Source organism: Halobacillus aidingensis, from assembly GCF_900104185.1.
Taxonomy (GTDB): Bacteria; Bacillota; Bacilli; order Bacillales; family Halobacillaceae; genus Halobacillus; species Halobacillus aidingensis.
Genome location: NZ_FNIZ01000001.1, coordinates 302,387 through 360,057, shown reverse-complemented (window position 1 = coordinate 360,057; position 57,671 = coordinate 302,387). Strand labels below are relative to the sequence as shown.

At 44.0% G+C, this 57,671-nt stretch carries 56 protein-coding genes, 2 tRNA genes, 1 riboswitch and 1 other annotated feature (2 of these 60 running past the window's edge); of the genes, 22 read left to right on the top strand and 36 right to left on the bottom strand.

Going from position 1 to position 57,671, the window contains the following annotated elements:
* On the top strand, positions 1-975 hold the 3' portion of the coding sequence (locus tag BLS23_RS01665; protein ID WP_089650770.1) for a glycoside hydrolase family 18 protein. The gene continues 312 nt to the left of window position 1, outside the view; the window shows 975 of its 1,287 coding nt (coding positions 313-1,287); the start codon falls outside the window, past its left edge; its stop codon occupies positions 973-975.
* A 72-nt stretch (positions 976-1,047) separates the two neighbouring features.
* On the opposite strand, the gene BLS23_RS01660 is transcribed toward BLS23_RS01665, so the two are convergent.
* The 5 genes from BLS23_RS01660 to acsA form a co-directional block, all read right to left on the bottom strand.
* The gene (locus BLS23_RS01660) at positions 1,048-1,815 is read right to left on the bottom strand and encodes a DUF3891 family protein (RefSeq protein WP_089650769.1); all 768 of its coding nucleotides are present in this window, start codon (positions 1,813-1,815) and stop codon (positions 1,048-1,050) included.
* Positions 1,816-2,297: 482 nt separating this feature from the next.
* On the bottom strand, positions 2,298-2,810 hold the full coding sequence (locus BLS23_RS01655) for a type 1 glutamine amidotransferase domain-containing protein (protein ID WP_089650799.1): 513 nt from the start codon (positions 2,808-2,810) through the stop codon (positions 2,298-2,300).
* A 94-nt stretch (positions 2,811-2,904) separates the two neighbouring features.
* Complete coding sequence (locus BLS23_RS01650) at positions 2,905-4,224, bottom strand: lysine N(6)-hydroxylase/L-ornithine N(5)-oxygenase family protein (protein WP_089650768.1); 1,320 nt, start codon at positions 4,222-4,224, stop codon at positions 2,905-2,907.
* A gap of 30 nt (positions 4,225-4,254) precedes the next feature.
* Positions 4,255-5,562, bottom strand: a complete 1,308-nt coding sequence (locus BLS23_RS01645; protein ID WP_089650767.1) for a purine/pyrimidine permease — start codon at positions 5,560-5,562, stop codon at positions 4,255-4,257.
* 159 nt (positions 5,563-5,721) lie between these two features.
* Positions 5,722-7,431 (bottom strand): acetate--CoA ligase, encoded by a 1,710-nt coding sequence (gene acsA / locus BLS23_RS01640; protein ID WP_089650766.1) that lies wholly within the window; start codon positions 7,429-7,431, stop codon positions 5,722-5,724.
* 245 nt (positions 7,432-7,676) lie between these two features.
* A riboswitch (PreQ1 riboswitch) is annotated at positions 7,677-7,723 on the top strand.
* 76 nt (positions 7,724-7,799) lie between these two features.
* Between acsA and queF the strand changes: the two genes are divergently transcribed.
* Entirely contained in the window at positions 7,800-8,294 is a 495-nt protein-coding gene (gene queF, locus BLS23_RS01635; RefSeq protein WP_089650765.1) for a preQ(1) synthase, read from the top strand.
* Between the two features lie 38 nt (positions 8,295-8,332).
* Here the strand turns inward: queF and aldA are convergent, their stop codons facing one another.
* From aldA to BLS23_RS01610, 4 genes are all read right to left on the bottom strand, one after another.
* On the bottom strand, positions 8,333-9,784 hold the full coding sequence (aldA, locus tag BLS23_RS01630) for an aldehyde dehydrogenase (protein WP_089650764.1): 1,452 nt from the start codon (positions 9,782-9,784) through the stop codon (positions 8,333-8,335).
* A 654-nt stretch (positions 9,785-10,438) separates the two neighbouring features.
* The gene (locus tag BLS23_RS01620) at positions 10,439-10,690 is read right to left on the bottom strand and encodes a hypothetical protein (protein WP_089650762.1); all 252 of its coding nucleotides are present in this window, start codon (positions 10,688-10,690) and stop codon (positions 10,439-10,441) included.
* A gap of 108 nt (positions 10,691-10,798) precedes the next feature.
* Positions 10,799-10,909 carry a YjcZ family sporulation protein gene (locus BLS23_RS01615; protein ID WP_089650761.1) on the bottom strand — a complete coding sequence of 37 codons (111 nt, stop codon included), beginning with the start codon at positions 10,907-10,909 and terminating at the stop codon, positions 10,799-10,801.
* Positions 10,910-11,013: 104 nt separating this feature from the next.
* Positions 11,014-11,670 (bottom strand): M50 family metallopeptidase, encoded by a 657-nt coding sequence (locus BLS23_RS01610; protein WP_089650760.1) that lies wholly within the window; start codon positions 11,668-11,670, stop codon positions 11,014-11,016.
* A gap of 95 nt (positions 11,671-11,765) precedes the next feature.
* Here BLS23_RS01610 and modA point away from each other — a divergent pair, with 95 nt between their 5' ends.
* Positions 11,766-12,551, top strand: a complete 786-nt coding sequence (gene modA / locus BLS23_RS01605; protein ID WP_089650759.1) for a molybdate ABC transporter substrate-binding protein — start codon at positions 11,766-11,768, stop codon at positions 12,549-12,551.
* A complete protein-coding gene (gene modB, locus BLS23_RS01600) occupies positions 12,548-13,222 on the top strand; it encodes a molybdate ABC transporter permease subunit (RefSeq protein ID WP_089650758.1) in 675 nt (224 codons plus the stop codon). The genes modA and modB overlap by 4 nt, the downstream gene beginning before the upstream one ends.
* 32 nt (positions 13,223-13,254) lie before the next feature.
* Here modB and BLS23_RS01595 read toward each other — a convergent pair.
* Positions 13,255-13,327: transfer RNA gene (locus BLS23_RS01595), tRNA-Arg, on the bottom strand.
* A gap of 196 nt (positions 13,328-13,523) precedes the next feature.
* On the opposite strand from BLS23_RS01595, the gene BLS23_RS01590 reads away from it, so the two are divergent.
* Complete coding sequence (locus tag BLS23_RS01590; protein ID WP_089650757.1) at positions 13,524-14,165, top strand: deoxynucleoside kinase; 642 nt, start codon at positions 13,524-13,526, stop codon at positions 14,163-14,165.
* Positions 14,162-14,845: a deoxynucleoside kinase gene (locus tag BLS23_RS01585; protein ID WP_089650756.1), complete on the top strand. Its 684-nt coding sequence runs from the start codon at positions 14,162-14,164 to the stop codon at positions 14,843-14,845. The genes BLS23_RS01590 and BLS23_RS01585 overlap by 4 nt, the downstream gene beginning before the upstream one ends.
* A gap of 26 nt (positions 14,846-14,871) precedes the next feature.
* Here the strand turns inward: BLS23_RS01585 and BLS23_RS01580 are convergent, their stop codons facing one another.
* Both BLS23_RS01580 and BLS23_RS01575 read right to left on the bottom strand, forming a co-directional pair.
* The gene (locus BLS23_RS01580; protein WP_089650755.1) at positions 14,872-15,336 is read right to left on the bottom strand and encodes an NUDIX hydrolase; all 465 of its coding nucleotides are present in this window, start codon (positions 15,334-15,336) and stop codon (positions 14,872-14,874) included.
* Between the two features lie 76 nt (positions 15,337-15,412).
* Positions 15,413-16,621: an MFS transporter gene (locus tag BLS23_RS01575; protein ID WP_089650754.1), complete on the bottom strand. Its 1,209-nt coding sequence runs from the start codon at positions 16,619-16,621 to the stop codon at positions 15,413-15,415.
* Between the two features lie 277 nt (positions 16,622-16,898).
* Between BLS23_RS01575 and BLS23_RS01570 the strand changes: the two genes are divergently transcribed.
* Positions 16,899-17,243 carry a winged helix-turn-helix transcriptional regulator gene (locus BLS23_RS01570; protein WP_089650753.1) on the top strand — a complete coding sequence of 115 codons (345 nt, stop codon included), beginning with the start codon at positions 16,899-16,901 and terminating at the stop codon, positions 17,241-17,243.
* A 162-nt stretch (positions 17,244-17,405) separates the two neighbouring features.
* Here the strand turns inward: BLS23_RS01570 and BLS23_RS01565 are convergent.
* From BLS23_RS01565 to guaB, 6 genes are all read right to left on the bottom strand, one after another.
* Positions 17,406-17,498, bottom strand: a tRNA-Ser gene (locus BLS23_RS01565).
* A 244-nt stretch (positions 17,499-17,742) separates the two neighbouring features.
* Positions 17,743-19,017 carry a serine--tRNA ligase gene (gene serS, locus BLS23_RS01560; RefSeq protein WP_089650752.1) on the bottom strand — a complete coding sequence of 425 codons (1,275 nt, stop codon included), beginning with the start codon at positions 19,015-19,017 and terminating at the stop codon, positions 17,743-17,745.
* A 67-nt stretch (positions 19,018-19,084) separates the two neighbouring features.
* Positions 19,085-19,306, bottom strand: a binding site (T-box leader).
* Positions 19,307-19,343: 37 nt separating this feature from the next.
* Positions 19,344-19,934 carry a pyridoxal 5'-phosphate synthase glutaminase subunit PdxT gene (gene pdxT / locus BLS23_RS01555; protein ID WP_089650751.1) on the bottom strand — a complete coding sequence of 197 codons (591 nt, stop codon included), beginning with the start codon at positions 19,932-19,934 and terminating at the stop codon, positions 19,344-19,346.
* Positions 19,935-19,951: 17 nt separating this feature from the next.
* Positions 19,952-20,836, bottom strand: coding sequence for a pyridoxal 5'-phosphate synthase lyase subunit PdxS (pdxS, locus tag BLS23_RS01550; RefSeq protein WP_089650750.1), 885 nt, complete (start codon positions 20,834-20,836; stop codon positions 19,952-19,954).
* A 119-nt stretch (positions 20,837-20,955) separates the two neighbouring features.
* Positions 20,956-22,287 (bottom strand): serine hydrolase, encoded by a 1,332-nt coding sequence (locus BLS23_RS01545; protein WP_374189702.1) that lies wholly within the window; start codon positions 22,285-22,287, stop codon positions 20,956-20,958.
* A 104-nt stretch (positions 22,288-22,391) separates the two neighbouring features.
* Positions 22,392-23,861 (bottom strand): IMP dehydrogenase, encoded by a 1,470-nt coding sequence (gene guaB / locus BLS23_RS01540; RefSeq protein WP_089650749.1) that lies wholly within the window; start codon positions 23,859-23,861, stop codon positions 22,392-22,394.
* Positions 23,862-24,034: 173 nt separating this feature from the next.
* Between guaB and BLS23_RS01535 the strand changes: the two genes are divergently transcribed.
* Positions 24,035-24,751 (top strand): YaaC family protein, encoded by a 717-nt coding sequence (locus tag BLS23_RS01535; protein ID WP_089650748.1) that lies wholly within the window; start codon positions 24,035-24,037, stop codon positions 24,749-24,751.
* Between the two features lie 17 nt (positions 24,752-24,768).
* On the opposite strand, the gene BLS23_RS01530 is transcribed toward BLS23_RS01535, so the two are convergent.
* From BLS23_RS01530 to dnaA, 8 genes are all read right to left on the bottom strand, one after another.
* Positions 24,769-25,863: an HD-GYP domain-containing protein gene (locus BLS23_RS01530; RefSeq protein WP_089650747.1), complete on the bottom strand. Its 1,095-nt coding sequence runs from the start codon at positions 25,861-25,863 to the stop codon at positions 24,769-24,771.
* A gap of 210 nt (positions 25,864-26,073) precedes the next feature.
* Positions 26,074-28,629 carry a DNA gyrase subunit A gene (gene gyrA, locus BLS23_RS01525; RefSeq protein WP_089650746.1) on the bottom strand — a complete coding sequence of 852 codons (2,556 nt, stop codon included), beginning with the start codon at positions 28,627-28,629 and terminating at the stop codon, positions 26,074-26,076.
* A gap of 79 nt (positions 28,630-28,708) precedes the next feature.
* Complete coding sequence (gyrB, locus tag BLS23_RS01520) at positions 28,709-30,631, bottom strand: DNA topoisomerase (ATP-hydrolyzing) subunit B (protein WP_089650745.1); 1,923 nt, start codon at positions 30,629-30,631, stop codon at positions 28,709-28,711.
* Positions 30,632-30,696: 65 nt separating this feature from the next.
* Complete coding sequence (remB, locus tag BLS23_RS01515; RefSeq protein ID WP_089650744.1) at positions 30,697-30,981, bottom strand: extracellular matrix regulator RemB; 285 nt, start codon at positions 30,979-30,981, stop codon at positions 30,697-30,699.
* 9 nt (positions 30,982-30,990) lie between these two features.
* Positions 30,991-32,109, bottom strand: a complete 1,119-nt coding sequence (recF, locus tag BLS23_RS01510) for a DNA replication/repair protein RecF (RefSeq protein WP_089650743.1) — start codon at positions 32,107-32,109, stop codon at positions 30,991-30,993.
* Between the two features lie 15 nt (positions 32,110-32,124).
* Positions 32,125-32,346, bottom strand: a complete 222-nt coding sequence (gene yaaA, locus BLS23_RS01505) for a S4 domain-containing protein YaaA (protein ID WP_089650742.1) — start codon at positions 32,344-32,346, stop codon at positions 32,125-32,127.
* Between the two features lie 352 nt (positions 32,347-32,698).
* A complete protein-coding gene (gene dnaN, locus BLS23_RS01500) occupies positions 32,699-33,838 on the bottom strand; it encodes a DNA polymerase III subunit beta (protein WP_089650741.1) in 1,140 nt (379 codons plus the stop codon).
* 174 nt (positions 33,839-34,012) lie between these two features.
* Positions 34,013-35,368 (bottom strand): chromosomal replication initiator protein DnaA, encoded by a 1,356-nt coding sequence (gene dnaA / locus BLS23_RS01495; RefSeq protein ID WP_089650740.1) that lies wholly within the window; start codon positions 35,366-35,368, stop codon positions 34,013-34,015.
* Positions 35,369-36,040: 672 nt separating this feature from the next.
* Between dnaA and rpmH the strand changes: the two genes are divergently transcribed.
* From rpmH to BLS23_RS01450, 9 genes are all read left to right on the top strand, one after another.
* Positions 36,041-36,178, top strand: coding sequence for a 50S ribosomal protein L34 (gene rpmH, locus BLS23_RS01490; RefSeq protein ID WP_089650739.1), 138 nt, complete (start codon positions 36,041-36,043; stop codon positions 36,176-36,178).
* A gap of 265 nt (positions 36,179-36,443) precedes the next feature.
* Positions 36,444-36,797, top strand: coding sequence for a ribonuclease P protein component (rnpA, locus tag BLS23_RS01485; protein ID WP_089650738.1), 354 nt, complete (start codon positions 36,444-36,446; stop codon positions 36,795-36,797).
* 111 nt (positions 36,798-36,908) lie between these two features.
* The gene (spoIIIJ, locus tag BLS23_RS01480; protein ID WP_089650737.1) at positions 36,909-37,667 is read left to right on the top strand and encodes a YidC family membrane integrase SpoIIIJ; all 759 of its coding nucleotides are present in this window, start codon (positions 36,909-36,911) and stop codon (positions 37,665-37,667) included.
* Positions 37,667-38,281 (top strand): RNA-binding cell elongation regulator Jag/EloR, encoded by a 615-nt coding sequence (gene jag / locus BLS23_RS01475; RefSeq protein WP_089650736.1) that lies wholly within the window; start codon positions 37,667-37,669, stop codon positions 38,279-38,281. Before spoIIIJ ends, jag begins: the two co-directional genes overlap by 1 nt.
* Positions 38,282-38,999: 718 nt before the next feature.
* Positions 39,000-40,376, top strand: a complete 1,377-nt coding sequence (mnmE, locus tag BLS23_RS01470) for a tRNA uridine-5-carboxymethylaminomethyl(34) synthesis GTPase MnmE (RefSeq protein ID WP_089650735.1) — start codon at positions 39,000-39,002, stop codon at positions 40,374-40,376.
* Positions 40,377-40,427: 51 nt separating this feature from the next.
* The gene (gene mnmG, locus BLS23_RS01465; protein ID WP_089650734.1) at positions 40,428-42,317 is read left to right on the top strand and encodes a tRNA uridine-5-carboxymethylaminomethyl(34) synthesis enzyme MnmG; all 1,890 of its coding nucleotides are present in this window, start codon (positions 40,428-40,430) and stop codon (positions 42,315-42,317) included.
* 17 nt (positions 42,318-42,334) lie between these two features.
* On the top strand, positions 42,335-43,051 hold the full coding sequence (gene rsmG / locus BLS23_RS01460) for a 16S rRNA (guanine(527)-N(7))-methyltransferase RsmG (protein WP_089650733.1): 717 nt from the start codon (positions 42,335-42,337) through the stop codon (positions 43,049-43,051).
* A 167-nt stretch (positions 43,052-43,218) separates the two neighbouring features.
* Positions 43,219-43,710, top strand: a complete 492-nt coding sequence (locus tag BLS23_RS01455; RefSeq protein WP_089650732.1) for a metallophosphoesterase family protein — start codon at positions 43,219-43,221, stop codon at positions 43,708-43,710.
* A gap of 114 nt (positions 43,711-43,824) precedes the next feature.
* Positions 43,825-44,586, top strand: a complete 762-nt coding sequence (locus BLS23_RS01450) for a glucose 1-dehydrogenase (RefSeq protein ID WP_089650731.1) — start codon at positions 43,825-43,827, stop codon at positions 44,584-44,586.
* Between the two features lie 16 nt (positions 44,587-44,602).
* Here BLS23_RS01450 and nei read toward each other — a convergent pair whose 3' ends face one another.
* From nei to BLS23_RS01425, 5 genes are all read right to left on the bottom strand, one after another.
* Entirely contained in the window at positions 44,603-45,436 is an 834-nt protein-coding gene (gene nei / locus BLS23_RS01445) for an endonuclease VIII (RefSeq protein WP_089650730.1), read from the bottom strand.
* An 18-nt stretch (positions 45,437-45,454) separates the two neighbouring features.
* Positions 45,455-46,324 carry an SDR family oxidoreductase gene (locus BLS23_RS01440; RefSeq protein ID WP_089650729.1) on the bottom strand — a complete coding sequence of 290 codons (870 nt, stop codon included), beginning with the start codon at positions 46,322-46,324 and terminating at the stop codon, positions 45,455-45,457.
* Between the two features lie 94 nt (positions 46,325-46,418).
* A complete protein-coding gene (locus BLS23_RS01435; RefSeq protein ID WP_089650728.1) occupies positions 46,419-46,886 on the bottom strand; it encodes a hypothetical protein in 468 nt (155 codons plus the stop codon).
* Positions 46,887-46,909: 23 nt separating this feature from the next.
* On the bottom strand, positions 46,910-47,896 hold the full coding sequence (locus BLS23_RS01430) for a DUF3231 family protein (protein WP_089650727.1): 987 nt from the start codon (positions 47,894-47,896) through the stop codon (positions 46,910-46,912).
* Positions 47,868-48,098 carry a hypothetical protein gene (locus tag BLS23_RS01425; RefSeq protein ID WP_089650726.1) on the bottom strand — a complete coding sequence of 77 codons (231 nt, stop codon included), beginning with the start codon at positions 48,096-48,098 and terminating at the stop codon, positions 47,868-47,870. The genes BLS23_RS01430 and BLS23_RS01425 overlap by 29 nt, the downstream gene beginning before the upstream one ends.
* A 105-nt stretch (positions 48,099-48,203) precedes the next feature.
* On the opposite strand from BLS23_RS01425, the gene BLS23_RS01420 reads away from it, so the two are divergent.
* From BLS23_RS01420 to BLS23_RS01410, 3 genes are read left to right on the top strand one after another with little or no spacing between them, the layout of a single operon-like run.
* Positions 48,204-49,715, top strand: coding sequence for a spore germination protein (locus BLS23_RS01420; RefSeq protein WP_089650725.1), 1,512 nt, complete (start codon positions 48,204-48,206; stop codon positions 49,713-49,715).
* Positions 49,708-50,817, top strand: a complete 1,110-nt coding sequence (locus BLS23_RS01415) for a GerAB/ArcD/ProY family transporter (protein ID WP_089650724.1) — start codon at positions 49,708-49,710, stop codon at positions 50,815-50,817. Before BLS23_RS01420 ends, BLS23_RS01415 begins: the two co-directional genes overlap by 8 nt.
* Positions 50,814-51,896 (top strand): Ger(x)C family spore germination protein, encoded by a 1,083-nt coding sequence (locus tag BLS23_RS01410; RefSeq protein ID WP_089650723.1) that lies wholly within the window; start codon positions 50,814-50,816, stop codon positions 51,894-51,896. The genes BLS23_RS01415 and BLS23_RS01410 overlap by 4 nt, the downstream gene beginning before the upstream one ends.
* A 122-nt stretch (positions 51,897-52,018) precedes the next feature.
* On the opposite strand, the gene BLS23_RS01405 is transcribed toward BLS23_RS01410, so the two are convergent.
* From BLS23_RS01405 to BLS23_RS01390, 4 genes are all read right to left on the bottom strand, one after another.
* Complete coding sequence (locus BLS23_RS01405) at positions 52,019-52,522, bottom strand: hypothetical protein (protein ID WP_244157021.1); 504 nt, start codon at positions 52,520-52,522, stop codon at positions 52,019-52,021.
* Entirely contained in the window at positions 52,519-52,992 is a 474-nt protein-coding gene (locus BLS23_RS01400) for a hypothetical protein (protein WP_089650722.1), read from the bottom strand. Before BLS23_RS01400 ends, BLS23_RS01405 begins: the two co-directional genes overlap by 4 nt.
* Positions 52,993-53,178: 186 nt before the next feature.
* A complete protein-coding gene (gene splB / locus BLS23_RS01395) occupies positions 53,179-54,207 on the bottom strand; it encodes a spore photoproduct lyase (RefSeq protein WP_089650721.1) in 1,029 nt (342 codons plus the stop codon).
* Positions 54,201-54,461, bottom strand: a complete 261-nt coding sequence (locus tag BLS23_RS01390) for a transcriptional regulator SplA domain-containing protein (RefSeq protein ID WP_089650720.1) — start codon at positions 54,459-54,461, stop codon at positions 54,201-54,203. Before BLS23_RS01390 ends, splB begins: the two co-directional genes overlap by 7 nt.
* 168 nt (positions 54,462-54,629) lie before the next feature.
* Between BLS23_RS01390 and BLS23_RS01385 the strand changes: the two genes are divergently transcribed.
* Positions 54,630-55,154 carry a GNAT family N-acetyltransferase gene (locus BLS23_RS01385; RefSeq protein WP_089650719.1) on the top strand — a complete coding sequence of 175 codons (525 nt, stop codon included), beginning with the start codon at positions 54,630-54,632 and terminating at the stop codon, positions 55,152-55,154.
* 58 nt (positions 55,155-55,212) lie between these two features.
* Here the strand turns inward: BLS23_RS01385 and BLS23_RS01380 are convergent, their stop codons facing one another.
* Positions 55,213-56,397 carry an MFS transporter gene (locus BLS23_RS01380; protein WP_089650718.1) on the bottom strand — a complete coding sequence of 395 codons (1,185 nt, stop codon included), beginning with the start codon at positions 56,395-56,397 and terminating at the stop codon, positions 55,213-55,215.
* Positions 56,398-57,426: 1,029 nt separating this feature from the next.
* Between BLS23_RS01380 and noc the strand changes: the two genes are divergently transcribed.
* A protein-coding gene (noc, locus tag BLS23_RS01375; protein ID WP_089650717.1) for a nucleoid occlusion protein crosses the window boundary here: on the top strand, positions 57,427-57,671 show its 5' portion. It continues 622 nt past the right edge of the window; only the first 245 of its 867 coding nucleotides appear in the window; its start codon is at positions 57,427-57,429; its stop codon lies beyond the right edge, outside the window.

The following is a 57,671-nucleotide window of genomic DNA, read 5'->3' as shown; positions in this document are numbered from 1 at the left end:
GCCAATGCTTATATAGAGCCCTATGGTGGGGAAGTCTCCGACACGCTTCGTGCTTCTGCTGAAAACAGGGCGGGGTCACTGACCTACCTGGCTCCGTTCAGTTATGAAATTCAGGAAGACGCTTCGTTAAAAGCACCGCCGCTTGATAATTTCAAAGAGATTGCTCAACAAAACGATACGGCTCTTATGATGGTCGTCACAAACCTGGCGGAAGATGGATTCAATGCTGAATTAGGCAGGAAAATTCTTTCCGATGAAGCCCTGCAGGATAAACTGCTCGACAACATCATTCAAACCACCAAGCAAGTAGGTTTTAAGGACGTCCACTTTGATATGGAGTTTCTCCCTCCTGAAATGAAAGAGAACTATAACCAGTTTCTGAGAAAAGCAAAGCAGCGATTATCGGCTGAAGGCTTACTCATTTCCACCGCCCTTGCTCCTAAAACGAGTGCCGATCAAAAAGGAGCTTGGTACGAAGCCCATGACTACAAAGCGCACGGAGAAATTGTAGACTTCGTCGTTTTAATGACGTATGAATGGGGATACAGCGGCGGCCCTCCACGTGCCGTATCTCCTATTGGTCCGGTTACAGAAGTAGTCGATTATGCGTTGTCAGAAATGCCGGCAGAAAAAATTCTACTCGGTCAAAATTTATATGGATATGACTGGACCCTTCCTTACGAGCCAGGTGGAGAGTTTGCAAAGGCGATCAGTCCACAGCAGGCCATTCAAATTGCGAGAGAGAACAATGTGCCGATTTCCTATGATCAAGAAGAGCAGGCCCCTTACTTCACTTATACAGATAACGCCGGAAAAAAACACGAAGTATGGTTTGAAGATGCACGCTCGATTCAAAAGAAATTTGACTTAATCAAAAATCACGGCCTTCTCGGAATCAGCTATTGGAAACTGGGACTTTCCTTTCCCCAAAACTGGGTGTTGCTCGATGGACAATTCAGTATTGATAAGAAATAAAGAGATACTTTTGCCGGAGAAATATCAGGCAGAACATAAAACAGTCGCTTACACCATTGGAAATGTAAGTGACTATTCTTTTTTCACAAAAGTAATGACGTGCTTTTGAACCTCTGTATCGTGAAACGCTTGAGACAGGCCTTTTTCATCAATCTCCTTTTTTGAAACAGGACGGTAAGGAACCTCTATGCTGAATGGCTTTTCAAATGGAAAAGGGTAAACGGAAACTTTCTTTTTATCTTCCCAATGGGCGATCATGCCAGCCGGGGCGAAATCAAAGGACTGTCTGAAGCCGTTTTTGAACCATGGAACTTCTTTTTCCTTCGGTATTCCAGGCTCCTGCATACATACATAAAGGGAGAGATCATCACAAAATTGCAACCGACGAAAATGAAGGTCATAGATATCATAGGGAATGTCCATTTCCATCGATTCGAACAGATCCTGCTGCCGTGTTTTTTCTTCGGCTAAAAACGTCTGTACAACCGGATCCTTGTCATCCTTAGAAAAGAATGACGCATAGTGCATACTGCAGAGCATACCGGCATACAAGGAGCGGTCAGCTACCTCTTTAATCCCGCGTTGATAGGCCTGCAATTTTTTCTCTAAAGGATAATCAACGAACGTATAAGGGCGCTGCTTTTCTTCATTCCATTCAGGATAATCATCCAGTGGGATCCAGGCTCTGTCGTGCTGCTGAATCGCCCAATCCGCTTCTTCTCTCAATTTTGAGCGCAATAAAAAATTGTTCTTCCAATGGGCGACGATTTGTGCTGATATTTTGGCGTGCTCATGCTGAGGAATCATGTGAAAATGGTGTTCTTTTTCAATGACAATCATCGTTTGGTCCTCCTTCTATACGTATGCATGTATGTAATATAGAACGATCTATGGTCTTCCTTTCATTATATAGGAAGTTTCTTCTCCTCTCTACAATAGCAGGTTACAAAATTGGTACTGTTATGGTAATCTTTCTTCAACAATATGGCAGGATTGTGTAAGACTAGATTTCGAGACTTTTGTGAGAGTTTAGGGGCTCCGGGAAAAGGTTCGCTTTCCGTGGGCGAGTGATGAGCCTCCTCGAGCTAACGCTCTGCGGGGTCTCATCTACCACGCACTTCCCACAGGAGGCTCTCCGTCATCCCCGCAGGAAAGCGAACTGCTTCCCAACCACCCCTGACTCTCAATATGGCAAACGAACCCCGGGGTTACCTCAAAACCGAGTCTTCCACAATCGGGAGCTTATGTGACACAAGGCAGTTGATTTATTGAGACGATGAAAAAGGCCATGAGGGAGAATTCCCTCATGGCCTTTCTGTTTATTATTTCAAGAGTTTTAGAGCCTCACGGTTGAAGGCTGGAATATCATCGGGCTGGCGGCTTGTGACCAGCTGGTCCTGACAAACGACAACTTCTTTATCCTGATAGTTGACGCCTGCATATTCCATATCGACGGAAATGGATTTGAACCCGGTTGCTGTGCGGCCTTCGAGAGTTTTAGCCGTGATCAAAAGCTGGGGACCATGGCAAATCGCGAAGACTGGTTTCTTTTCATCCATAAAATGTTTCGCGAAGGAAACGAATTTGTCATCTCCGCGCAGAATATCAGGTGAAAAACCACCAGGGATGAACAACGCATCAAAGTCTTCAGGTTTCACATCATCGATGGATGTATCAATTTTAACGGAAGCTTCTCCCTGTTTTCCTTCCACTTCTTTGCCAGCTTCCCATTCAATGGTCGTTACTTCATGACCTTCGTTTGAGAACGCTTCTGCCGGTTGTGTATATTCTACATCTTCAAACATGGACGTCATGACACAAGCAATCTTACTCATATCTAAATCATCTCCTTGAATGTATGGGTTGTATTTGAACACATAGCATATTTTCCCCTATGAAATGATTTTAAACCTATTTTCCACTTAATGGTTATTGGAACTCTTTCATGGAAAACTGCTGGAAGGTTGTATCCGATTGGTTCCGATATACTTCTCTTCCTGCAATCGTATTGATGATATGCACATTCCGGTGTACGGATAATCCTAAATTCGTAGCTCCTGCTCCGTGTGAGTGGACGAGGTTAGTCAACGTAAAGAAGTGATGGTCACGATCATCGTTGAAGAGAAGCTGATAATCGCGCGATACTTTATACATCCCTTCCTCTTCCCATTCGATTTTTTCTCTGAAACGGTTCATGAACCAGCCAGGAAAATGAGGTTTATATCCTGTGGCCAGCACAACTTTTTCCGTAGGATACGTGTACTCGACTTCTTCCTGCCACTGTTTACATTGAAGGTGATACCCGTCTTCGTTCGCTTCAATCCCTGTAATTTCAGTCATCGGTTGAATAAGAACACGACTATCCTTCATGCCGGCTGTTCGATGATATAGCTTCGTGTACAGTCGTGTGAGTGTATCAGGATCGATCCCTTTCCGAAGCGGGCCGAGAGTATCCAGTGCATCTTTCCGTTGATGGAGACTCAAGGCATGAAAGTAATCGACGAATTCCGGTGTAAACATTTCTTGAGCAAACTTAGCCGTATCCAATTGAAAAAGCCCTCCGGATCTCGTAAAGAGGCTCAATTTCATATCCGACTGTCTGTCTTGCTCTTCTAGTAAATCAAGGAAAACCTCTAAAGCACTCTGACCCGATCCGACGATAGTCACATGTTTTGCTTTCAGTAAATGATCTTTTTCAAAAAGGTAGCGACTCGTATGCATCACGTCTTCGTTAGGTAACCGATCCATACCGTCCAAAATCAACGGTTCGCTGCCAGTCCCCATGACAATGTGCTTGGCTTGGTAATATTTTTCTTCACCCGTCGCTGTTTCTTTGACCACCACTTCATAATGGGGGACATCGGCGTCTTTATGGTCCATCACGTCAACGACAGTATGGCCGAAAAACAGACCACCCAGCTGCTTGGCCACCCACTGCATGTAATGATTGTATTCCTGACGCGGTATTTCAAAATGACGATGGAAGAAGAAAGGGAACATCCGGTCATGCTCGTGCAAATAATTCATAAAGGTATAAGGGCTTTTCGGGTCCGCGAACGAGACCAGGTCCGCCAAAAAAGGGACCTGTAGATCCATCTTTTCAATAAGCATGCCTGGATGCCAGACAAACTCAGGGCTCTTGTCAAAAAAGACAGCATCCAAATCTTCGGTCTGATCAAGTAATGTGGCCATTCCTAAATTATAAGGACCGATTCCGATCCCGATGACATCATATATTTTATTTTCCATTCCATCACTTCCTTGTACCATCAATTTTCCCTATGATGACGTGTTTGATTCTTTCCAAAGACGGTCCAGAACAATGACGAGTACTGTTCCGACCAGCAATCCATTACTCAGTAAGTTTTGTAAAATCGCCGGAACACCACTGAAAGCTTCTGGCGGGAGGAACATGAGTCCAATTCCCAGTAAGAAAGACAGTCCTAAAATGGTGAGTCTCCGTTCATCCAGGGTTTCACTCGTCATGTTAGATAATCCAAGCCCCATTAATTGGACAAAAGTTGCGAGCAAAGCTGCGTTAGCTACCGGTGCGGGAATGCCAGAAATAAACGCCACCACCGGGGGGAAGAACGAAAACAACACCAATAATAAAGAAGCATATAAAAAAGGACGTTTCTTTTTTTGCCCAGTCAATTGCATGAAACCCGAAGATGATGCAAGCGAAACGTTAGCCACTGCAGAAAAAATGGCTGTAATTCCATGGTTAATCCCTAGAAAACTGCTTCCTTTGTTGACCTGATCATATGTATACTGTGGTTTTCCATAGACGGTATGGCTGACCGCAATAATGGATGCCACAAGATTCGACAATAAGATCACAGCGGTAATAAATCCTAAAGGGAGCGTTCCCCACGTCAGTTGGGGTGGGCCCCATGCAAAGATATCGGGTAAGGAAAAAGGTGAGGTCCCCCCTGTATCATTGGCATTTCCATTGAAAGTTATGGCATACAATACCCATCCCACGCCAATTCCAATCAGAACAGCAAAACTTTTCAACCAGCCTTTTCCCATTACTGATAAACCAATGACAAGCGCAAGCGTCACAAAAGCGACAAGCGCCTGTTTTCCATCCACCGCTTCTGTCGACTGCTGGATGCCTAACATTCCTTGAAGAAATGTCCCGCTCAATTGAACGGTCAGTAAAAATAAAAAAGCACCCGTAACGAGTGGCGTGAACACAAAAAGCACCCGGTGCGACAAGCGGAATACGCCAAACAAGAACAGAAAAATTCCAGTCCATATCATCGTCCCCTGGAGAACTTGTAATGTTTCCATATAGCTGTCGCCGGACTGCGCCCCACTATAGGCCATGACAGCAAAAATACTGATCCAGAGGCCGGCGGGTCCTTCCATAATCGGAAGGCGGTGTCCGAAAATCCCTTGTAGGAAGGAAGCGATGCCGACGACAAAGAATGTCCGTTGCATCAAGCCTGCCACTTCATTGAAATTCAATTCAAAAATAGAACCGATAACAATGGGCAGGGCAACTGCACTCGCCAACAGAAATACGAACCATTGAATGGTCTCTAATGAGCCATCCAAAAACCGTGTAGATTCTTCTTTCATCATTGTGCCACCTGCAATCTATGTAATATCTCTCCATATCTTACCATAGGATACATGAAAATTATGTCCCCACGCTTGGTCGTTTCACGTGAAACAAACTCCCAAACGAGAACCAAAAAAAGAAAAGCACAACCCTAAAGCGGGCTGTGCTTTCGTCTATTACTCTTCGAGAGTAGAAGTATCGCCAGTCGGTAATCCAAGCTCCCAGGACTTCAGGAGACGTCTCATAATTTTACCACTACGTGTTTTAGGAATCGTGTCCTTAATTTCGATTTCCCTTGGAGCTGCGTGAGCGCTCAACCCTTTTTTAACGAACTGACGGATGTCCTCGAGCAGTTCATCGGATTGTTCATGTCCTTCTCTGAGGGTGATGAACGCTTTAATGATTTCCCCACGTTCAGGGTCCGGTTTACCGATGACTCCCGCTTCCGCTACCGCTTCGTGTTCGATCAGCTTACTCTCCACTTCAAATGGTCCCACACGTTCACCGGAAGTGTTGATGACATCATCAAGACGGCCCTGGAACCAGAAATAACCATCTTCGTCTTGGTAAGCACTATCGCCGGAAACGTACCAGCCATTCAAGAAATAGCTCTCATATTTCCCTGGGTTCTTCCATACCGCACGCATCATGGACGGCCATCCCTGTTTGATCGCAAGGTTCCCCATTTGATTGGCAGGGAGTTCATTCCCTTCATTATCGACAATGGCCGCTTCGATGCCAGGGAACGGTTTACCCATGGAGCCAGGACGCATATCCATCGCTGGGTAGTTACAAATCAACATACCCCCTGTTTCCGTCATCCACCATGTATCGTGGATACGTAAGTCAAAGGCTGAAAGCCCCCATGTTACAACTTCAGGGTTCAATGGCTCTCCTACACTCAACACGTGGCGAAGGGAAGATAGGTCATGCTTTTTCGCCACTTCCTCCCCAGCGCTCAACAGTTTACGGAAAGCAGTCGGAGCGGAATACCAGACGGAAACATTTTTCTCGGCAATCGTTCCATACCAATCATCAGGACTGAATCGTCCACCTCGAATGACGTTTGTCACCCCGTTTAACCATGGAGCAAAGATACCGTAACTTGTGCCTGTTACCCAACCTGGGTCTGCTGTACACCAGTACACATCATCCTCTTTAAGGTCCAAAACCCATTTACCTGTCTGGTAATGTTGAAGCATAGCATTATGGACGTGATAAACTCCTTTCGGCTTGCCTGTTGAACCAGACGTATAGTGAAGGAGCATGCCGTCTTCAAGATCCACCCACTCGATTTCAAATTCATGCGAAGCTTTCTCCATTTCTTCTTCATAAGAAATGTAGTTACCCGGTGCATCACCGCCTACAAGCACGACTTGCTTCAAGTTCGGAAGCTCATCTGCAGGTACACGCTCAAGCAATTCAGGCGTCGTAATGAGCATCGTCGCTTCACTGTCCTCCAAGCGATCTCGTACGGCTTGTTCCATGAATGCCTCAAAAAGAGGACCAGCAATCGCTCCTACCTTAAGAATACCAAGGAAGGTTGCATAAAACTCAGGACTTCTCGGCATGAAAAGAAAGACACGATCGCCCTTTTCTATATTGTGTTTTTTAAGTACATTCGCGAATTGATTACTTTTCAGCTTCAAATCTTCAAAAGTAAGGGTCTCTTCTCTATCCGGTGCAGAGTAGATCAGAGCTGCCTGATCTTTCTTATCAGGATTTTCTGCATGGCGGTCGACAGCTTCATATGCAATGTTTACTTTGCCTGTCTCGTTCCATGAGAACTGTTTCTTCACTTCTTCCCACTGGAAACTCTCATACGCTTCTTTGTAGTTTTCCATGTTGTGATTGCCTGATCGAGCTGGAATTGGTTTCATGTCCATATTCATCATCACCTCATAAGAATGTTTTGTAAACGTTTTCCCTTTGTGGCTGAAGAAAGCTCTGATCCTTTCAGAGCCACGAACTGCATACTTTTCTGAAAATTTTATGAATTACTTCTATTGTAGGGGATTTCTATTCATATTTAAAGTGTTATCTCCAAAGATTTACAGAATTAGGACAAGGGAACGAGGTAAATTGACAGCATTCTCCTCTGTTTATATAATGAAACAAGCATGAAAGCTTCATAGAAGAGGTTTCTTAGCCCACCCCTCTATAAAAAACTAAGGACCACGTCTTATGATAAGCCGCAGCCCTTAGCCGCTGCGGCTTTTTTTATTGAAAATACATTCAAAAAGGAGCATGACCCATGCCAGGACGCAACGATCAAGACCTTGATTTATCTCTCCTTGGTAACCAAGGAAATTCCTATTCTTTCGAGTATGACCCGGATGTCCTCGAAACGTTTGATAACCAACACCCGAACCGTGACTATTTCGTAAAGTTCAATTGTCCGGAATTCACAACCCTTTGCCCAAAGACACGCCAACCTGATTTTGCAACGATCTACATCAGCTACATTCCGGACGTTAAGATGGTGGAAAGTAAATCACTTAAACTCTATCTATTCAGCTTCCGGAACCACGGCGATTTTCATGAAGACAGTGTGAATACGATTATGAACGATTTGATCGACTTGATGGATCCCCGTTACATCGAAGTTTGGGGCAAGTTCACCCCTCGTGGGGGGATTTCTATTGATCCTTACTGCAATTACGGGAAACCTGGCACAAAGTTTGAACAAATGGCGGACCATCGCTTGATGAATCACGACCTTTACCCCGAAAAAATCGATAACCGATAAAAAAAGAGCTGCGACAAGTATCGCAGCTCTTTTGCTTCTTATTTTTTATCATCTTTATATTGCATATAAACAACTTGTGTGACAAGGAAATCTTCCATTCCGTGTTTTCCGTCCGCTCCACCAAGTCCTGACTTTCTCATTCCTGCATGATAGCCCTGAACAGCTTCGAAGTTCTCACGATTAACGAATGTTTCACCGAACTTCAGTTCATTCACGACACGCATCGCTTCATTCATGTCATCGGTATAAACAGAAGAGGATAATCCATAATCTGTATCATTACCTTTTTCAATCGCCTCATCCAATGTTTTGAATGTCGTCACAGGAATCACAGGACCGAAAATCTCTTCCTGCATAATCTGCATATCATGGTCTACATTTGTGAGAATCGTCGGCTTATAAAAATACCCTTTGTCTAAGTCGCCTCGTTCTCCACCAATTTCAACCTTCGCCCCTGAATCAATCGCTTCTTTTACCATGCTCTCCACTTCTTCAAGACGATCTTTACTTACGAGAGGACCGACATCGGCTTCCTTATTTTCACGGGGGTCTCCCATAGTCAGTGATTCAAATTTATGGCGTAATTTAGCTAGAAGCTCATCCGCCACACTTTCATGAACATAGACACGCTCAGCGTTCGTACAGGCTTGTCCGTTGTTAGCGAGACGGGAAGTCGTAATGCTTTCAGCTGCAACATCAAGGTCAGCATTAGCGGTGACAATGGCAGGCGCTTTACCTCCAAGCTCTAAGTTCACTTTCGTAATATTTTGCGCCGCCGCTTCCATCACTTTTGTACCTGCTGGCACACTTCCTGTCATGGTTACCATGTGTACGTTCGGGTGAGAGGCAAGCCTGTTTCCTATTTCTGAACCTGTACCAGTTACCACGTTATACACACCTTTTGGAATTTCGTCCATCGAATCAATGATTTTTGTAAATTCCATCGCTGTATTCGGTGTTTGCTGACTTGGTTTCAATACTAATGTATTACCTGTCACAAGTGCTGTGGCTACTTTGCGGGCTAAAATGAACACAGGGAAGTTCCAAGGAACGATACCAGCGACTACCCCGATTGGCTTTTTATAAATGAAGATGTTCTCATTCTTACGATCACTTGGTACAATTTCTCCTTCAATTCTACGTGCCCACTCGGACATATAACGGAAGTAATCGATCGCAAGGTCCACTTCTCCACTGGCAAGCTCATAATCTTTCCCTTGCTCTTCTTGTAATAGATCAATAAAAGTGGCTCGGTTTTCTTCTATTCGGTCACCAAGCTTCCTTACAATTTTTCCGCGTTCAATATTGGGTGTAAGCTCCCAGCCTTTTTGAGCTTCAAATGCTGCTTTCACCGCTCGATTCACATCGTCTTCGGTGCCTTTAGGTATTTGAGAAACGACCTCCTCGGTCGCCGGGTTGAGGATATCAATCCATTCTGATCCGTTTGACTCTGTATATTCTCCGTTAATGTAAAGTTTATGTTGTTGCATGCAAAATGACCTCCTGTTGGGATTTACCATTTTCATTCCCCTTGTGATTCAAAATAAACAAACCAGTATTCAACAATATGGCAGGATTGTGGAAGACTCAGTTTCGAGATAACAGGGATTCGTTTGCCGTATTCAGAGTCAGGGGGGGCTGGGAAGCTACTCGCTTTCCTGTGGGGGAGCGCCGAGCTTCCTCGGACTGCGTCCTGCGGGATCTCGCCTATCTCCTTCTCCCACGGGAGTCTCGCAGCTTCCCAACCACCCCATTCCATGAAGATGAGAAACGAACCCCTTTACTATGGGAAGGTGCCTTCCATTATTCTGGTGTTATAAGCATAAAGCGCACTATATCAAGCTTTTCGCATGTAATTACCATATGCATAAAAGCAGCTTATTCCGGATATGGTTTCGAGATACTTATATGGCAAAGGGGCGGAGGGGAATGGTGAGACTCCTGCGGGACAAAAGTGCATGGTGAGACCCCACAGGACGCAGTCCGAGGAGGCTCACCGCACTCCCGCGGAAAGCGAGCCATTCCCCGCAGCCCCTATCCACACAACAAACATCTCGAAACCGAGTCTTCCACAATCGGGAGCTTATCTGTAATTGGTATATTTTAATTTGGGCATTAAAAAAAGCCCTGTGAGTACAGGACTTTTACCATTCGAGGATGAAACCTTTGATTTTCTTGCCCTCTCCGGACTCTGATTGCTGCTCTGCTTCGAAATAAGGATCCTCTTCCTTAAAGTGATAAGAAATACTTTCAGGCTTGAGATAAAGCTTGTACTCTAAATCCGTTACCTTTGGCAGGGAAATGTCGGCAACTGTTGATTGGTCGCCCTCTTCATCAATAAGAAGAATATCAATGTGGTCATACCCATGTGCAATTAAGTGTTCTTTTAAATCCATAAACGACTCCTCCGTCCAATTATTCTAGTTTCATGATACCCTTTTCCAAACTTCGAGAAACGTTTGATTTTATGTATCAGCGGGAAAAGATTCCCGCCTTCTTATTTATTAGTATCCATAACCGTATCCACGGCCACCCATATAAGATGCACCGATGATGATCAAAAGGATGAACAAAACAACCAATAGCGCGAAACCGCCACCGTATCCTCCGCTCATTCCATTCCCCCCTCTCTTACTTACTTTACTACCTTATTCAGGAGGACTTAAGAAGGCAGGGCATGAGCGGATTTTATTCTTTTTTCTTCTTTTTATTCACACCGTCAGAAAGGAAAGACACGCTTAATGGAAAGGAGAGCAAAGTATAAGGCCTGAACGAAAAAGGCCAATCCCCATAAAGGGGCGGGGATGAATGCCGTCGCTTTTGCCAAGTTTGCTGCGTCACCGGCTTGTCCTGGAGATACAAAGCTGATCCACATCACCTCAAACGCACTGGTCACAGACTCAACAAGTACGAGTGAAGCTAGAAACAATAAGACATATTGGACGACCTGTTCATGACCTGTTCTCAAAAGCCATAGAAACCCTGCTCCAAAGGTGAGGATCCAGAATAGTCCATACACATTCCTCACCCAGAATAGGAGATTGATCGCAAGGAACGCCATTAAAATATAAATCATCCATTTATATTGACCACGACTGATTAGGAAAAAGAAGACGAAGGCGAAAAAAGAAGCAAATACATAGCCGGCCATGCTTGTTAATACTTGCCCGATCCAAGATGTATGTCCGGTCAAAGCAAAACCGGATGTGTTGGGAAGCAGGGAGATTCTCCTTACTTCTCCCCCTGTAATCAGCGCCATCAGGGAATGACCACTCTCATGGATCATTGTGTTCAGGATAGCGAAGTATTTCCCTACGACAGGGAGTTGTGTGAGCAGTAAAGCAAGGATAAGAGCTGAAAAAACCTGTAATTTCATAGAGAGCACTCCTTTCTTCGTGACCTTTTAATCGCTTTCGACTTACATATGACGTATCTTTAGAATAGAATCAATGGGAACAAAGGAGAATCGACATGCGAAAGTTGATATGGATATGGAGTTCGATGATCTTACTATTTTTATGCAGTTGTGCTTCTCCATCGGATTCAAGTGAAATGAGTATAAGAATTGCGGCTGCTGCAAGTTTGAAAGATGTGATGGAAGAGCTAACCCCTCTTTTTGAGGAACAATACAATATAGAAATAGAAACCATATACGGAGGCTCAGGTAAATTGGCAAGACAGATCGAACAAGGAGCTCCTGTAGATGTATTCTTGTCTGCGGATCTTCGTTGGATCGAACTTCTCAAGGAGCAGAACCTTGTCGAAGAGGATACGTACATAGAATATGCCACCAACCGGATTGTCCTTATTGGTGATGATTCCACGAGTCGCTTGGATACCATCCAGGAACTGAATCTTAAGGAAAACGAACAGCTTGCTGTTGGCAATCCAGAGAGCGTGCCTGCTGGTACTTATACGAAACAAGCATTGGAAAGGATTCAACTTTGGAGCAGGTTAGAAGATCAGATGGTATTCGGAAGCGATGTTAGACAAGTCCTTGCATATGTTGAATCTGGTCAGGTGGACTATGGCTTTGTCTATGCCAGTGATGCCATGATTTCAGACAGGGTAATCACTCTTACAAAAGTTGACCATAACCTCCATGATTCGATTGTCTATCCAGGAATCGTTATTTCAAAAAGCCGGGCTAAGGAACAAGGACAGAAATTTCTCACCTTTTTAACCAGTGATCGAGCGACAGAAATTTACAATGCTTATGGATTCAATCCTTTGAGAGGTGGAAAGATAGAACAATGAACATCGAACCTCTTCTTTTGTCTGTGAAAGTAGCAGGGATCGCTACTTTCATCGTATTTATAATCGGAATCATCAGTGCGCGAATCATTTCCAGAAAATTATTTCCCGGGAAAAGTATCTTAGAATCGATTCTTTTACTCCCTCTCGTCCTTCCTCCGACAGTAATCGGATTTGGCCTGCTTTATTTATTTGGCAAAAACGGCTGGATCGGACAATGGCTCATGGACTGGTTTGGTTTTCAAGTGGTTTTTTCCTGGACTGGGGCAGTCATTGCGTCTGCCGTCGTCTCATTTCCTCTTATGTATCAGAGTGCATCGGCAGCTTTTCAAAATTATGATCAAAACCTGGAGAATGCAGCTTTGACGATGGGGGCTTCGAAAATAAAGGTATTCTTCACCATATCACTTCCGTTAGCTTGGCCCGGATTGCTGGCGGGGCTAGTCATGACTTTCGCTCGTTCTCTTGGCGAGTTCGGGGCTACATTAATGATTGCAGGCTATATCCCTGGTGAAACAGACACCATTCCTCTAGCCATCTACTTTGCTGTCGAATCAGGTCGAATGGAAGAAGCACTCATGTGGGTGATTGTCATTCTCTGCCTCGGATTCAGTGCGGTATTATGGCTCAACACGTGGAGCCGAAGGAAAATCATTTTTGTAAGAAAAGCATAAAAAAAGCTGAAGCTCCAATCAGCTTCAGCCAGCGCCCCCGGCAGGATTCGAACCTGCGGCACACGGTTTAGGAAACCGATGCTCTATCCCCTGAGCTACGGGGGCGTATAAACGTACGAGTAATATTATACAAAATAAACCAAAGATTGAAAAGCAAATGCACCTTAAAAATATCGCTCGGATGTTACTTCCAACGTATGTATGTGATAAAATATTATTTGTCTGTCTAAAAGTATCGTATTTTTTAAGTGAGTGATGAACACTCACGTTTTTTTTAATTGAGTTTGAAGGAGGAAAAGAGATGGGAGATTTACCTTTCATATCCGTTGAAGGGCCCATTGGGGTTGGGAAAACGTCTCTGTCTAAAAAGCTCGCCTCCCAGTTTGATTTTCATTTGCTGAAGGAAATCGTTGAGGAGAACCCATTTTTAGGCAAGTTTTACGACAATATTGAAGAATGGAGCTTCCAAACGGAGATGTTCTTCTTGTGCAATCGTTTCAAGCAGCTCGAAGACATCGACCGCAAATATTTGCAATCGGGGAAGCCGGTGGTCGCCGATTACCATATATCGAAGAATATGATTTTCGCACGACGTACGTTAAGAGAAGATCAATTTGACAAGTATGCGCAGATTTTTGATATATTGACACACGATATGCCTAAACCGAATATGGTCGTCTATTTACATGCGAGTTTAGATACACTGCTCGAACGCATCCGCATGCGTAATCGTGATGTAGAGGCAAATATTCAACCCTCTTATCTTGAACAACTCTCTCAAGACTACGAAGACTTCATGAGACATTTTGAAGCCACTCATCCAGAGATTCCTGTGATCCGTTTGAACGGGGATCATATAGACTTCGTAAAACATCAAGACGATTTAAATTATATTGTTGATCAAGTAGAGCAGCATTTAAATAAAGGAGAAGTTATCAAATGAATGCACGTGAACGCTATGGAATTCCACATGACAGCGTCATAACGATTGCAGGTACGGTCGGTGTCGGCAAGTCAACGATGACCAATGCTCTCGCTGATGCCCTCAACTTTCGTACCTCTTTTGAAAAAGTCGACACAAATCCTTATCTCGACAAATTCTATCAGGATTTTGAACGTTGGAGCTTCCATTTACAGATTTACTTCTTGGCGGAACGCTTCAAGGAACAAAAGAAGATTTTTGAATATGGCGGTGGTTTCATCCAGGACCGCTCCATTTATGAAGATACCGGCATTTTTGCACGGATGCACTACGAAAAAGGGACGATGTCCGCAACCGATTATGAAACGTACCGGAACCTGTTTGATGCGATGGTGATGACACCATACTTCCCTCATCCTGATCTTTTAATTTATTTAGAAGGTTCGTTTGATGACATCCTTTCCCGCATCAAAGAACGTGGACGTCCGATGGAACAAGAAACACCAATTGAATATTGGGAAGAGATGTTTACGCGTTATGACAATTGGATTGATAATTTCAATTCGTGCCCTGTCCTGCGCCTCAATATTGCCGACTACGACGTATTGAATGACAAAACAAGCATCGAACCCGTTCTTGAAAAAATCGGTCACTTCATCCAACAATCACGTAAATGGCGCTCCAGTCATTTATTAACGTAATAACAAGCGAAAAAACTCCTGAACGCTTAGCTGGCGTCAGGAGTTTTTTGTATATAATCCTCTATCATCATCCGGTGACTGCCAATCATTTTCTCAGGTAAATCATGAAACTCGAAAAACTTCACCTGCACAGTTTCTTCGGGATCAAAAACATAGTCCCCACTAAAATGACTGGTGAAATAAGCCGTTGTCACCACGTAAAACTCATCTCCATTCGGAGCTCGACTGAACTGATCCTCTCCAGAGTAAACATTCAATAATTGTAAGTCCTCGATTTCTAATCCAGTCTCTTCGAAAGCTTCACGCTTCGCGACTTGTTCGGTGCTTTCTCCAAGCTCCATCAAACCCCCCGGCAATCCCCATACACCTTCAGGAGATGTTCGTTCCTGCAGCAATATACGTCCCTCTTCATCAAGGATCATCACAACAGATCCAACTAATATAATGGGCCGATGACCGATGATTGCACGTAAGTCCTCGACATAACCCATGCCATCCCTCCTTTCTCTCCCATACTATTATAACAAGAGAAAAGGACCCCTTTGAAAAAGGAGTCCTTCTCGGAGATTATCTTTCCATCGTATTCAGCAGCTTTGTTAAGATAACAGCGCCACCCACCATCACTGCACCGATCCATGGTGTGTGAACAAGACCAATCGTATCAACGATCACACCACCAACAGTAGATCCAATAGCGATTCCCACATTGAATGCGGCGATATTCAAAGCGGAAGCTACATTGACCGCAGATGGAACATATTTCTCAGCTAATTGAACGACCAAAATCTGCAAAGCAGGTACGTTCATGAAAGCAAATAATCCCATAAAAAACAATACAACCAAACTCAACACTTTAAATGGAATAACGAAGGCCAAAAGGAGCAATACGATTGCCTGCAACACAAACATCCAAAACAGCGCTTTGATCGGCCTTTTATTGGAAACTTTCCCGCCAATCGTATTTCCGATCGCCACCGCAACTCCATAAATGAGCAGGATGACACTGACATATTTCGGATTGAAACCTGTCACTTCTTCTAGTAAAGGAGCAAGATACGTGAATGCCACAAACGTCCCGCCATATCCTAGTCCTGTAATGGCGAAGGATAGCAGAATTCTTCTTTCTGTTAAAATTTTTAATTGATCACGAAAACTTGCCGGTGGTGCTTCTTCCAGGTTTTTCGGGACAAGCAAAGCACTTGCGATGATGCCGATCACGCCGAGCAGGGCTACACCTGCAAATGTCGCCCTCCAACCAAAGGTTTGTCCAATGAAAGTTCCTAGAGGCACACCGGTCACTGTTGCAACCGTCAATCCCGTAAACATAAAGGCAATGGCACTTGCCCGTTTATGTTCAGGGACTAAACTTGCAGCAATGGTCGAACCGATCGAAAAGAAAATTCCGTGAGAAAAAGCGGTGATGATCCTCGCTATTAACAGCAGCGTAAAACTTGTCGAAACGGAAGCCACCAAATTACCAAGAATGAAAACAACCATTAGAGCCAACAATAAACTTTTCCGACTCATCTTATTTGTGAGAGCCGTCAAAACAGGTGCTCCCACAGCAACACCGACCGCATAACCGGATATTAATAGACCCGCAAGCGTAATGGATATTGAAAGGTCATCAGCCATCGTTGATAACAAACCTACGGGTACGAATTCTGTCGTTCCTATTCCGAACGCACTAATGGCAAGAGCTAATAAAGCAAACGGAAAACTTTTTGATTTATGGTCAAGAGATATTTCCTGGGTATTTTCTACGTGTGAACTCATCATTTTCCTCCTAACAAAAATAGATAAGAATGAATACTGAAATCTATATCTCCAGGGCGCCTCTGGATGACAAATCTTATTATGAGGGCGAATCGAATACTTGAGAAGTACGCACTTCTATGTGCTATAGGCACCTGGGAGTAACTATTGTATAAAATAGGCATTGAGGAAAGCTGTTCGTGCGAAATCTTTTTAACTTAACTATCTTTCGTGTATAGTGAATCAACGGATATACATGCTAAAAAGAAACTTAGAGGATCCAGAGGAGGTAAATCTCATGCCCAAATATAATATTCCGGTTGAAGCCGCACTTGAAGTGATCGGGGGCAAGTGGAAGGTCGTCATCCTTTGTCATTTGATCGAAAATAAACGACGGACAAGTGAACTGAAACGGTTAATGCCAGGAATTACACAGAAAATGTTGACCCAGCAGCTGAGAGAATTGGAAAGGGATGGAGTCATTAAGCGAATCGTCTATAACCAAGTACCACCTAAAGTGGAGTATGAATTGACGGAATACGGATGGACATTAAAAGGGGCATTAGACATGCTGTGTGCCTGGGGGGAGCAGCATATTGAAAAGACCTATCCCAATAAAGGAGAGGTACTATTGGATTCCTAAAAAAAGTATAAAAAATAGCCCTCACCGATCCTGTCGCGTGAGGGCTTTTCTTTGTTTTCATTCTACGAAAGTAAAGAAAACAAAATAAAAAATCGTTACACGAAGTAACGATTTCTGTTCTATAAAATCTCCAATATTTATGCGCTATTGTTGATAATAATATGGCGGAGGAGGAGGGATTCGAACCCCCGCGGGGCGTAAACCCCCTGGCGGTTTTCAAGACCGCTCCCTTCAGCCGGACTTGGGTACTCCTCCGTGTGACCGACAATGAATATAATATCATGGTTGTCCGAATCCGTCAACAAAATCCTTTAATTTTTTTAAAAAGAAGTTGTTGTCGAACAATCACGAAAAAATGTCACCTCGTAATTATACAAATTCCCTTCAACAGAGTCAAGAGCGACCCTAAAGCTTTGTCTCCAAAAAACGAAATCAAAAAAAACGTCTGGAATCATCAATAGGATCCAGACGTTTTTCCTTTTTTCTCTATTTGTTTTAGTTACTTGATGACTTCTTTTCCGCCCATGTATGGACGAAGAACTTCTGGTACGATGACCGTCCCGTCTTCCTGCTGGTAATTTTCAAGAATGGCTGCAACGGTACGACCGATGGCCAGGCCAGAACCATTCAACGTGTGTACAAATTCAGGCTTTCCTTTTTCTTCTCTACGGAAGCGGATGCCTGCACGGCGCGCCTGGAAATCTTCAAAATTAGAGCAAGAGCTGATTTCACGGTAGGTCTCCTGGCTCGGGATCCACACTTCAATGTCGTATTTCTTCGCTGCTGTAAATCCTAGATCTCCAGTGCACATGCTCATCACACGATAAGGAAGTTTCAACAGCTGAAGGACTTTTTCTGCATGTCCGGTCAGTTCTTCCAGAACATCATAAGACTCTTCCGGCTTTGCCAGCTGGACAAGCTCGACTTTATTGAATTGGTGCTGACGGATCAATCCTCTTGTATCACGACCGGCAGACCCTGCTTCAGAACGGAAATTCGTGCTGAAGGCTACGAACTTTTGTGGAAGGTCTTCAACAGATAGAATTTCTTCTCTGTGGAAGTTCGTTACAGGTACCTCAGCTGTTGGTACAAGGAAATAATCCCAGTCTTCAATTTTAAAAGCGTCTTCTTCGAATTTCGGTAATTGACCTGTTCCTGTCATCGCTGTGCGGTTAACCATTTGTGGTGGCAGCATTTCCTGATAGCCGTGTTCATCTGCATGCAGGTCCATCATGAAATTAAGTAACGCACGCTCTAAACGAGCACCTAGTCCTTTGTAGAAAACGAAGCGGCTTCCAGTAACCTTGGACGCTCTTTCGAAATCAAGGATGCCTAAATCTGTCGCTACATCCCAGTGAGGTTTAGCTTCGAAACCAAATGTCGGAATCTCTCCGTCTTTTCGTGCTTCGATATTGTCTTCTTCATCCCCACCGACAGGTACACTTTCGTGAGGGATGTTCGGGATAGATAATAGAAGTGTTTCGAGTTTCTCTTCTACTTCTTTCAGCTCTGTATCAAGCGTTTTTATGCGATCGCCGACTTCACGCATTTCTTTAATTTTATCATCCGCGTCTTCCTTCGCTTTTTTCAGCTGGGAGATTTCCTTGGAAACTTCATTACGCTTTGCTTTCAATTCTTCCGTTTCCTGAATCAGCTCACGGCGCTTGCTATCCAAATCGCCGAAGGCATCCAAGTCAGAAAGGTCTTCTCCCCGGTTTTGCAGTTTTCCTTTTACTTCATCAAAGTTCTGGCGTAAGTATTTCATGTCCAACATGTTTACTTCCTCCTTTATATACTCATTTCAATTGATTTGAAGCTAAACAAAAAGCTCCCGTCCCTAAATAAGGGACGAGAGCTTTGGTTTATGCTTCCCGCGATACCACCCAAGTTGAAGGTACATATGACCTTCCGGCTTCACTCATAACGGTGAGTACCGGTCTGACCTACTTCATTCAGTCAGACACTCGAGGATGGATTCACATGGCTTCTCCGTCAGTTCACACCAGCCACTGACTCTCTTTGAGAAGAAGGGACATGTTACTATTTCCTGTCATCGCGTTCAATTATGGTTTGTGTTACATAAGATTAGCGGATTCAGAATTATAATGCAAGTGTTTTTTTAGCTTCTTCTACCATTTTCACAAAATGGTCCGTTAAACGATGGTCGTCTGTCAATTCCGGATGGAAGGAACAGGCTAAATAGTGACCTTCTTGAGCGGCTACGATATGACCGTCGTAGCGTGCCAACACTTTCGTATTTTCTCCTACCCCTTCAATGTAAGGAGCACGGATGAATACGGCATTGAATCCTTCTGCCACACCTTCGATATCCAGATCGGCTTCAAAACTTTCTCGCTGACGCCCGAAAGCATTACGACGGACTTTGATATCCATGACCCCTAGATGGACGTCATAAGAACCATCGATTTCTGAAGCGAGTAAGATGAGCCCCGCACACGTACCGAAAATCGGGTTGCCGCTTTTTCCGAATTGTCGGATTGGCTCTAGAAACTCGTACTTATCGATCAGTCTGCGGATGGTCGTACTTTCTCCACCAGGGATAATCAAGCCATCGATCTCTTTCAGCTGTTCTGTTCTTTTGACGACGACGGCTTTGGCACCTGTCGCTTCGACAGAACGCACATGCTCACGGAAAGCGCCTTGAAGGCCTAATACACCGATTGTAGTCATGCTGCATTCTCCTTTATTTACTGGCTGCGATCCTGCATACGCTGTTCAGGAGTAAGGGTGGACATTTCCATCCCTTTCATGGCTGTTCCAAGACCTTTGGACAATTCACCAATCAACTTGTAATCGTCATAGTGAGTCGTTGCTTCAACAATTGCACGTGCAAACTTTTCAGGATTGTTGGATTTGAAAATACCAGATCCAACGAATACTCCGTCTGCTCCAAGCTGCATCATCAAGGATGCATCAGCAGGAGTTGCAATACCACCGGCAGCAAAGTTGACGACAGGCAGACGTCCTTCTTCACGGATCTCCATCAATAGATCGAATGGAGCGCCATTATCTTTTGCATAGACCATCACTTCATCTTCGGAAAGTCCGCGCAAATGACGGATTTGAGACTGAACCTGACGCATATGGCTGACAGCCTCTACAATGTTTCCTGTTCCTGGTTCGCCCTTCGTACGAAGCATGGATGCACCTTCACGGATGCGGCGTGTCGCTTCACCAAGGTTACGGCAGCCACATACGAATGGAACTGTGTACTCATCTTTTTTGATGTGATAGATTTCATCAGCTGGAGTAAGAACTTCACTCTCATCGATATAGTCAACGCCCATCGCTTCAAGGACGCGTGCTTCTGTAATATGCCCGATACGAGCTTTTGCCATAACTGGAATAGAAACGGCATTCATCACTTCTTCAACGATCGTAGGATCAGCCATACGAGCGACCCCGCCTGCTGCGCGGATGTCTGCTGGAACTCGTTCAAGAGCCATTACGGCTACTGCTCCTGCTTCTTCAGCGATTTTTGCTTGTTCTGCGTTTACGACGTCCATGATGACGCCACCTTTTTGCATTTCTGCCATGCCGCGTTTTACGCGATCCGTACCTGTTTGTGCCATGTTGATTCCTCCCTAACAGCTCTATAGTTTAAGCATTTTATTTCGAATCATAGATTCTTATCCTCTATTGTAACGCATTACTATATTAAATCCCACTGGTTATATAGGGATTTTTTCACCTAAAACCAGCCTTTAACCATATCGACCGCGCCTGTGAAGATATCACTGAAAAATTCACCGATGGCACCGAGGGTAAGCATGAACCAGTTTGCTTTTTCCACGCTGGAAGAAGTGACGATCTCGACGGTTTGTCCACCTTCAGAAAGGATATTTCCATAGTCTTCTTCCCCGTTGTATACAAGTTTCGCTGTCCCGACTTTCTGGCCTTTTTCTACAGGCGCGACAAGGTTACCTTCGTCATCCAACTGATCCTCAGAAATGTTGAACTGAATCTCATATTGATCTTCTTCTCCGCTTTTCAACAGTGTGCTTAAGGCTGCACTCGTTTCAATCGCTACTTCCTCTTCTTTTCCTTTTGCGACAGGAAGCGTCGACTTTTCTTCAGGAGTGGCTCCTGCTGCGAAAAGTTCCTGTCGTGAGAATTGATTGAAACCGTAGTCCAGCAGCTTCTCTGTTTGGTCGAAACGGGAGGCCCTGGATTCGGATTTCATGACGACTGAAATGAAGCGTTGTCCGTCTCGTTCTGCCGTCCCTGTAAATGTGTTTTGAGCAAGTTCTGTGTATCCTGTTTTCAATCCGTCCATACCTTCGTACTCGAACTGCTTCAAGTTCTGACCCGGCATGCCTGGAAGCATCCAGTTCCAGTTCGTCACGGTTTCTCCAGCAAATTCAAGTGTCGGTTTGCTTGAGATTTCAAGCGCTTCCGGATAGTCGTTCGTCAAATGGTAAGCGAGAAGCGCTGCAGATTTTGCAGAAAGCATGTTTGTTGCATCCGGATCTGTTCCTTCAGGATAGTTGTCTCCTAAATGAGAGTTATTCAATCCAGTAGAGTTTACGAAATCGTAATCAGGAAGACCCATTTCCGCTCCCTTTTCGTTCATCATTTGAACAAATTCAGCTTCACTGCCAGCAATCAATTCCGTAAGCGCAATAGTTGTTGCATTATCTGAATTAATTGCCATTGCTTCATAAAGTTCACGTACCGTATATTCTTCATCCAATCTCAGGCCAACTCCTGAAAATTCAGGATTCGCCGATATATCAAAAGCGTATTGACTAATTTGTGTTGTCGTATCCCAGCTGATTTGACCTTCCTCAATCGCTTCCATGACAAGATATTCAGTCATCATCTTCGTCATACTGGCAGGAGGTAATGTCAAATCTGCCTCTTTTTCAAATAAAATCTTCCCTGTTTCCGCGTCCACGAGTATTGCCGATTCTGCGCCAACATCTACGCTTGCGTATGTATGTCCAGGATTCATGGACACAGCAAAGAACCCCATAAGCAATGCCACCATCAAGGCCATAGATGTTTTTATTCTTTGTGTCACTTTCTCAACCTCCACCCTTAAAATATGCATCTTTGTTATTTTATCACATGCGTATATAAAAGAATAGACAGGGAAAAGTCCCTGTCTATCACTTTTTATACGGGTCAAACGGAGTAGTTTGGCGCTTCTTTTGTAATTTGAACATCATGTGGATGGCTCTCTCTTAAACCAGCCCCTGTAATTCTTGTGAATTGTGCGTCTGTACGTAAAGCACTGATGGTTGGTGTTCCACAATACCCCATACCCGAGCGGATACCTCCGAGAAGCTGATGGATGGAGTCTGCCAATGGTCCTTTATATGGCATGCGTCCTTCAATCCCTTCAGGCACAAGTTTCTTCGCTTCTTGGTCATTTTGGAAGTAACGATCTTTGGATCCGGATTCCATGGCACCGACAGATCCCATCCCCCGGTAGACTTTGAACCGGCGGCCTTGGAAGATTTCCGTTTCGCCAGGGCTTTCTGAAACACCGGCTAGTAAACTTCCGAGCATAACGGCATGTCCACCTGCAGCAAGAGCTTTCACGATGTCACCTGAATATTTGATTCCTCCGTCGGCAATGACCGGCTTATTGTATTTCTCCGCTTCCTTCGCACAGTCATAGACGGCAGTGATTTGAGGAACACCGACACCTGCAACGACACGGGTCGTACAAATCGATCCTGGTCCAATACCTACTTTTACAACGTCCGCCCCTGCTTCGATCAATTCGCGTGTCGCTTCTGCTGTCCCTACGTTTCCTGCAATGATATTCACTTTTGGATGACGGTCACGGATCCGCTTCACCTGATCAATCACACCCTGAGAGTGACCATGGGCGGTATCGACGACAAGAGCATCGACCCCTGCTTCCACTAATTTATCAATACGCGTCATCGCATCTGCCGTGACACCGACAGCTGCCGCACAGAGGAGACGACCTTGTTCATCTTTTGCTGATAATGGGAATTCGATCACTTTCTCTATATCTTTGATGGTGATCAATCCTTTGAGGATCCCATTGTTATCTACCATCGGTAGCTTTTCAATCTTATATTGCTGCAAGATTTTTTCTGCTTCATCCAGTGTCGTTCCTACAGGTGCTGTGACAAGGTTCTCACGGGTCATGACGTCACTTATTTTAATCGAATAATCTTCGATGAAACGGAGGTCACGGTTGGTGATGATTCCGACAAGTTTCTGTTCTTCCACAGTATTAACGATCGGCACACCGGAAATACGGAATTTCCCCATTAAATGTTCAGCATCAAATACTTGGTGTTCCGGAGTCAGAAAGAACGGGTTCGTAATGACGCCGCTTTCGGAGCGTTTCACTCGGTCGACATGTTCTGCTTGCTCTTCAATCGACATATTCTTATGAATGACGCCAAGTCCTCCTTGACGTGCCATACCGATCGCCATTTTAGCTTCCGTCACCGTATCCATTCCGGCACTGATGATCGGCATATTCAGACGTAATGTCGGAGATAATTCTGTTGCCAGCGAAACATCACGGGGCAAAACATCGGACTTAGCAGGCAAAAGTAGTACATCGTCAAACGTTAAACCTTCTTTTGTAAACTTGTCTTCACGCATGCTTGACCTCTCCTTTTCTTCTTAAAATAGTTTGGGTGAAAGTGGGTAAAATAAGTGGTATATTCTCGTAACACCATTTCTTATTGTTATTTACAATACGACAATGGTCGGGCTTTTTCAACCATAAAAAAATGGGGGAGAATTCCTTTTATGTTAGAAAGGAGGAACTTTCTTTGCACTCCACGGATCCGATTCTCACTTATCTTCAAGTGACCGCACATACAAGACCTTTTTTGTTTGCTTGTTATGAAAAGATCAATCATTCAAGAGCCGAACATCATGCTTACAATAATGCAGAACGGTTCATTCACGGTCTCAGCCTCGGTCAAGATTATTGGTCGACCGCTTTACATACACCCTTGAGTGTAAAGCCTCTTCTTTTTTATTATGGAATGAACCATTTCATCAAAAGCTGCCTGTTGACGGTTGATCCTGGATATCCTGCCACCGCAAAGGTTCTCGCCCATGGGCTGTCGACACGTAAAAGAAAAAAACAGCATTACCGTTTTTTAGAAGACGATATCCGTATTCAGCCGCACGGGTTATTCCCGCACGCAGCTGAGCATTTGTTTCAATTTTCTTCAGAAAAAACCAAGATATCCATGGATGAATTGCTCCGTCCCCTCCCTGGAATGGAAGAGCTGTTTCAACTGAAGAACCCGAGTCCTATCACCATTGAAGAAGAATGGCCTGAGCTGTTGGCGTATTTTGCTGTCCTTTATAACTTGAGTATGCTAGTGCGTTATGAAGGGGAATGGTGGGGAGAGATGGAGCAGATGAAAGATCGTGAGGATTATGTATTCATTGTACATTTTTTAAATTCAGCTGCGGAACGTATCCCGAAAATTTTCGCTTCCTGGCTTAAAGACCAGTTTGCATCCATTTCATGACGCAAACTGGTCTCTTTTTATTCATATACTTCTTCAATATGAAGGTCCAGCTGCTCTTTCAACGGGAGAATCTGTCCATCTTCAATGATTCGCACAAGCGGTCTTGTCGGGTTGGTTTTTTCAACGAAAATCACTTCTGCTTCGCGATGATCAGACAAACGGATTTGGGTCCCCGTAGAATAATTGGTCATTTCTTTAACTAAAGCGCTGATCACTTTATGATCATAGCGGCCGAACTGCTCCTGGAGGATTTCTTCGAGCACTTTATAAGGCGACTGTTTCCTCCGGTACATCCTCTCAGACGTCATGGCGTGGTACATATCACAGACAGCGATAATCTGGCTGAACGGATGGATTTTATTCTGACTGACTCCTAATGGATAACCTGTCCCATCCAATCGTTCATGATGCTGTAAAATAGCGACCTTTGCGTGGTTACTCAACGTAGATATTTTTTCTACGTTTCGGTAACTGTAGGTCGGATGGTTTTTCACCATCTCATACTCCCTCTCTGTTAAAGGGGCCTCTTTCCACGTAATTCGTTCACTGACTTTCGCCATCCCGCTATCAGCAAGAAGCCCGGCTAAACCGACTTGAATCCATTCACCGTAATTGTAGCCCATTTTCGACGCCACATAACTAGATAACAGCCCCATCGCTACACTGTGATGATAGATGTAATCTTTACTGGAGGTATAATGATGGAGCGAGAAAACTTCCCGCCCTGCAGAATCGACAGCTCTCTCAAGGAGGGGAACCATCACTTTGCGGATCTCACTGATGTTTAAAGGCGATCCACCTTGCCATGAAATGAACCATTTTTTATACTCCTGCACAGCAGCTAGGTAGGATTCGAAGAAAGGAAGATCAGGTTCCTCAGAACGCATCTCCTTATGTAGATCTTCTTGGTCTGTCGGCTTGGAAGCTATGAAAAGCGAACCGTCCGACCGACGATTGGAAACTTCAACAATATCAATTTTAAATTTCTTCAGTACATCAATATGGACGGGCTGAATGGTCGTATTTTTAGGCACGATCGGTCGATTCGTCCGACCCATGACGTCTTTCGTCAAGAGACAGCCCGGTTCCAATTGTGATGTAGCTACCCTCATGGCAACGAACCACCTTCCACTAGTTTCTTTTATGTAAAGATCTCTTGAATCTCAAATGATATTTATAGTTCTATATTACCATGAATATTTCAACAAAATAGCAAATATTGAAAAATTTAATGGATAAGTATGAATCTGTTCCTCCGCCCTATAAAAAAAGTCGCCTGCCGAAATAAATCGACAGGCGACGGATCATGGAAGTTTGCTTACTTATGATTCATCTGACTCTTCTTCTGTTGGTTCGTCTGATGTTTCTGCACTTTCTTCAGAAATCTCATCTTGAGATTCAGCTTCTTTTTCCAGCGCTTCTTCCACAAGTTCTTCTTCCTCTTTTTCAGACTCGACACGAGCAACGGTAGCGACTTCTTCACCTTCTCCAAGACGAATCAAGCGTACGCCCTGTGTGTTCCGTCCTGTTTCAGAAATACTTTCCATCGGCATACGGATTAAGACACCACTGGCAGTGATAATCATGATATCCTCTTCGCCATTGACGGCTTTCGTAGCGACGACTTTACCATTCTTATCTGTCAGATTACACGTAATGATTCCTTTACCACCACGGTTGGTAATTCGGTACTCGTCAGCTGGTGTGCGCTTTCCATAGCCTTTGCTTGTAACGGTGAGCACTTGCAGGGAATCGTCGAGGATTTCCATGGATACGACTTTGTCGTCTTCACGAAGGGAAATCCCTTTGACACCTGCGGCTGTACGTCCCATCGCACGGATTTGATCTTCATTGAAACGGATCAAGTAACCGTTCTGCGTGCCGATCATGATATCTTTCGTTCCATCTGTCAGTCGGACCGAAATCAGCTCATCATCTTCACGCAGTCCGAGAGCGATCAGACCGCCTTTTCGGATATTCGCGAATTGGGAGAGCGTTGTCCGCTTCGTGATTCCGTTCTTCGTTGTAAAGACGAGGTACCAGTCATCAACGAAATCTTCAACGGAGATCACAGCATTGATCCACTCATCACGTTCAACGTTCAACATGTTGATGATTGGAATTCCTTTAGCCGTTCGGCTGAATTCTGGTACTTCATAACCTTTAGCTTTGTATACTTTCCCTTTGTTTGAGAAGAAAAGCAGGGTATTGTGAGTCGACGTAGACAATAGGTGTTCGACGAAGTCTTCTTCGTGTGTTCCCATGCCCTGCACGCCTCGTCCACCTCTTCGCTGTGAACGGTAAGTGGATGCAGGAAGACGTTTGACATAGCCCTGGTGAGTGACCGTGACGATGACCGTTTCTTCAGGGATCAAGTCCTCATCCTCGATGAAGTCTGTTCCGCCAAGGACGATTTCTGTACGGCGCTTATCATTATAGCGCTCCTTCACATCAAGCAGTTCTTCACGGATGATTTCAAGAACTTTTTCATCGTCAGCAAGGATCGCTTTCAATTCTTGAATCAATTTCATGACTTCTTGATATTCATCCTCGATTTTTTCACGCTCTAAACCGGTCAATCGCTGCAGACGCATATCAAGAATCGCTTGTGCCTGCTTTTCAGAAAGACCGAAACGCTCCATCAAACCGGTACGTGCGATTTCAGTCGTTTGCGATTCACGAATAAGTGAAATCACTTCATCCAGGTGGTCAAGAGCAATACGCAGACCAGCGAGGATGTGAGCACGTGCTTCTGCTTTTCTAAGTTCGTATTCCGTACGGCGGCGAATGACGACTTTCTGGTGTTCCAAATAGTGCTCGAGGCACTGTTTCAAGTTGAGCACTTTCGGGTGCCCATTGACGAGCGCAAGCATATTGATGCCGAACGTTGATTGCAGGGCCGTCATTTTGTAAAGGTTGTTGAGAAGGACGTTCGGATTGACGTCACGGCGCAATTCTATGACGATACGCATGCCGTTACGGTCCGATTCATCGCGGAGATCTGTGATGCCATCGATTTTCTTATCGCGGGCAAGATCGGCGATTTTTTCAACGAGACGGGCTTTGTTCACCTGATAAGGAAGCTCGTGCACGATTAAACGGCCTTTGCCGTTGGCTTGTTCTTCAATTTCAACATCTGCACGAACAGTGATCGAGCCTTTCCCTGTTTCATAGGCTTTGCGAATTCCACTTAAGCCGAGAATTTTACCAGCTGTCGGGAAATCAGGACCATAGATATGGTTTTCCATCAGTTCCTGGATGGTAATCTCCGGGTCCTTACTAAGAGCGAGTACTGCATCAATAACCTCACCAAGCTGATGCGGGGGGATGTTCGTCGCCATTCCGACCGCAATTCCTGAACCGCCATTGACGAGCAAGTTCGGGAATTTGGCTGGAAGCACTGCAGGCTCCCGCTCTGTTCCATCGTAGTTATCATTATAATCGATCGTATCTTTGTTGATGTCGCGCAGAATCTCCATAGAAATTTTGGACATCCGTGCTTCCGTATAACGCATGGCGGCTGCGGCATCTCCGTCCACAGAACCGAAGTTTCCGTGTCCATCGACGAGCATGTATCGGTAGTTGAAGTCCTGTGCCATACGCACCATCGTGTCATAGACAGCAGAGTCTCCGTGAGGGTGATACTTACCGATGACTTCTCCGACAATACGTGCCGATTTTTTGTAAGCTTTGTCCGAATGCATACCAAGGTCATGCATCGCATATAATATCCTTCTGTGTACAGGTTTCAGGCCGTCTCTGACATCAGGAAGGGCACGGGCTACGATGACACTCATCGCATAATCCAGGAATGAGGTGCGCATTTCGTGACTGATGTTTACTTCCTGTACGCGCGGACGTTCGGGTTGATCCACCATTCTTTTACCTCCTAGTTACCTAAAAGGGGAAAGGATATGTTCGTCTCCCTTCCCACTCTTTCATGACATTCGTTTTATATTAAACATCAAGGTTTTGTACATATTGGGCGTTCTCTTGAATAAAGTTACGACGCGGTTCGACTTTGTCTCCCATAAGAATATCGAAGGTTTCATCCGCCCCCATCGCATCCTCTAAGCTGACCTGAAGCATCGTTCTCGTTTCAGGGTCCATCGTCGTTTCCCAAAGCTGTTCCGGGTTCATCTCTCCAAGACCCTTGTAGCGCTGAACGCCAGGTTTCGGTGATTTGGACAGCTCTGCAAGCTTCGCATCCAGCTGCTTATCACTGTACGTGTAATAAATCGCTTTTCCTTGCTGGATTTTATAAAGCGGCGGCTGAGCGATATAGATATAGCCATGTTCAATCAATGGACGCATATAACGATAGAAGAACGTCAATAGTAAAGTACGGATGTGTGCACCATCGACGTCGGCATCGGTCATGATGACGATCTTATGATAACGTGCCTTTGAAATATCGAACTCTTCACCGATTCCTGTACCAAGGGCTGTAATGATGGCACGGACTTCGTTGTTGGAAAGGATTTTATCCAAGCGTGCTTTTTCAACGTTGATGATTTTACCGCGCAATGGCAGAATCGCCTGGAAATGACGATCCCGTCCCTGCTTAGCAGATCCTCCGGCAGAGTCACCCTCAACAATGTAAAGTTCAGAGATGTTGGCATCTTTGGAAGAACAGTCCGCTAATTTACCTGGCAGGTTGGAAACCTCAAGTGCATTTTTACGGCGCGTCAGTTCACGTGCTTTCTTTGCGGCCATTCTTGCTCTTGAAGCCATCAATCCTTTTTCAACAATCGTTTTAGCCATGTTCGGATTTTCAAAAAGGAACTTTGTGAAACGTTCCGAGAACAGAGAGTCCGTAACGGTACGTGCTTCACTGTTGCCGAGTTTCGTCTTTGTCTGCCCTTCGAACTGCGGGTCCGGATGTTTGATTGAGATGATCGCTGTCAAACCTTCCCTGACATCGTCTCCTGTCAAATTCGGATCCGTCTCCTTGAACATGTTGTTTTTACGTGCATAGTCGTTGATCACACGTGTCAAACCGGTCTTGAAACCGGATTCGTGCGTTCCGCCTTCGTACGTATGGATGTTGTTAGCATAGGAATAAATATTACTCGCGAATCCATCGTTGTACTGCATGGCGATTTCAATAGAAATCTCATCTTGTTCATCCTCGATGAAGAAGGCATCATGCAGGGTTTCGCGCGTGCGGTTCATGTGTTCGACATAGGAAAGGATTCCGCCTTCGAAATAGTAATTCACAGGCTCTTCATCCGTACGTTTATCTTCAATCGTGATGGTAAGACCCTTGTTTAGAAAAGCGAGCTCACGCAAACGATTAGCAAGAATCTCAAACTTATATTCCTCTGTCTCTGAGAAAATTTCAGGGTCTGGTTTGAATTGGATGCGTGTTCCTGTCTGATCAGTTTCTCCGATCACCTTCAAGTCTTCTTCTGGAACACCACGGTGATAAGCCTGGTAATGAATGTTTCCATCACGGTGGACGAACACTTCTAGTTTTGTAGATAAGGCGTTTACGACGGATGCCCCTACACCATGGAGCCCTCCGGATACCTTATATCCGCCCCCGCCGAACTTACCTCCGGCGTGAAGAACGGTCAGAATGACTTCAACAGCGGGACGTCCCGTTTTCTCCTGGATCCCGACAGGAATACCACGGCCGTTATCGGTAACGGTAATGCTGTTGTCTTTTTCGATCGCGACTTGAATATGATCGCAAAAACCGGCCATCGCTTCATCGATACTGTTATCGACGATTTCCCATACGAGGTGGTGAAGGCCTTTTTCGTTCGTAGAACCAATATACATTCCTGGACGTTTTCTTACCGCTTCTAATCCTTCCAGTACCTGTATTTGACTCTCATCATATGCCTGCTGCTCTTCGATAATATCTTCCTTCATGGTACTCACCTACATTTCTCAAGTGGTTTATCTCTAATCCCTTACGTCTCTCATCTATCGGTATATTAAAAATCGGACTCTTCCGAGAAATCTTCCAGTTTATTCAGTGTTGTCATCATGTTCGCCCGCTTCTTCAATGTATAGACAGATAGTGGGCTGAAATAGATGACATCATTCGTAATTACAATCGCTTTCGCCTGGTGGTCTTCCGTTTCAATGACCTGCTTTTCCTTACGTTGGTTATGAATCATTTCTTCGATGATAGAAGAAGATGAAATCAAACTATGATCAATGATCGCCACGACATCCTTCGACTGGATGACGTGATCATCCCCGATATGAATGAACAATTCGCCACCTCATTTCTCTACGTCTATCGTTCCTTCTTTCACACGGAAAATCTCCGCTTGTTCCAGTGCTTCGTGTTCAATTCCGTCGATACTCGTTGTAGAAACGAACGTCTGGACTTTTCCTTGAATCGTATGAAGCAAATGCGATTGTCTAAAGTCATCCAGTTCACTAAGTACGTCATCAAGAAGCAAAATGGGGTATTCGCCTACTTCACTATGAATCAGTTCAATTTCAGCGAGTTTCAAAGACAATGCCGTCGTCCGCTGCTGGCCCTGTGATCCATACGTTTGGACGTCTTTTCCGTTCACGTAAAAAACCAGATCATCCCTGTGTGGTCCTGCCAACGTCGTCCCGCGTTCCACTTCTTTTGATTCAATTTCTGCAAACTTTTCAGAGAATGTATCTTTTATTGTTTCCAAATTCATATCCTCTGATACTCGCACACTCGCATCATAAGCAATTTCCAGTTTCTCCAACTGCCGACTGATTCCTTCGTGGATCGGTGTCGCCCATGACCTAAGAAGCTGCAGGAATTTGAACCGGCGTTCGACAATCGTCGTTGCATGTTCAATCAGCTGCTCTGTCAAAACACCGAGCATCGTCCGGTCCGCTCCCGGCTTTCGCTGCAAATCTTTCAACAGATGATTGCGTTGTCTGAGAATCTTCTGATATTGACCTAAATGATAAATGTATGTGGGTTGTATTTGGCCGATTTCCATGTCAATAAACCGACGACGCACCTGAGGGCTCCCCTTCACAAGATTGAGATCCTCAGGTGCAAACATCACCACGTTCAAAGCGCCGATGTAGTCGCTCAGACGCTTTTGCTCAATATGATTCAATTTCGCTTTTTTCCCCTTTTTAGAAACGATGATTTCAAGAGGAAAGCGACGATTCCGTTTAAAGATACTCCCTTTTATTTTACCATACTCTGCATCCCACTGTATCAGTTCTTTATCTCTGGACGTACGATGGGACCTAGTAAAAGCGAGTACATAGATCGCTTCCATCAGATTGGTTTTTCCCTGGGCATTTTCACCAATGATGACATTGATCTTATGGTCGAACGTCAATGAGAGCTCATCATAGTTCCTGAAAGAACGTAATGATAACTCATGGATATACATAGAGGAACGCCTGACCTAAGCTTCTTTGACGACAGTGAAGCTGCCGAATTCTTCAACTTCTACTGTATCGCCCACATACAGTTTGCGGCCACGACGATTGTCAGGTTCTCCGTTTACGTAAACTTCAAATTCCGACAAGAAAACTTTCACCATTCCACCAGATTCGACAATATTGGCTAATTTCAAAAACTTCCCTAATGGAATATATTCTGTACTGATACCGATCTCTTCGTTCATATCATTTCACCCTATTTCATGAATTCACCTATCTTTCATTTTACTAAAGATAGATGTGTAAGGAAAGTGTGAGACAACGAAACAGGTCTGTATGCCTCTTTCATATCTTGTTTAGTGACATTTCAACCTTCTTATTGCCCCATTCTTCCATCATTCGCTCATTTTCATTTTTCTTTGTCCTCACCAATAAACTTAGGTACCTAAGTATCTAGTGCTGTAAAAACGAACAGTTATTAACAAAGTCATCGCTTCCTTGAAATTCCAAAGGATGATACATAAAAATCTGACCAATAAGAAAAGGTGCTCTATGCAAAACATAAAGCACCTTTTTACCTTTACCTTTTTCGGAGATTTAATAAGTTCTGACTGGAAGAATCAACTGTAAAATCTGGTCGTCATCGACAGGGCGAATCAAGAATGGGCGCATCGCTCCTGTAAATTCGACCTTCACCTGGTCATAATCGACCGCTTTCAGTGCATCCATCATGTATTTGGCACTGAAAGATATTTTCAGATCTTCTCCATCGACATCAGTCGCCATCACTTCTTCGACAACATTCCCTACTTCCGGGGAATTCCCTGTGATTTCAAGATGATTGTCTTCTTTTGTAATCAAACGAACAACATTGTTGCGATTCTCTTTCGCGAGAAGAGATGCGCGATCTACTGATTGCAGCAATTCCTTCGTGTCAATTTTGACGATCGTTTTGCTTTGTTCAGGAATCAGACGAGAAGTTTCCGGATAATTGCCCTCAAGCAAGCGGGAAAGGAAGTACAGGTGTTTCGTACGGAATAAGACTTGATTTTCTGTCACACTGACTTCAATCGTATCTTCGGAATCATCAAGAATTTTGTTTAATTCCGTCAAACTTTTACCAGGAATGACTACAGCCGGTAAAGATTTTCCTTCTGGTTGTTCCAAAGGAATTTTACGTGAAGCTAACCTATGGCTGTCGGTCGCAATGAATTCCAGTCTTCCGTCATCAAGTTTTACATGAACACCCGTCAGGATCGGTCTTGTTTCAGAAGTCGATACCGCAAAAACGGTCTGGCGGATTAAATTTTTTAAAAGGTCAATCGGCAGTTCAAAACTATCTTCTGTATGAAGTTGCGGAAGTTGTGGGTATTCTTCTGGATCTTGGCCATTCAAATGAAATTCTGCATTTCCAGAACGTATCGTGACATTACGAGTATGGTCACTTTCTATTTCTACAGTATTTTGAGGGAGCTTACGGACAATATCAGGGAAATACTTGGCCTGAAGAACGATGCTTCCCGGTTCAATATTTTCTACATAAACAATACCGTCTTCTTCACTAGGAATGAAAGATTCAATAGAGATATCTGAATCACTACCTGTTAATTTGATTCCTTCTTCACTCGCTTCGAGTTTCATTCCTGTAAGAATTGGAATCGTGGTTCTGGAAGAGATGGCTTTCATGACGTTTTGGACACTATTGATCAATTGATCCCTTTGGATAACGAATTTCATTTTGAATACACTCCTCCTACTTGAGCATATATTAATTATTTTTATATAAAATGTAGTAATAGTACTAGTATGGGCTGTGGAAATGTGGATAACAAGGTTAAACGTTTATTTTATAAGGTTATCCACATGTGGATAGGGTGTTGACGAACGTGCAATCACTATTCACATTATCCACTAGTGAGATTTTAACTGTTCTCTGATTTCATCCAATTCTTTTTGCAGCTGTTGATCATCGGCAACCATTTTTGAAATTTTTTCGTGAGCATGAATGACCGTTGTATGATCGCGTCCTCCAAACTCTTCCCCAATCTTCGGCAATGAGAAATCTGTCAGTTCCCTGGATAGATACATGGCAATCTGTCTTGGAAAGGCGACGGATTTTGTCCGTTTCTTCGCTGGGAAATCTTCCAGTCTCACATTATATTTTTCTCCGACCATTTCCTGAATGGCTTCAATTGTAATGACCTTAGGTTTTGAGCTAGGAATGATATCTTTCAAAGCTTCTGCCGCAAGTGATGCGTTGATATCACTATTAATTAAAGAAGAATAGGCAACGACACGGATCAGCGCACCTTCAAGTTCGCGGATGTTTGTATCGATTTGATTGGCGATATAAAGCATCACCTCGTTCGGGATATCGAGTCCTTCCGCTTTTGCCTTTTTACGAAGGATCGCGATTCTTGTTTCTAAATCAGGCGGTGTGATGTCTGTGATCAGGCCCCATTCAAAACGTGAACGCAGACGGTCTTCCAGTGTCGGAATTTCTTTTGGCGGACGGTCACTGGAAATGACAATCTGCTTGCTTTCTTCATGAAGTGTATTGAACGTATGGAAGAACTCTTCCTGTGTTTGTTCTTTTCCTGCAAGGAATTGTATATCATCTATTAAAAGCACGTCGACACTACGGTATTTATTTCGGAAATTGACGGCCTTGTTGTCTCTAATGGAATTAATGAATTCGTTCGTAAACTTTTCCGATGATAGATACACCACTTTGGCATTCGGATTATGATCGAGTACATAGTGTCCGATCGCATGCATCAGGTGCGTTTTACCAAGCCCGACGCCACCATAGATAAACAATGGGTTATAGGCTTTGGCTGGTGCTTCTGCCACAGCTAGAGAAGCAGCATGAGCGAAACGGTTGCCTGAACCGATAACAAAGGTATCGAATGTATATTTGGAATTCAGCATGCTTTGTGGTGATTCTTCGTTTCCATTGTTTTTTACATTCGGTACTTTTTTAGAGGATAGTTTCACATCTTCTAGTGAGTCGTCTTTAGATTCCGGAATAATGAACTTTGTATCAAGTTTCGCCCCTGTCACTTCATATAAAGTTTCGGTAATCAAGCTCTCATATTGATTTTCAAGCCAATCTCTGGCGAATTCATTCGGAGCAACGATCGTCAGCGTATTTTCATTCAAAGAATCTGCTTTGGTTGCTTTCAGCCATGTTTCAAAGCTCGGTTTGCTGATTTTTTCTTTAATCTGCTCGAGCGTATTGTTCCATAATTCATTGATGTTCTCCAAATTGTTTCACCCCTCTCTGTTTCAGTGGAAAACAAAAAAACCTTTCGTTCTCTTTTTCGAACGTAGCAAAAGGATCGAAAGGCATTCGTATAAGGTTTGTATAATAGATGTCGTTAAAAAACCTCTGATCGGATGTGGATGTCCGGAAGTTGATTTTACTAGAGTTCTAGAAAGTTATTTTCAATATCCACACTCTTGTGCATAACTACATAAACAGCCGTGTTAATAACTGTCCACACGTTATCCACAATCTGTGGAAAAGATTTGTGGTCTTCAGAAGTCATTCACGGTTAAACACAAATATAATACCAGATAAAAAAGGCAGTTGCAATGGTTCACGATAACTTATCCACAATTTCAACGCCTTGTAGACAAAACTCATCCACAACACTATATTTTGTGATTTTCTTGTCGATATTTGTTGTGGACAGTAGAAAACGCAGGTTTAAATTATACACAGATCCTGTGAATGTTCGCCAGGGGGAGATTTTGTTCGCTTATTTTAGACAGCTGTTTTCACTTGTTATAGTACAGGTCTGTTATATAACGGGTGTGATCTTCACGGGTCTAGTCGTAAAATAAAAGTTGACAAAAAGCAAGGGGATTTATTATACTAATCGGGACTGCCTTTTAGATGTATTATTGGAATTTTCCTCAGGAGGTGTATATATAATGAGTAAACGCACGTTTCAACCAAATAACCGTAAGCGTAAAAAAGTACACGGCTTCCGTGCACGTATGAGCACTAAGAACGGTCGTCATGTTCTTGCACGCCGTCGTCGTAAAGGAAGAAAAGTTCTATCAGCATAGGCCACTGAAAACAATCAGTGGTCTTTTTTTCAGTATAATGGTCAAAAGAGGGGGCGGATCTTCGTCCCTCTTTTGTTTTTTAGAGAAAAGATGAGCGTAGAATTCTTTGTTCATTCTTTTATAGATTTTTGATCGCCTAAAAAGGTGAGAGCAGGATAAAAAGAGATGTTTTTCTACATAATGTAAAAGATCTCTTACTGGGAGAATAGTGGAAGGCAAAACGGTCTGCCCAAGCCACCTTGTTTGTGATTTTGGAGGGTGTTCGATGAAAAAAGCTTATCGTATTAAAAAAAATGAAGACTTTCAAAAGGTTTTTCGTCGCGGGCAGTCGTTCGCCAATCGCCAGTTGGTCCTTTATTATATGAAAAAGGAAGATCAATCCCATTTTCGAATTGGTTTATCGGTCAGCAAGAAAATTGGTCATGCGGTCATGCGGAACCAGATCAAGCGGTATCTCAGGCAAGCCTTTCATGAACTGGAGGAAGAGATCCACCCGGATTACGACCTTGTCATCATTGCACGGAAACCGACGAACCAAATGGAATTTCATGAGATAAAGAAAAGCCTGACCCATGTATTATCACGGTCAAAGCTATTAAATAAAAAAATTCGCACGTAATCATATAGAATTATGGTGTCAACTAATGCTAAACTTATGATTGTCGTAAAGTCATTCATCGGTTTGTATAAAAAAAGATAGAAGAGCGATTTCAGTAAGGAGGAAGGAACGTTGCGGAATAAATTACTCATCCTGGTCGCGATGACAGGTGTGCTTACGTTCCTATCCGGGTGTATGGAAGTCAACCAAGAGATCACCTCGGATAGTACAGGATTTTGGAATGAATATATTGTATATCCATTATCACAAACATTGTTGTTTTTCGCTGATGCTACGAATGGAAGTTACGGATTGGCGATTATCATCGTAACCATCATCATTCGTCTCCTGCTTTTACCATTGAACGTCAAACAATTGAAAAGTTCAAAAGCGATGCAGGATATTCAGCCGGAATTGAAAGAACTGAGAGAAAAGTATTCTTCCAAAGATGCTCAGACACAACAAAAGCTTCAACAAGAAACGATGCAGCTTTTCCAGAAAAACGGTGTCAATCCACTCGCGGGTTGTTTGCCAATCATCGTTCAAATGCCGATTTTGATTGGTTTCTATCATGCAATTATGAGAACAGAAGCTGTTCAAACTCATAACTTCTTATGGTTAGAGCTTGGACAAGCGGATCCGTTCTTAGCGATTCTGACAGCAGCAACAACTTTCCTGCAGCAAAAATTGATGATGGCTGGAGGAGCGGCTGCACAGAACCCGCAAATGCAAATGATGCTTTATATCATGCCGTTAATGATCGGTACATTCGCATTCTTCTTCCCATCTGCCCTTGCGTTGTACTGGATTGTCGGTAACATTGTCATGATTCTTCAAACCATTTTCATTCGTAAACCAATGATGAAAGATGAGACAGGAGGAGCAAACTAGTGAAGCAATGGACTGCTACGGGGACCACAGTTGATGAGGCGATCCAAACAGCACTAGAGCAATTACACACATCAAGAGATCAAGTCGATGTCGAGATCATTGATGAAGGTAAAAAAGGATTTCTCGGTTTTGGTACGAAACCATCGATTGTAAAAGTAACGATCAAGAAAAATCCAGTGCAGGACGTCGAAACATTCATCTATGAAGTAGCAGAACAAATGGGCGCTCCTGTCCAGGTGAAAACAGAGCTCCGTCAGCGCGACATTTATATGGAGCTTGAAGGTGACAAGATTGCGATGCTGATTGGTAAACGCGGCCAAACATTGAATTCACTTCAATACTTGGCTCAGCTCGTTGTGAATCGCGAGTCCGATGTCTTCTATACCGTCATGTTAGACGCAGAAGGCTATCGTGGTCGAAGGAAAGAAACCTTAGAAAATCTCGCCAATCGATTAGCTGAAAAAGCGGTACGGACCAATCAGGAAGTGAAGCTTGAGCCGATGCCGTCGTATGAAAGAAAAATCATACACAGTGCGCTGCAAAACCATAAAAAAGTCGAAACGGATTCTGACGGAAATGACCCCCGCAGACACGTCGTCATTCGACCTCAATAATGTTTTTTATCATGCTTCTGTTCATCTCACATGAACAGAAGCATTTTTTATGGATTCCTAAATCAACAAACGCTCGCGATTGCGGGATCTCTCATACCTCCTTTCTCCCACGGGAGTCTCGCAGCTTTCCAACCACCCCATTGGATATAGGGGAGAAACGAACCCCTTTACCAAGTTGAGTGGTCTTCCACTATTCCTCTGTTGGAAGTATAGAGCGTTCTGTATCAAGCTTTTACGATCTGTGGAGCGTTTTATATAATCCACTTCCTTCAATCATACGAGCTGACCATTTAGAAGTGGTTTCAAGAATCTTCTATGGCAAAGAGGCGAAAAGGGATGGCGAGACTCCTGCGCGAAAAAAGTGCATGGTGAGACCCCACAGGACGCAGTCCGATGAGGATCACCGTGCTCCCGCGGAAAGTGAGCTATTCCCCGCAGCCCCATCCACTCAATAAAAGTCTCGAAACTGATTCTTCAAAAAAGCTGCCAGATTGTTTAATAAATAGCTGGTGGCAGTATTGTTCGTTGGTATGGTGGGGAAAATGATAGGGAGAGTTATGCACATGTGGATAACTAAAAGGTGCGGAAAATAGGGAATATATGTGTTGATATCTTTTCAAAACACGTGGCGGTGTGGTAAGGTAGTATGTTAGTGACAACAAAAATATTCCTGTTGTGGATAAATATAAATCAAACATTTTTCAGGAGGTGAGTGCGTGTGGAAACAGATACAATAACCGCAATTTCGACCCCAATGGGAGAAGGGGCGATCGCCATTGTCCGTTTGAGTGGACCTGAAGCCGTGGCGATTGCTGCCAACCTTTTTAAAGGGAAGGATTTGAACGAGGTCGATTCCCACACAATGCATTACGGAAAGATTATTGACCCAGAATCGGGCGAAATGGCGGAAGAAGTGATGGTATCTGTCATGCGTGCCCCGAAAACTTTTACACGAGAAGATATTGTAGAGATCAACTGCCACGGAGGGCTTGTTTCTGTCAATCGTCTCTTAGAGATCGTGTTGGCGAGCGGTGCCAGATTAGCGGAACCCGGAGAATTCACGAAGCGTGCCTTCTTGAATGGTCGTATCGATCTTTCTCAAGCGGAAGCGGTCATGGACTTGATCCGCGCCAAAACGGACCGGGCGATGGATGTCGCTTTGAAGCAGATGGATGGCCGGCTATCGAAACTGATTCAGGAATTGAGACAAAAGCTTCTCGAGACGCTCGCTCATGTCGAAGTGAACATCGACTATCCAGAATATGATGATGTCGAAGAGATGTCTCATGAAATGATGGAAGAGAAGACGAAAGAAGTGCACGAGGAAGTCACCCGTATTCTTCAAACCGCTAAGCAAGGAAAAATTTTGAGAGAGGGACTGGGTACGGCGATTATCGGTCGTCCGAATGTCGGGAAATCCTCCTTGATGAATGCCCTTGTCCATGAAAATAAAGCGATTGTGACAGAGGTCCCAGGTACGACCCGTGATGTGATCGAAGAATACGTCAACGTCCGTGGCGTTCCGCTTCGTCTTATTGATACGGCGGGAATTAGGGAAACGGAAGACATCGTAGAAAAAATCGGGGTCGAACGTTCAAGGCAAGTACTGAAAGAAGCTGATCTGATTCTGTTTGTGTTAAACTATGGGGATGAGCTGAGCGAAGAGGATAAGAAACTTTTCGAAGCGATCCGGGATATGAATATTATCGTAATCGTCAATAAAATGGATCTAGAACAGCGATTGGACCTTGATCAAGTGAAGGAATTGGCTGGGGATCACCCAGTGATTACGACCTCCCTGATCCGTGAAGAAGGCATCGACCAATTGGAAACAGCGATTGGAGATACGTTCTTTGAAGGGGATCTGGACGCTGGTGATATGACGTATGTTTCGAATGTCCGCCATGTTCAGTTATTAAAACAAGCGAAACAAGCCCTTGAAGATGCCCAAAATGGTATGGAAATGGGGGTTCCGCTTGATGTCGTACAGATCGATGTTACAAGAACGTGGGAGATTCTCGGGGAAATCGTCGGGGATACGGTTCACGAAAGCTTGATCGATCAGTTATTCTCGCAATTCTGCTTAGGAAAATAAACGTTCTGTTTAAATGATATTCATTATGATAAAAAAAGGAGAGTCATCCGAATGACATATGATGCAGGGCATTATGATGTAATTGTTATTGGTGCTGGTCATGCCGGAGTAGAAGCAGGTCTTGCTGCCGCGCGCCGCGGGGCGAAGACGTTGATGCTGACCTTGAACCTCGACCTCGTTGCCTTTATGCCATGTAACCCGTCCATTGGTGGTCCCGCGAAAGGGATTGTTGTACGTGAAGTGGATGCATTAGGTGGAGCGATGGGGCGCGTTATTGATAAAACGCACATCCAGATGCGTCTTTTAAATACAAGAAAAGGGCCGGCGGTACGAGCGTTGAGGGCACAAGCTGACAAACCGCTTTATATCAAAGAAATGAAGCGGGTGCTTGAAAATCAGGAGAACCTGACGCTTCGTCAGGCCATGGTTGAAAAAGTACTGGTGGAAGATAATCAGGTCAAAGGTGTGGTCACAGAAACGAAAGCGGCCTACTATGCTCCGACTGTGATCGTTACGACCGGTACATTCATGCGAGGACGCGTCATCATCGGCGACTTGTCATATGAAAGTGGCCCGAACAACCAGCGATCCACTGTTTCTCTTTCTGAACAGTTGGAGGAAATGGGCATTGAAATGGTTCGTTTCAAAACTGGAACGCCGATGCGTGTCAATAGTCACACCATCGACTATTCCAAAACTGAAATCCAGCCAGGAGAAGAAGAGCCACGCTCATTTTCTTATGAAACGACAGAGTTCATCACCGACCAAATTCCGTGCTGGCTGACGTACACGAACGAGGACACCCACAAAATCATTAACGATAACTTAGGACTATCTGCGATGTATTCAGGGGCGATTAAAGGTACAGGACCGCGTTACTGTCCGTCCATTGAAGATAAGATCGTTCGTTTCAATGACAAACCGCGTCACCAGATTTTCCTTGAACCGGAAGGAAGAGATACGGAGGAAGTCTATGTCCAAGGCCTTTCCACCTCACTTCCAGAGTACGTGCAGAATGAAATGATGCGTACCGTACCAGGTCTTGAAAAAGCGGAAATCATGCGTGCCGGTTATGCCATTGAGTACGATTCTGTTGTGCCTACACAGTTGTGGCCGACACTTGAAACGAAACAGATCGAAGGCCTGTTTACAGCTGGACAGCTTAACGGAACATCCGGATACGAAGAAGCTGCCGGACAAGGCCTGATGGCAGGGATTAACGCGGCTGCGAAAGCGCTCGATCTTGAACCATTGATTCTTGACCGTTCTCAAGGGTACATTGGCGTCATGATTGATGATCTTGTGACCAAAGGAACAGGCGAACCATACCGTCTACTTACTTCCCGTGCGGAATTCCGTTTGATGCTTCGTCACGATAATGCGGATCTCCGTTTGACAGAAATCGGCTATCAGCTCGGTTTGATCCCTGAAGATCGCTACGAGCGCTTCAGAGAAAAGAAACGATTGATTGAAGAAGAAAAAAAACGGCTCGACAAAGTCATTTTGAAAGAGACGGATGAGGTTCAATCTGTCATCGAAGAAGCGGGTGGATCGAAGCTGAAAGATGCCATCCGTGCGACTGACTTACTGAAGCGTCCAGAAATGAATTACAGTCACTTGGAACGTTTGACTCCAAGCGATGTTCCCCTGCCAGACGATGTTAAAGAACAGGTGGAAATCCAGGTGAAATACAGCGGCTATATTAAAAAAGCTCTGGAGCAAATCGATCGCATGAAGAAGATGGAGACGAAGAAAATTCCTGAAGACATTGATTATGATGCGATTCACGGCCTTGCGACAGAAGCCCGTGACCGCCTGAAATCGGTCCGACCTCTATCTGTCGGACAGGCCTCCCGTGTATCAGGAGTGAATCCAGCAGACGTTTCCATTCTGCTTGTGTATATCGAACAAGGGAAAATCGCCCGCGTATCCGGGGAATAATTTGAAAGGATGGGCTTATGGATATCAACACCTTTCTTAAAGCACTACAGGAACATGGCATAGAACTCGACAATCACCAGCAGCGCCAGTTCGAAAAGTATTTTGACATTCTTGTTGAGTGGAATGAAAAAATGAATCTCACGGCAATTACCGATCAGGAAGGCGTCTATTTGAAACACTTTTATGATTCATTGACGGCTGCCTTCTACTATGACTTCAATCAACCGCTCCGTATTTGTGATGTCGGAGCGGGCGCCGGTTTCCCGAGCTTACCTTTGAAAATCGTCTTTCCGCAGTTGAAAGTGACGATTGTCGATTCTTTGAAAAAACGAATCACATTTTTGAATCACTTAGCCCACGAATTGGAGCTGGATGATGTCGCTTTTTATCATGATCGTGCCGAAAACTTCGGAAAAAATGCGAATTTCCGTGAAAATTATGACCTTGTGATGGCACGCGCCGTTGCGCGAATGTCCGTCCTTAGTGAATTATGTCTGCCTTTGGCTGCCAAAGGCGGCAGGTTCATGGCGATGAAAGGTCCGAACTTGAAGGATGAAATGGAAGACGCGAAGATTGCGATCCAAACCGTCGGTGGTGAGGTGCTTGATGTTCACACGTTTGAATTGCCGGAAGAGGGTAGCGAGCGGAACATCGCCATCATTGAAAAGAAAAGAAAAACACCTAAGAAATACCCGAGAAAAGCGGGAACACCAAATAAAACACCGATTCAATAACATCAATTACCTCTCTGCCTCTGGTAGAGAGGTAATTTTTTTAGGGAATAGGAGAACGAGGACATTAACTGCTAGTTACAGGACTTTGAACTAGAGAAACAGGTCATTGCCCGGAAGATAGGGGATATTGAATTTGAATTGCAGGACTTTGAAGGAGATGATCAGAAGTGGAAATCATTGTGCTTTCGGATACACATATGCCTAAAAAAGCAAAACAGCTTCCGGAACGTTTTTTAAAAGAATTGAAGAACGTGGATGCCATTATTCACGCTGGAGATTGGCAAACGTTAGAGCTTTATGAAACGTTGAAAGGCTATGCTCCCGTGTACGGGGTGTATGGAAATGTAGACGGGGAAGAGGTCCAAAACAAATTTCCGGCAAAACAACTGCTCGAATGGGAAGGATACCAGATCGGAATCGTCCATGGCCACGGAGAGAAAAAGACGACGGAAAAACGTGCGCTGGAATCTTTCGAAAATGGTGCCGTGGATGTGTTGATTTACGGACACTCTCATATCCCAATCCTCCGATATTTTAAGAGAACGCTCTTGTTCAATCCTGGCTCTCTCATTGATAAAAGGCGGTTGCCGATGTATTCGTTCGGGAAACTTTCCTTAACAAAGGCTGGAATCCATGCGGAACATATTTTCTTTCCTTGATTATGAAAATATATTTCATAAAAAATATTTAAAAGGTGAAAGGAATTTCCTCACCGCCCATCGAAAGGTATATAAGAGAATGTAAACGCTATCGTAGCGTGAAAGGGGATTGAAATGACAGAGAGTTTATTTCGTTTAGATGGAAAAATAGCAGCCGTCACTGGTGGAACAAGAGGAATCGGGCGTGCTGTAGCTATCGGTCTGGCTGAGGCTGGTGCTGATGTTGCCTTGTTACAGCGGAACACATCACAAGTAGATGTAAAAAAAGAAATTGAAGGACATGGTCGAACCTGCCACATCATACCGTGTGATTTGAGTGATAAAGATCAAGTGAAAGAGGCGATTCCATCGGTTGTGGAAGCGTTCGATCGTGTTGATATTCTAGTGAATGCAGCAGGAATTCAGAGGCGCTCCGATGCTGTTGATTTTTCAGAAGAGGACTGGGATGATGTTCTGAATATCAATCTCAAAACGACGTGGATCCTCTGTCAGCAAGCGGGGCGCTATATGGTGCCGAACAAGAGCGGGAAAATCATCAACTTCGCTTCCTTGTTGTCCTACCAGGGAGGCATTCGTGTACCCGCTTATGCTGCTTCCAAAGGCGGCGTTTCCCAGTTGACGAAAGCCTTATCCAATGAATGGGCGAAAGAAGGTGTCAATGTCAACAGTGTCGTACCTGGCTACATCGCGACTGATATGAATACGGCGCTTATCCAAGACGAAGAAAGGAACAAGCAGATCCTTGATCGAATCCCAGCAGGTGACTGGGGGAAACCGGAAGACTTCATCGGTGCCGCGGTCTTTCTTGCTTCTGATGCCTCCCGTTATGTACACGGACATCAGTTGGCCATTGATGGTGGTTGGTTAGGAAGATAAAAAAATCCCGCTCCTTTTATGAGGGAGCGGGATTTTTTTGGCATGTCGGACAGTAGTAACAGCGCCGGGAAGCGGCACGGAACTTGATGATTTCTGTTCCATCGATCCGGCACGGTCGGTCTTCCCGATTGAAGACCCAGTGCCTGTACTCATAGCGCTTTTTGCCTTTCTTTTTCAACTCTTCTGCAAGGGCTGGGTCGTTTGTGATGCCTTTGTTTTCATAGGAACGCCACATCAGGTCGATGCACGCTTTTGCTGCACGGTAAAGCTGTTCCTCTGTGCAATCGATGGGTCTTGAAAATGGAGATATACCAGCAACGAATAGAACCTCACTGCGCAAGTAATTTCCGATTCCTCCGATGAATGCTTGATCCAGGAGGAGAGAGGTCCATTTTCTTCGTTGAAATCTTTTTTCCTGAAAACGTGCAAAAAGATCATCCGGCGTCACATCTTCACTTAATAGATCAGGCCCTACTTTTGAAAGAAAAGGGTGCTCTTCCTCTTCTCCATTTTTCAGCACTTCAATATCTGAAGCACTATAAAGGAGGGCGGATTTCTTTTCATTATGAAGGGCGAGCCGCAATTGACGGTTTGTTTTCGGGTAGGTATAGGCGTTTCTAATGTACCATTTTCCGTACAATTGGTTATGCGAATAAATCACCTGGTCATTGTCGAAGCGGATGAGCATCGCTTTTCCTTTTGTATCAACCCTGGTGACTTTTGAGCCGCGTAGGATTTCTTCATATCCTTGTAAATGTTCAAAGGCAAAACTGATATCAATAATGGTTCTATTTTTTAATGCTTTTTCTACGGAATCTGCTGCCCGTCTGATTTCTGGTCCTTCTGGCATCTGTTTCGTTCCTTTCGGTCAGCTGGATGTAAACATTCCTCCGTTGATATGGATGAACTGTCCCGTCATGTAGGTGGAATCGTCTGATGCGAGTAGAACATAACTTCCTACATGTTCCACAGGCTGCCCAGGACGCCCCATCGGTGTGTTTGTACCGAATTCTTCCACTTTGTCTTCTGAGAAGGTAGCCGGAATGAGTGGTGTCCAAATCGGTCCTGGAGCAATGCCGTTGACACGAATCCCCTTATCGACTAATTGCTTGGCCATCGAACGTGTGAATCCTACAACCGCTCCTTTTGTTGCCGTATAATCCACAAGGTGAGGGTTCCCGATATATGGGTTTACGGAAGCGGTATTAATGATGGAGCTTCCTTTTCTCAAATGGGGAATCGCTGCTTTTGTTAAATGGAACATGGAGTAAATGTTCGTCCGGAATGTGCTTTCCAATTGCTCTGTAGAAATGTCTAACAAATCGTCCGTCGGGTGTTGTTCGGCAGCGTTATTGACGAGGATATCCAATTGCCCAAGCTCGTTCACCGTGCGTTCGACAGCGGTTTTGCATATTTCCTCATCCCCTACATCTCCAGGGATTAAAATCGCGCGCCGTCCTTCCTCTTCGACTTTTTTCTTCGTGTATTCGGCATCTTCATGCTCCTCTAAATAAGAAATAGCAACGTCAGCGCCTTCCTTCGCGTAGCCAATGGCCACAGATCGACCGATGCCACTGTCACCACCTGTAATCAAGGCGACTTTTCCAACTAATTTATTGCCACTTTTATAATCCTCATCCGCCTGCAAGGGGAGGGGGTTCATTTCATTTTCCACCCCTGGCTGAATCGACTGTTCTTGTCCTGGTTGACCGTTTGTTTGGCGTTGTTCTCTATTCATACGTGAACTCCTCCTCAAATGTTGTTTGTTTGATGTCATTCCACCATTTGGGAAAAATCAAACAAACATAGCAAAAAACCCCTCATCGTGAGATTTATGAGGGGCGTCTGGAAGAGCGTAATAATAAAGATCTTATGAATAATCCAATGACGATCCCTGGAAGCAAGAACAGGATGGGCAGCCAGACGGGTCCAATTAAAACGCCTCCCACCTTGAATAGAGGTGAATAGATCAACCCTATGGTAACGGAGTAAGCACAAAAGGCAAAAGGAACAAAGGCATAAGGAGCGCATTCCCCATCCGCCTCGCGGTACGCATCCCAAACGGCGAACATGTACACACAAGGATAAAACATCAGCCATTGATAGTCCGTCACTTCAATGGCTTTTTCTATATTTCCGTGAAAGCTATGGACAATCGCCATGTTAAAAGAGCTGTTCACGTTGAGGATCACTTCTAAAAGGATGAAGGCGAGTCCCTTGATGAGATGTCCATTCAACAGCTGGCCGAATCCCGGAAAAGCAATGCTCCATAATAAAATTTCCAGTCGTTTTTCTTTCATATCGATTCCTCTTCCGCTAAAAATTATTGGATGAGTTTCTGTCTGTCTGGAGCTTGCGGGGGTTCTTCAAACCATCCATTATGAATCATGATATCCAGACCGTCTTTGGCATAGATCGCGGCTTCTAAAATGAACTTATGATAAATGAAGACAATATCGTACCGGAGCCCCACGGCTGAACCAGTGGCATAATTCACTTGTCCAGATGAAGCAAGAACGCTTATTAAATACATCATGAGTCGGTCAGAGAAGACAGGATCTGTGTTTGTGGTCAAATAATTGGCAGATCCCATCGGCGTCAAAATTCCGGACTGATCTAAAAGAGTGGAGAACGACTTCCGATGTTTAATCGACATCTTTTTCCCTTGTTTCATATACTCTTTCACTGTTTTGTTCTTACTAGTCTGCGCAAATCCCTGACACAATACCTCTCCGAGGGTGTTAGTTTTTATGTTTTCATACAAATGTGTGATTTCCATTGTATTCAAGGATCTTTTACTAAAAGGATGATAGTATTTTTTAGTTTCAATGTATTCTGTTTCTTTGGATACTGCGATTTGCGGAGGTCTTATATAAACCTCTTTTTCCATTCCGATGTTCACACAGCGGTTGTAAAGTTGATCTTGTTTGTTTATCCGTTCCGATAAAAATTCACGGAAATCTTCTCTTGATGAGGCCCCTAAAGAGAACCCATCAGAAGTAAGACCTACCTTTCCCATGTGTCCCAGGAAGGTCAACATAAAGGCATCTGTAAACAGCTTTGGAGCATTGGGGTTCAAGTCATCCAAGCTGTAACCGTTGGGAACAGGGAGACCCGCTTCCCCAAAAAATCGCCCGCAATCTTCGACCCCTCTATCTGCTAATTCCCTTGCCAATCCTATTAACGGTTGAATTTCTTCATCCCTATGCGTCAATTGGAAATGTTCCAATATGGGGATGGCCATACTGTTCTGCACATATTGTGTCCATAAAAGGCCGGTTTCATTGGCTGTCAGTGTTTTTTTGGACATATTGGTTACCCTCCTGTGATGATGGTGGCGGTTCTAACTTACTCTCTTTCACTTCTTCCTTATACAACAAATAACCAGGCAAACAGACCAGGTTTACAAGGAAAATGTAGATCAATAATTTAGCTAACCAGTCGATGACGAACACGGTGGAGATAAAAACTAATGCAACGATGATCAGTGGAGAAAGATAAGCGTAAATCATGGTTCGTCCTCCTTGTCTCTTTTATACTTTCCGTCCAGGTATAAATTATTACGAAAAGAGGATGATAGGAGAAAGAAGTCAGACTGTGGAATAAAGGAGTTCGTCATGTGGAAATGGAAGCGGAAAGAAAAACAGCAGCCAGAAAAGCAACAGCAGACAAAGAAGCAGAACGGCTCTCTTTCTGAATTTATTCAAGCGATGCAGCAATCGGAGGATTTTGTCCATTACAAGTTAAGTGGCAGTACGAGGTGCACGATTTCTTATTTAAAAACGATGAGTGACTCGAAAATTTTGAATCGCAGTGTTTTATCGATATTAAATAGTGAATCCTTACACACATTACATGACATGCGGGAAAGAATTCCTGTGGAAAACATCCGAGTGACTTCAAAACTGGAATTAATTGAAGAAAAAGTTATGTTCGGTTACATCATGGTCCAGATTCATGAAAAGGATGAAGAAGTACTTCTGGTTCCTGCGGTCTCCTTAGAATCAAGAGATGTCGGTATACCAGAAGTGGAATTCAGTGTCGTAGGGCCGAAAGAAGCGTTTGTGGAGACGTTGAATACGAATATCAATCTTATTCGAAAACGGCTGCCTCTCCCACAGCTCACCGTCAAAGAAACAAATATCGGCAAAGTGACAAAAACTCGTGTAGCCGTTGTTTATATCGACGGGGTAGCGAACAAGGATAATGTTGAAACGGTCGAACAGCGGTTGAAAGGGATAGAAATTGATCAACTGACGGATAGTTCCTTTGTCACACAAGTCATTGCTGATAATTCCAATTCCCCCTTCCCGCAGCTGCTGGATACGGAAAGGCCCGACCGTGTAGTTTCGAATCTGGTTGAAGGGAAAGTCGCCATTCTCGTGGAAGGGTCTCCCCATGCGTTGACATGTCCGACTACGGTCGTCGAATTTTTCGGGGCGTCGGATGATTATTTTCTCCCGTGGCACTTAGCGACCGCTTTTCGTTTAATCCGGCTGTTTGCCGTCATCTTTTCCGTTTTGAGTACACCGTTATATGTGGCTGTCCTTACGTATCACCACGAAATGATTCCAGGAGCATTGATGGCAACCATCGTTTCGTCCCGTTCGGATATTCCGTTTCCACCGATATTGGAAGTGATTGTCCTGGAATTGACAATTGAATTGTTACGTGAAGCTGGGGCGAGACTTCCGACGAAGATCGGCCAAACGATCGGTATCGTTGGAGGTATCGTCATAGGGACCGCAGCCGTAGACGCGGGACTTACGAGTAATGTGTTATTGATCATCGTAGCTCTTAGCGCCCTGGCGTCGTTTACGACACCTGTCTATCAAATCGGTAATACGATTCGCTTAATTCGCTTCCCTTTCATTATCGGCGCACAACTCTGGGGACTTATAGGGGTTTCGATGTGTATGGTCTTTTTCATTGGTCATCTCATTAAATTACAATCGATCGGACGGCCTTTTTTCGAACCGCTTTATCCGCTTAGAATCAAAGATTTGAAGGACTCTTTTATTCGTCTGCCATTCAACAAGCAGACGGAACGACCTGTTCTTACGAGGTCAGAAGATACACAACGGATGAATCCATCACGTGTAAACGCAAAGAGGGATATCGATGAATAAATTGAACAACAGCCAGGGGTTGAATATCCCTGAGAATTACTTAGTGACACCTGCGTATGTCTTCTTTTTGATCCACAGCATGCAGGTGGGGGTCGGGATCCTCGGTTTTGAAAAATATTTGGTGGAAAAAGCCGGATTTGATGCGTGGATTTCCATATTGATTGCGGGCGGTATTTTGCATGTGATCCTATGGATGATTTATCGTCTCCTTCAAAATGGGGGAGGCGATATTGTGGAAATTCATAAAAGTATCTTTGGCAAATATCTAGGGGGGTTCTTAAGCCTCCTCTTTTGTGCTTATTTTACTCTGCTTGCCTTTACCGTTTTGATTACGTTTATAGAGGTCATTAAAGTATGGGTGTTTCCGGGTATGCATGTATGGGTATTTGCCTTTGTCCTCCTGTTTCTCGTGTACTATCTGGTGAGTGGAGGATTCCGTGTCATTACGGGGATATGTCTGATCAGCGTCATTATCGGACTGCCCATTTTGCTGCTGAAATATTTCCCTGTAGAAGCGGGCCATACAATGAACATCTATCCAGCCGTCAGTCATAGTATTCCAGGTATATTAGGCGCCACCAAGCAAAGTATTCTCAGCTTCTTAGGGTTAGAATTCCTGTTGATATACTATCCATTCATCAAAAATCCTCAAAAATCCAAGAAATGGGCCCATTACGGTGTGTTCTACACGACGATGATTTATTTAATCAGTGTCCTGGTGACGTTCGTTTATTATAGTGAAGAGCAATTAAAACAGGTCGTATGGGGGACAATATCTGCATGGAAAATTGTCGAATTTCCTTTTATTGAACGTTTTGAGTTTGTAGGGATCGCCATGTGGTTGTATGTCGTTCTTCCGAATATATGTTTAGGGTTATGGGGGGCGACAAGGATTCCGAAACGAGTGTTTAATGTAAAACAAAAATATATGGTTATCATTTTCTGTATCGCTATCTACTTCCCAACGGTTTTGATAGACGGCAGGCCGATGATTGATGTTGTAAATAACTTGTCAGGACAACTTGGTATGTATGTTTTGATGTATATTCCCGTTTTATTAGTGTTGAAGACGATCTCAGATAAAGTGAGGAAGCGGACATGAAAAAACATTGGAGTCTTCTTATAATGGTGTCTGTTGTCTTTTTGGCCGGATGTATGGCGGATAAAAGTGTCGAAGAGAACGCAATTGTTCAAATTGTCGGATATGATGTGGGAGAGGAAGAACGCATTCGGGGAACGGTATCTATTCCTCAATATGGAAAAAGCGAGGATAAACAGGCAGCATCGGAACTTTACTTGACGGTCGATGCCGATTCGACCAAAGATGTCGAAGTGGAAATTCAAAAACAATCGTCAAAGCCGATTTCCATTGGAAAGCTTGCCGTAACCTTATATAGCAAAGAACTTGCTGAAAAAGGTTTGGATGATAATGTTGATGTCCTTAGCCGAGACCCCCGGCTCAGCAGAAACATGTTTTTAGGTGTAGTGGATGGTTCTGCCAAAGATTTGATAGAGAGTGGATACACGCAGGATGAAACGACCTCGAAGCATCTTCAGGGGCTCATTGAAAATAACACGCTCCATAATTTTCCATCGACAAGCTTGCACGATTTTTTATATGCGTATTATGCACAGGGAATGGATCCGTTCCTGCCTTTACTTAAAAAACGTGAATCATTTGTCGAACTATCTGGTCTCGCTTTTTTTAAAAAAGGTCTGCTTGTCGCTGAAGTGCCGGATTCAAAAATATTTACATTTAAAATGTTAAAAGAGAATTTTATTAAAGGAATGCAGGATCTCCCATTTGAAGGGGGGACCCTCATGTTGGAAAACATCGGGTCAAACGTCGATTATAGTCTAACAGGACCACTTGATGATCCTAAGTTCACAATCAAAGTGAAATTAAAAGCTGAAGTTAATGAAATGGCAGGCGTTGATCGCAAAGCAACTCCTAAATTAGCGAAAGAAATGGAAGAGAAATTCGTTGAATACTTTAATAAAGAAGCAGACGAACTCATTTCATTATTCAAAGAAAAAAAAGTCGACCCGCTCGGTCTTGGTAACTTTACAAAAACGCGTAAAGGCAATTTTGATCTTACTCAATGGCAGGACAATTACTCTGAACTAGACGTCGATGTTCAGTTTGATGTGAAAATTATCGAATACGGCATCTTCTCTTAGCATGTTAAGAACTTCATCAGGAAAAACGGAAGGTCACCCATTTTAAGGGTGACCTTTTGAGCGCCAAAGTAATAGATAACCACGAGGGAGAGGGTCTGCATTCCATGGAGGTTATTCTTGTTTTAGATATTCTTCAGTACCCGGAAGCGTGATCGAATGAGTTCAAAATAGAGAGCCGTAAACGTCTGCGTAATTACGAAAACAGCAAAAGAATAAGAAATTTCATAGCCGTTTTGAAATTCAACAATCCCTAGTTTTGTAAACACCCACTGCATAATGACTCCAACGATGATCCATAAAAGGATATAGAAAATGAATGTTTTTTTATTGACGTTGAATGTGTCATAAAAGTATATGAAAAAGTAACTGAAGGGAGCGAAAATCAAGTAATAGCAAAAATCGAATAACTCATAATGGTCCGTATCATTAAGTTTAAAAAAGTCAAAAAGCCCCCCACCAATGGTGAAATCGAAGAAAACGCCAATGGTAAATCCGAGCAGCATGAATAGCCAAGTGATCTCCCGTTTGAATTTAAAAGGGAGGATGAAGAAGATGGTGTAGGCGATAGCGATGAGAACCATAATAGATATTTCATTTTTATCAAAGATTTCCCATAGGAAGTTCACGGTTGTTTCACCTCAATGCGTGTGGATTTCCTAATCAGTTTAGACACCCCTATGCTGAAAAGGTGGAGGGACACATAGTAAATGGCATCAAAACCCAGATTCCAATCTTTGTAATCGGAAACATCAAGCACTCTGGATAAAATGGTTAGCAAAACTAAGCAAAGGACAGAAGCAATTAAAATGAGTGCTTTTTTTACGGGAGAGGATGAAGGGTTGTATAAATTCACTTGAACCATTAAAAGAGTAGGGATGATGATACTTCGAAAAATTAAAAATCCAGCATAATTCGAAGGATCCTCTGTAATTTTCACATACTTTAACTCTTCGTTAATGATCCATGTCCAGTTGATGCTGATCACACTTGTGGTTAAGAATATGAATGTATTTTCTATGAGGGTTAAACGCTTAGGGATTACGGTGAAGACGCTGATGATCAACCAGGCGCATACGAAAAATATGGTAAAAGCCATACGAATCCTCCTTATTATCTCCCTCTATTGTTTGTGGTCTGCACTGAAATTATTCCATTAGAAAATCACACTTTATCACAAAGTTTATTCAACTATACCGCAGGATTCCTATCGAGATAGAGTTTTCCACCATCGGGAGCTATTCTGGGAATTGGAAAACTCAGAGCGGGGCTCTGAGTTTTTGTTTCACGTGAAATATTCGAGGCTGGATTCAGGAAAGTATTGATTAATATAACCACCTAGTACGTTCTTCATTTCTTCTTGTTCGTCTTTTTGATAGACATACTTTCCTATTCCATATTTGCCCCACTTATATTTACGCTTTTCTTCATCCATTTCCAGCTTTGTCATTGGATAATTCTTTTGAATAACGCGCTTGGCTGGTTTTGTAAAACGATGTTGGATCAATTCAAAGGTTAAATCCTTCGTTGCATAGTCCGGCAATTTGTCCTGAAGTTTTTCAAAAAGGATACGGTACCCTTCCTTCCAATCTTCATACAAATAGATCGGTGCAATAATGAATCCAAGTGGGTAGCCAGCTTTTGCGACTTTAGCGGCGGCCTCGATACGGTCGTCTAAACGGGACGTGCCGGGTTCTAAGTATTTGATGACATAATCCGCATTCATGCTGAAGCGAAATCTTGTCCTTCCGTTGTGTTTCGCATCGAGCAGATGGTCGACATGTGCAAATTTCGTAACAAAACGAAGTCTGCCGTGTTCAGATTCTCCGAAGTATTCAATGGCCCGTTTTAACGAGTGGGTCAAGTGGTCGATGCCGACGATATCAGACGTACAGGACGCTTCAAAACGGGTCTCTTCCGGAGCGCGTTCCTTCATATATTGTTCAGCCGCATCAAACACTTCTTCGACATTGACATACGTTCGGATGTAAGGCTTGCTTCCCATCGTCGTCTGCAAATAACAATAGTGGCAATGCCCCATACACCCTGTCGCAAGGGGGATGGCATATTCTGCAGAGGGCTTCGATGTATCGAATTTGAGTGTTTTTCTTACGCCGACGACAAGAGTAGATTTGGCGATCCGGTATTTTTGAAAATCATTTTCTCCTGGGAGATTACGGACTTGGTTGTGAGAGGTGGTTTCCCTGATCTCAATTCCCATCTTTTCGAATTTTTCCTTTAGTTCACGTCCTAACGGATATTCGAGTGCTCTTGGTTCAATATAGACAAGTTCTGGGACGAATGGTTTTACCACAGCTCCCCCTCCGATTCTGCTCCCCCGCCAAAGGCATCATGATAAGCACGTTCCGCTTCCCCTTCAGATGCATAAATCGCGATGTTTTCATCCAGCGGAAAATAGGTTTCATATAAAAATAAGGCCAATTCCCCTGGTTGTTCAGGATTGTTTACGACAGCAGCTTCTTGCACATTGGCAACGTCATACGTGTGTGGATTCCTGTAAATCACGTAAACGATGTCTCCCGCTTTGTAGTTTTGTTGTAGATCCATCCAATCACCTGCTTCTCATATTTTGGAATTCCGCCTGTCAGTCCTAACTTTTATCTATCGTGCTCATTTTTCCACAAATATCGACTTTTATTACGACTTTGTTTGTAAAAAAGGATTAGCCAGGATGGATCTAGAAGTAAAGTTAATATCACAGAAGGAGGGTGGAGCATGGAGCTGCATACAGAGAGACTTTGTTTGAGGCCGTACACGAATGATTTAGCGGAACGGGTGGCCGAATTAGCAGGAGATGAAGCCGTGGCGGCGACAACTTTCGTTCCCCATCCTTACACGCTTGAAGTGGCTGAGGATTGGATCGCCCTTCATAAGGATTGGATAGAAAAAGGGGCCGCATATCCATTGGCAATGATATTAAAAGAGTCCAATGAGCTTGTCGGCACAATGACTTTAAGGGTCGATGAAAAACACCACAAAGGGGAACTCGCTTACTGGGTTGGGAAACCCTATTGGAATCTGGGGTATGCGACAGAAGCGGCGATCCGGGTCGTGGACTTCGGATTTGAAGAATTAGAGTTGAACCGGATCTGGTCGGCAGCAATCACTTCCAATCCAGGATCGACAAAAGTCATGCAAAAAGCCGGTCTGAGCTATGAGGGAACGTTAAAGCAGGACATCTATCATTGGGGAGAATATAAAGATATTGACGTGTATGGAAGAATTAAAAATGTTGGATAGGTTTCATGTGAAACAAAGCCCGCCCGATTGTATCGGACGGGCTTCTTCATGTGAAAAGTTATGACGTAGCTTTACGAATAGGAATCAATGTTCCTATCAATGCGATCCCTGCACAAACAAGGAACATAGGCTTGAAACCGAAGGGTGCAACTCCGCTGACGGTTGTAAAAATCACCAAGTCAAACACAGAATCCAGGATGGAAAGCAAAGAAATGGTCGTTGCTCTCACATTCGAGGGGATAATGTCGTTGGCCAGCTGTGAATAAACGGGATAGCGAATGGCACTCACAAGTTTCAAAAGGACGATAGCTAAAAGAACAGTCCAGAGCTGAGTGTGTAGTAAAGCAGCTGCTGTAAGGGATAGGACGGCAAGGATCCCTGTGATGAACAGGAGCTGTACTCGTGTCACCCGTTTTGTCATCCAACCAATCGATCGTGCCGCAACAAAACCAATGAGAGCGGTCACCGCGTAGACGATCCCAATTCCGTAAACAGGGAGCCCAGCATCTACCAAAAGTTTTTGATCAAATTTCTCAAAGATGGCAACAGCTGGAATAAAAACAAGAGAGATGTTTATGAACATCCAAAGTACTTGTGGCGTTTTGCGGATGGCCTGATATCCTTCTATCACTTGTTTCACCATTGGAGTCCGCACCCCACCTTGGTTCGGAGGGTTCTTAATAAACAAGAGAAAAATGAATTGAATCAACATGAAGAAAACACCGAGCATAAGTAGAAGTCGGAATTGGTTTTCATTCAAATCTTTAGCTAAGAAAGCCCCGATGATTACAACGAATATGGAGACGATAAAACGTGCCGATCCAATCTGCCCCATCGCCCTGTCCATGAGATTCTCTTCATTGCTTTCTTTTAAGGATTCATAGATAAGCGCTTCATCTGCCCCACTGAAAAACGTAGCAGCGAAGCCCGTAAGAAAGCTGCTTGCGAAAAACACCCATGGATCGAAGGCGAAAATTAATAAACCGTGGGCAAGAATGCTGAGAAAGGAACCGATAAGAAAAGCCCGTTTAGCACCAAACCGGTCGGCGATGACCCCTGTAGGAAGTTCTCCAAGGAGAACTCCTATACTGAAAAAGGTCATGACGAGAAGGATCATCGTCTCATCAAGGCCTCTCGCAAAATAAAATAGTGTAAGGACGGGCTGTATGAAGCGGAAATTTCCAAAGATTTCTGCCCAAAATAAAAGTTGAATGTTATAGGATGCCAACGTATTCTTTTTCAATATGTTTCCTCCTGCAATGTAAAATCCGATGCAAGCAGGAGGTCAAGCGTAAATGAAAATTAAAAAGCTCTCCCCCCTGCTGATTGAGTGAAACGTTTTGTGGAATTTTTCTGCATATCAATATCCTCCTAAAAATTAGTCCAATTCTATATATTATTCATCCCCCCCTTATATTCCTCCCTAACTTCCCACACTATAGCTCCCTATTGTGGAAGACTCAGTTCCGAGATGTTTTCGGGGCTCGTTGCTAAGTTTAGCTTCGGGGTTGGTTGGGAAGCTACTCGCTTTCCTGTGGGGGAGCGCCGAGCTTCCTCGGACTGCGTCCTGCGGGATCTCGCCTATCTCCTTCTCCCACTCTTCTCTCCTAAGCATGCATAAAGCGCTCTGTATCAAGCTTTTACGTTGTGAATGCCAGGTGTGGAGAGGGTTATATTATCCACTTCCCTCAATCATACAAGCTGATTTTTCCAGAAGTGGTTTCGAGAATCTTCCATGGCAAAGGGGCGGAGGGGAATGGGGAGACTCCTACTTTAAGTGTGCAGGCGCCTCGATCAGCGCCGAAACCGGATATAGAAGAGGAAAAAAGTGCTTGGTGAGACCCCGCAGAGAGAAGCTCGAGGAGGCTCACCGCGCTCCCGCGGAAAGCGAGCTATTCCCCGCAGCCCTATCCCCTCAACAAAAGTCTCGAAACTGAGTCTTCAAGAATCCTGCCATATTGTTTAAGAAGTTTTAGGATTTAGAAAATCTATCGACTATATTTGTCAGGAAAAGTCATGAAATAGAGACGGTTAAATGGCGGAAAACCACGTTTCTTATTATGAAAATGTGCGTTTTCGACAAAGCCGACGAGCAATTCTTCAATCTTGAACATACTTTTCATAGATTAAATGTGATAAAATAAATAGAGAAATGAAAAACGGCATACGTACGCGCAGCAGCTGAGTAGCCTGCGGCGCTTTTTATGTTTCAAAATATAGGGTATATACAATAAACAGCGTATGCTCGATCGTATAAAGGTGGTGTCTGATCGTGTTACATCCTTTTGGTCGTTTGTTCGGGCTAGGGGACAAACCGGATTCGGATAATGACAACAATGAAGAAGAAGGCTACAACCCCGACGAGGTTGTACAAGTTCCAGTCGAACGCGTGCAGCCCAACCGTTACCAACCTCGAGCGATATTCAACAACGAGAAGATTAGCGAACTCGCCCAGACGATACATACGCATGGGATGATTCAGCCGATCGTTCTCCGTCGGTTAAATGAAGAAGATTA

Excerpts from the sequence above, each read along its gene's own strand:
- pdxT (WP_089650751.1), bottom strand. The coding sequence starts at position 19,934 with ATGACTACAATCGGTGTATTAGGCCTTCAAGGCGCTTTCCGTGAGCAT.
- yaaA (WP_089650742.1), bottom strand. The coding sequence starts at position 32,346 with ATGAACGAAGAGATCGGTATCAGTACAGAATATATTCCATTAGGGAAG.
- BLS23_RS01615 (WP_089650761.1), bottom strand. The coding sequence starts at position 10,909 with ATGAGCGGAGGATACGGTGGCGGTTTCGCGCTATTGGTTGTTTTGTTC.
- rsmG (WP_089650733.1), top strand. The coding sequence starts at position 42,335 with ATGGATATCAACACCTTTCTTAAAGCACTACAGGAACATGGCATAGAA.
- BLS23_RS01645 (WP_089650767.1), bottom strand. The coding sequence starts at position 5,562 with ATGAAAGAAGAATCTACACGGTTTTTGGATGGCTCATTAGAGACCATT.
- gyrB (WP_089650745.1), bottom strand. The coding sequence starts at position 30,631 with ATGAAGGAAGATATTATCGAAGAGCAGCAGGCATATGATGAGAGTCAA.
- modB (WP_089650758.1), top strand. The coding sequence starts at position 12,548 with ATGAACATCGAACCTCTTCTTTTGTCTGTGAAAGTAGCAGGGATCGCT.
- BLS23_RS01620 (WP_089650762.1), bottom strand. The coding sequence starts at position 10,690 with ATGGATTTAAAAGAACACTTAATTGCACATGGGTATGACCACATTGAT.
- BLS23_RS01420 (WP_089650725.1), top strand. The coding sequence starts at position 48,204 with ATGTGGAAATGGAAGCGGAAAGAAAAACAGCAGCCAGAAAAGCAACAG.
- BLS23_RS01385 (WP_089650719.1), top strand. The coding sequence starts at position 54,630 with ATGGAGCTGCATACAGAGAGACTTTGTTTGAGGCCGTACACGAATGAT.
- mnmG (WP_089650734.1), top strand. The coding sequence starts at position 40,428 with ATGACATATGATGCAGGGCATTATGATGTAATTGTTATTGGTGCTGGT.
- dnaN (WP_089650741.1), bottom strand. The coding sequence starts at position 33,838 with ATGAAATTCGTTATCCAAAGGGATCAATTGATCAATAGTGTCCAAAAC.
- BLS23_RS01650 (WP_089650768.1), bottom strand. The coding sequence starts at position 4,224 with ATGGAAAATAAAATATATGATGTCATCGGGATCGGAATCGGTCCTTAT.
- aldA (WP_089650764.1), bottom strand. The coding sequence starts at position 9,784 with ATGCAACAACATAAACTTTACATTAACGGAGAATATACAGAGTCAAAC.
- BLS23_RS01660 (WP_089650769.1), bottom strand. The coding sequence starts at position 1,815 with ATGATTGTCATTGAAAAAGAACACCATTTTCACATGATTCCTCAGCAT.
- BLS23_RS01410 (WP_089650723.1), top strand. The coding sequence starts at position 50,814 with ATGAAAAAACATTGGAGTCTTCTTATAATGGTGTCTGTTGTCTTTTTG.
- BLS23_RS01580 (WP_089650755.1), bottom strand. The coding sequence starts at position 15,336 with ATGGGTTATGTCGAGGACTTACGTGCAATCATCGGTCATCGGCCCATT.
- rpmH (WP_089650739.1), top strand. The coding sequence starts at position 36,041 with ATGAGTAAACGCACGTTTCAACCAAATAACCGTAAGCGTAAAAAAGTA.
- BLS23_RS01655 (WP_089650799.1), bottom strand. The coding sequence starts at position 2,810 with ATGAGTAAGATTGCTTGTGTCATGACGTCCATGTTTGAAGATGTAGAA.
- pdxS (WP_089650750.1), bottom strand. The coding sequence starts at position 20,836 with ATGGCACAAACAGGTACGGATCGCGTAAAACGCGGCATGGCAGAAATG.
- gyrA (WP_089650746.1), bottom strand. The coding sequence starts at position 28,629 with ATGGTGGATCAACCCGAACGTCCGCGCGTACAGGAAGTAAACATCAGT.
- BLS23_RS01450 (WP_089650731.1), top strand. The coding sequence starts at position 43,825 with ATGACAGAGAGTTTATTTCGTTTAGATGGAAAAATAGCAGCCGTCACT.
- modA (WP_089650759.1), top strand. The coding sequence starts at position 11,766 with ATGCGAAAGTTGATATGGATATGGAGTTCGATGATCTTACTATTTTTA.
- BLS23_RS01530 (WP_089650747.1), bottom strand. The coding sequence starts at position 25,863 with ATGAGGGTAGCTACATCACAATTGGAACCGGGCTGTCTCTTGACGAAA.
- BLS23_RS01570 (WP_089650753.1), top strand. The coding sequence starts at position 16,899 with ATGCCCAAATATAATATTCCGGTTGAAGCCGCACTTGAAGTGATCGGG.
- nei (WP_089650730.1), bottom strand. The coding sequence starts at position 45,436 with ATGCCAGAAGGACCAGAAATCAGACGGGCAGCAGATTCCGTAGAAAAA.
- recF (WP_089650743.1), bottom strand. The coding sequence starts at position 32,109 with ATGTATATCCATGAGTTATCATTACGTTCTTTCAGGAACTATGATGAG.
- BLS23_RS01585 (WP_089650756.1), top strand. The coding sequence starts at position 14,162 with ATGAATGCACGTGAACGCTATGGAATTCCACATGACAGCGTCATAACG.
- guaB (WP_089650749.1), bottom strand. The coding sequence starts at position 23,861 with ATGCGTGAAGACAAGTTTACAAAAGAAGGTTTAACGTTTGACGATGTA.
- BLS23_RS01415 (WP_089650724.1), top strand. The coding sequence starts at position 49,708 with ATGAATAAATTGAACAACAGCCAGGGGTTGAATATCCCTGAGAATTAC.
- BLS23_RS01430 (WP_089650727.1), bottom strand. The coding sequence starts at position 47,896 with ATGTCCAAAAAAACACTGACAGCCAATGAAACCGGCCTTTTATGGACA.
- BLS23_RS01435 (WP_089650728.1), bottom strand. The coding sequence starts at position 46,886 with ATGAAAGAAAAACGACTGGAAATTTTATTATGGAGCATTGCTTTTCCG.
- BLS23_RS01400 (WP_089650722.1), bottom strand. The coding sequence starts at position 52,992 with ATGGCTTTTACCATATTTTTCGTATGCGCCTGGTTGATCATCAGCGTC.
- serS (WP_089650752.1), bottom strand. The coding sequence starts at position 19,017 with ATGTTGGACATGAAATACTTACGCCAGAACTTTGATGAAGTAAAAGGA.
- BLS23_RS01425 (WP_089650726.1), bottom strand. The coding sequence starts at position 48,098 with ATGATTTACGCTTATCTTTCTCCACTGATCATCGTTGCATTAGTTTTT.
- BLS23_RS01390 (WP_089650720.1), bottom strand. The coding sequence starts at position 54,461 with ATGGATCTACAACAAAACTACAAAGCGGGAGACATCGTTTACGTGATT.
- BLS23_RS01610 (WP_089650760.1), bottom strand. The coding sequence starts at position 11,670 with ATGAAATTACAGGTTTTTTCAGCTCTTATCCTTGCTTTACTGCTCACA.
- BLS23_RS01590 (WP_089650757.1), top strand. The coding sequence starts at position 13,524 with ATGGGAGATTTACCTTTCATATCCGTTGAAGGGCCCATTGGGGTTGGG.
- acsA (WP_089650766.1), bottom strand. The coding sequence starts at position 7,431 with ATGGACATGAAACCAATTCCAGCTCGATCAGGCAATCACAACATGGAA.
- BLS23_RS01575 (WP_089650754.1), bottom strand. The coding sequence starts at position 16,621 with ATGAGTTCACACGTAGAAAATACCCAGGAAATATCTCTTGACCATAAA.
- BLS23_RS01440 (WP_089650729.1), bottom strand. The coding sequence starts at position 46,324 with ATGAATAGAGAACAACGCCAAACAAACGGTCAACCAGGACAAGAACAG.
- queF (WP_089650765.1), top strand. The coding sequence starts at position 7,800 with ATGCCAGGACGCAACGATCAAGACCTTGATTTATCTCTCCTTGGTAAC.
- rnpA (WP_089650738.1), top strand. The coding sequence starts at position 36,444 with ATGAAAAAAGCTTATCGTATTAAAAAAAATGAAGACTTTCAAAAGGTT.